This window comes from Levilactobacillus lindianensis (assembly GCF_003946095.1).
GTDB lineage: Bacteria > Bacillota > Bacilli > Lactobacillales > Lactobacillaceae > Levilactobacillus > Levilactobacillus lindianensis.
In genome coordinates this window covers 1-57,671 of sequence record NZ_RHOD01000009.1, presented here as the reverse complement: position 1 = coordinate 57,671, position 57,671 = coordinate 1, and the positions used below count along the sequence as shown (strand labels likewise).

Sequence of the window (57,671 nt, the reverse complement as noted above, 5' to 3'; positions counted from 1 at the left end):
CAAGGGAATCTTCAACGGCGAATCTCTGGGGCAAGTTGCCTCGCAGACTCTCGATAGCATGCAGGCCATCAATGATGTGACGACGATGCCGATTCTGCGGCCATTATTGTCGCTGGACAAGACGGAAATCATCAAGGTTGCCGAGGATATCGACACCTATGATCTGTCAATTCTGCCATATGAGGACTGCTGTACCATTTTCACGCCGCCGTCTCCTAAGACGCGTCCGGATCTGGAAAAGACCCGGAAGTATGAGGGATACATCGACGTTGAAGGCTTGATGAAGGAAGCCCTCGATGGGATCGTCATCTCTGAGATTCGTCCTGGAGATAACTACTTGAATCAAAATGAAGATGTGTTTGCCGAATTACTTTAATTTAGATGGAACGCTCTGGGATTTGGCCCAGGGCGTTTTTCACATTCTGTTGGCCCTCACCTGGTCGGTTAGGTGACTAAACTTGAGTTTTTCTTGATTTTATAGCAAAACGCTTGTCATTGCCCCCCTAGTTGCGGGATAATTAAAACAGATATCGGTTCTACCGATAAACATCTTGAAGGGGTTGATCTGCGTGGAAGTTACACGGCTCGGCAATACATTTTCTCTCTCCGGCACGCTGCCAGAAGTAGGGGATCAGTTACCAAAGTTTAAAGTTTTTGATCAGAAAGATGTCAAGGTTAAAACGGCAAATTTGATTGGTAAAGTGACATTGATCAGTGTTGTTCCGGACCTTGAGACGCCAGTTTGCACCTTGCAAACACGGAAGTTCACCCAGCAGGCGGACCACTATCCAGCTGCTCGGTTTGCGACGATTTCGAATAACTCGATCGCTCAACAGACCGGTTGGTGTGCCGCCCAAGGCGTTGAAAACGTCGACCTGTTATCCGATGAAGAACTTTCCTTCGGTTACGAAATGGGTCTGTACGTGCCTAATTTGGGTAACTTGGCTCGTTCAATCTGGATCATCGACGAGACGGGTAAGATTGTTTACCGTCAGATTGTCACTGAACAGTCCGACGAACCCAACTACCTAGAAGCCATCGAGGCTTTGGAAAAATTAGTCCCACGAGTTGATCTTTAGGTCAAAATTGAGTAGACTAGTTAAAAATAGCTAGGAGCAAGTCAGTAGCGTTTGAGGGACTGTGCAGAGAGCCGGGGTGCTGAAAACCGGTCAGTCGTGAGACGTGAACGTAGCTTGTGAGCTGATGACCTGAACTTAAAGTAAGGTCATTCCGGAGCACTCTCCGTTAACAAAGAAGTTAAGTGGGGCATAAACGCCCAATTTAGGTGGTACCGCGAAGAACTCTTCGTCCTAATTTTTAGGATGGAGAGTTTTTTTGTGTCACCAACGCGTAGCTTAAGCACAAGAAAGGAAATGATTCTGATGGCAGACAAACAAGTTGATATGCCAACCAAGTATGACCCAACCGCCGTCGAAGCCGGCCGTTACCAGACTTGGCTTGATGAAGATGTTTTTAAACCGAGTGGGGATAAGAAAGCCAAACCTTACTCGATCGTTTTACCACCACCAAATGTTACTGGGAAGCTGCATTTAGGCCATGCCTGGGACACGACCTTACAAGACATGATCATCCGGCAAAAGCGGATGCAGGGCTTTGATACGCTCTGGCTTCCGGGGATGGACCATGCCGGGATCGCTACGCAAGCCAAGGTGGAAGCCCGCTTACGTGAACAAGGGATTACCCGTTACGACCTCGGCCGTGAAAAGTTCGTCAACAAGGTTTGGGAATGGAAGGACGAATACGCCGCAACCATCCACAAACAATGGGCCAAGATGGGGTTGTCCATGGATTACTCCCGCGAACGGTTTACCTTAGATGATGGCTTATCTGACGCCGTTAAGAAGGTCTTTGTTGCCTTGTACAAGAAGGGCCTGATCTACCGTGGTGAATACATCATCAACTGGGACCCACAAGCCCGGACCGCGCTCTCTGATATTGAAGTTATTCACAAGGACGACAAGGGTGCCTTCTACCACGTTAAATACCCATTTGCTAATCCAGATGACACGTTTAACGGCAAGCACTACATCGAAATTGCCACGACGCGTCCTGAAACCATGATGGGGGATACGGCCGTTGCCGTTAACCCCGATGACGACCGGTACAAGGAACTAGTTGGCAAAAAGGTTATCTTGCCACTGGCTAACCGTGAAATTCCAATTATTGCCGATCAATACGTCGACATTAACTTTGGGACAGGGATGGTGAAAATTACGCCAGCCCACGATCCTAACGACTTCTTAGTTGGGAATCGTCACAATCTCGAACGAATCAATACCATGAACGAAGACGCCTCCATGAACGAACGCGCTGGCAAGTACGCTGGCATGGACCGTTTCGATGCCCGTAAGGCCATGGTTGCCGATCTGGACGAACAAGGGTTAATGATTAAGATTGACCCAATTGTTCACGCTGTTGGACATTCTGAACGGACTGGGGTTCAAGTCGAAGCCCGGCTCTCGACGCAATGGTTCGTGAAGATGAAGCCACTTGCTGAAGCAGCCATCAAGAACCAAAAGGGTGACGACGCCGTTGACTTCGTTCCTAAGCGGTTCGAAGATACCTTCTTGCAATGGATGGAGAACATTCATGACTGGGTTATCTCCCGTCAACTTTGGTGGGGACATCAGATTCCAGCCTGGTACAACAAGAAGACTGGCGAAGTCTACGTTAACGAAGAAGCCCCTAAGGACATTGAAAACTGGGAACAAGATCCTGATGTCTTAGACACCTGGTTCTCCAGTGCGCTGTGGCCATTCTCCACGATGGGCTGGCCAAATGTCGATGCGCCGGATTACAAACGGTACTTCCCAGTAGATACCTTAGTAACTGGTTATGACATCATTCCTTTCTGGGTTTCTCGGATGATCTTCCAAAGTCTTGAATTTACCGGACGGAGCCCATTCAAGCACGCCTTAATCCACGGGTTGATTCGGGCCGAAGACGGGCGCAAGATGAGTAAGTCTTTGGGTAACGGGATTGACCCAATGGACGTCATCGACAAGTACGGTGCCGATGCCTTGCGTTGGTTCCTGTCCACCGGTTCAACGGCGGGGCAAGACGTTCGATTCAGTTATGACAAGATGGACTCCGCTTGGAACTTCATCAACAAGATTTGGAACGCCAGCCGGTTCGTCATCATGAACTTGGGTGAAAACACCAAGCCCGTGGTTCCCGTAGCCGACAAGTGGGACCTGACCGACAAGTGGATTCTGAGTCGCTTGAACGACACGGTTAAGCACGTCACCGAAATGTTCGACAAGTTCGACTTTGGTGAAGCTGGTCGTTCCCTGTACAATTTTATCTGGAACGACTTCTGTGACTGGTATATTGAAATGAGTAAGGAAGTCTTGAACGGCGACGATGAAGCCGCTAAGGCAACTAAACAAGACTTGCTGGCCTACGTCTTAGACCAAACCTTGCGTCTGCTCCAACCAATTATGCCATTCGTGACCGAAGCCATCTGGCAAGCGATGCCACATGACGGCCAGTCCTTAGTGACGGCCGCTTACCCAATGGATCACCCAGAATTTAGCAATGCCAAGGCTGAAAGCGACATGACCAGCCTGATTGATTTGATCAAGGCCGTTCGGAACATTCGGGCCGAAGCCAATGCGCCAATGTCCACGCCAATCGACTTGCAGGTTAAGACCAGCAATGCCAACTTACAGAGTGTCTTCGAAGGCAACCGTGACTTCATCGACCGGTTTGTTCACCCGAAGAACTTTGAAATTGGTGCTGACCTGACCGCACCTAAGTTATCTATGACGGCTGTGATTACGGATGCCGAGGTTTCCGTACCATTGGCTGAATTGGTTGACTTGAATGACGAAGCGGCACGTTTGGACAAGGAAGTTGCAAAGTTTACGGCCGAAGTTCAACGCGCTACCAAGAAGTTAGGCAACGAACGCTTTGTGGCCAACGCACCAGAAGACGTGGTTAACGCGGAACGTGAAAAGCAAGCTGACAACGAAAAGAAGTTAGCAGCGACGCAACAACGTTTAGCCGATATCAAGGCCCAACTTTAAGCTTAAATCACGTGAGACTGAAACAGGGTCTTAATAAATCACCATCTCCGTTGGGGGATGGTGATTTTTTTCAACTGATCCCCTTACTAGTACTAACGAAAAATGACGCTGATTTGACGCATGTTTTGAGAGAACCTTAAGCTTTCTTAAGAAGTTCGGCCGACTGGACTGATTTCTAATCGGTGATCGTGCAATTGCGGCCCACTTCCTAAAAAATCTGCTACACTAAGAAATAGTGATTTAGCGGGAGGGTTTTATTTTGGTAAAAACGTACGACGAAGCCTTAGCGTTCATCCACGGTCGCGATCGCTTCAAGAAGAAGCCAACACTTGATCGGATGCGGGAGTTCATGCACATCTTGGGTGATCCACAAGAAAAGTTAGACATGATTCACGTTGCCGGGACCAATGGTAAGGGGTCCACGGTGGCTTACTTACGAGATTTATTCATGGCCGAGGGCCAGACGGTGGGGACCTTTACCTCACCATTTATCACCCGCTTTAACGAGCGGATCAGTACCGATGGCCAGCCAATTCCTGACGACGATCTGCTGGCAATGGTCAATCAGATTCAACCAGTCGTGGCGCAATTAGACCAGGAGTTAGGGGCCGAGGGACCCACCGAATTCGAAATCGACACGGCCCTCATGTTCTGTTATTTTGCCAGTCATCCCGTGGATATCGTGATTGTCGAAGTCGGGCTGGGTGGTCTGTATGATTCGACGAACATCATCACACCAGCCGTGTCCGTCATTACCACGATTGGCATGGATCACATGAAGATTTTAGGTGACACCATTCCCAAGATCGCGACGCAAAAAGCCGGGATCATTAAGGCTGGCATTCCAGTGGTCTGCGGTCGTTTAACGCCGGATGCCTTAGCGGTGATGGACGAGACCGCCACTCGCCAACACACGGATGTGCGGGCCTTAGGACGCGACTTTACCGTTAAGAATCGGCCAGAGGACGGGTGGGGTGAACGCTTTGATTACCACTGGGGTGATCGGCGTTGGCGCCACTTGGAGATTGACCTGCTGGGAGAATATCAGATCGACAATGCAGCCACGGCGTTAACGGCCTTTACCACCTATCATCAGTTGCGACATCTACCGATGCGGTTGGTAGATATCCGTGAAGGCTTGCGACACACTGCCTGGCCAGGTCGTTTCGAACGGCTGAATGCGGAGCCTCTGATTGCGATCGACGGGGCGCATAACGAACCGGCAATGCTGGAGTTGGCCCACCTGTTGCGGCAACACTTCAAGCAACATGATATTTATATTGTTTTGGCGGTATTGGCAGATAAGCAGTACGAGAAGATGGTTCAGACGTTACTCACCGTGCCTAACGTGCACATTGTCGTGACGCAGTTCCAGGGACCGGGAAAGCGTTCTGCGGCCACGCCACAGGCATTAGAGGATGCTGTGGCGTCACACAAACGGATCACGATGGCACCTGACTGGCCGAGTGCTCTAAAAGAAGTGTTGTCGAGCATTTCCGCCGATGACCTGGTGCTTTTGACGGGGTCACTCTACTTTATTTCGGAAGTTCGGCACTATTTTAAGGATACCGACGAATAAGCCGGCTCGCTTTACGGAGTTACCCGTAAGGAGCTGAGGCAATATGCGGCAAGAACAGGTAACGAGTCAAAATGAACGGCAACTATTGGGACGCGTGATGCGTCATTTAGGATTAGCAGAGACCAGTGAGGTTGAGCGGTTCTTCCGTTACTTTCACAGTCTTGCTAATCTACGGTATGCGAGTCGTCAACAGTGCCAACAGTATGTGGCGGGTTTACCGCGCCGCCGAGCTCTTTTGACGGCGATTGATCTGGGACGTTGGGTACAACGTGCGCCGCGACCACTCCTGGGAGAAGTCCTGGCCAGTGGTCAGATGGGGCAACGCCTAATGGCCGACTTGCGTTACCTGCCACAGGAGCGAGTCGAGGTATTTGTGCTCGATGCCAAGCACCGTATTTTAGAACGACAGACGGTGTTTCAGGGGACCCTGACCAGTTGTCCCGTTCATCCCCGGGAGATCTTTCAACTCGCGGTAATGAGTGGGGCGGCTGGCGTGATCATCGCACATAACCATCCAAGTGGATCGGCCGAGCCATCTCCGAACGATCTGGCTTTTATGCACCGCTTAGCGGCGTGTGGTGAACTGATGGGAATTCCGGTTCTGGACGGCTTTGTCGTTGGCCTACAAGCCTACTTCAGTCTCCGTGAGGCCGGGATCTTGCCACTGCCACCTGCGACGAATAAGACAGAACGTTTAAAATCTGATTAAAATCAGTTTTAACTATTTCTTTCTCGTTAAAAGTTCGGTATTCTTGTCAGTGACGACGTGTTCTCACGTAGATAGGTATGTTATAATACGTCTATCAATGAATAAGACAAATAACTAAAAAATTTTGTTGACAATGAAGGGATGAAACACTGTGTTCGGATTAGGAACGAAAAATATTGGGATCGATCTTGGTACCGCCAATACGATTGTGTACGTTGACGGTAAAGGAATCGTTCTACGCGAACCTTCTGTTGTCGCCAAGAACACAAAGTCTGGGGAAATTGTGTCCGTTGGTGAAGATGCTCGTGCCATGATCGGCCGTACGCCAGCAAGTATTGTTGCCATTCGGCCAATGAAAGACGGGGTTATCGCAGATTACGATACGACCGTTGCCATGATGAAGTACTTCATCGAAAAGACTTTGGGCCGTTCAAACGGCAAGCCTTACGTAATGGTTTGTGTGCCAAGTGGTGTCACAGAAGTTGAAAAGCGAGCAGTCATCGACGCAACTCGGGTTGCCGGTGCGCGTGACGCTTACGTTATCGAAGAACCATTTGCTGCAGCGATCGGTGCCGGGTTACCCGTCATGGACCCAACTGGTAGCATGGTTGTCGACATGGGTGGTGGGACCACAGATGTGGCCACTATCTCATTAGGTGGGATTGTCTCAAGCCGCTCCATTCGAGTTGCCGGTGATAAGCTGGACGAAGCCATTGCGACTTACGTTCGGTCGAACTTCAATCTCTTGATTGGGGAACGGACCGCAGAAAAATTAAAGATGGATATTGGATCAGCCTCAGTTGACGCTGCTGAAAAGATGGACGGGTCCACGATTCGTGGACGTGACCTGGTTACCGGGTTGCCTAAGGCCGTTGAAGTTTCAGCCGTTGACGTGGCCAAGGCCATTCAAGAACCCGTTCAAGACGTCATCACCGCAATCAAGGAAACGTTGGAAGAAACGTCTCCTGAAATTGCTGCCGACGTGATTGATCATGGGATCGTCTTAACCGGTGGTGGTGCTTTACTGCAAAACTTATCAGAAGTTATTGCTGATGCCACTAAGGTACCCGTTTCGATTGCCAGTGATCCTTTGGATTGTGTGGCTGCCGGAACAGGTGAATCATTAAAGAGTATCGATGTCATGAAGAAGAAATAGGGACTAGCGGGAAGGCAGCTTCCCGCTTCTTTATTGTGACGCTAGAGTGTTTCGGCACAACTGGCGAACAAGATGGAGGTCAAACATGCAGAAATTTTCTTTCAATCGGCGACTGGTGATTATCATCGTCTGCCTGATTGTTAGCTTTGCTTTGATGACGGTATCCGTGGTGATTCGTAACAAGCGGTCTACGCCACCTTTAATTCAACAGTTCGGTAACGATATTGTTGGTTTAGCGGACCGGGTAGTGGCCCTCCCTGCCAATGGCTTAAGTGGTTCAGTTAGCTCCGTTTCGGAGTTATTGAACACCTATCAAGAAAACCAACAGTTGAAGAAGCAGGTGAGTGAACTTGCCCAGACCAAGGTGCGGGATCAAACCTTAGCTAAAGAAAACAAACAACTGAAACAACAGGTTAAGCTAAATGATTCGTTGACGGACTACACCGCCGTTTCGGCCGCCGTTATTACGCGGACGCCATCATCTTGGCAAAACCAAGTGGTCATTAACAAGGGCTCATCAGCTGGCGTGCAGAAGAACATGCCGGTCATGTCCGGATCTGGCCTGATTGGCCGGGTTGCCGAGGTGAACAAGACGAACTCTAAGGTTGAATTGATTACGGATAATAACGATTCCGCTAACCGATTCGCCGTTCAGATTACCACGAAGTCTGGGGCCACGGTTAACGGGGTTCTGAGTGGTTACAAGTCCGCAACGGGACAGATTACGATGAATAACATCACCACCAAAGCCAAGATTCACAAGGGCGACAAGGTCGTTACGAGTGGGCTTGGTGGCGTGACGCCTAAGGGCTTGTACGTCGGAAAAGTTGCCGAAACTGGCGGCGATGACTACGGGTTGTCAACGAAGCTATACATCACGCCAGCGACCGATCTGACCGACTTAAACATCGTCACAGTCGCTGTTACGAAGCAGTAGGGGGGCTAAGACGTGTATCGATTATCAAAGTTACGTTTTGGTTTTCCGATTGGCTTACTGATTATGCTGCTGCTGGATGGCAGTTTAAGTCATATCTTCAGTAGCCAGATGTTTAATTATCCCACGGTCATGGTGAGTCACCTGGTCGTGTTGTGGTTAGTCACGGCTGTTCTCTATGAGGAGAATGTGACGATGCCACTGGGCCGCTGGGCCATTGTGGCCGGGGCCGTCTTTGATTTGTACTACACGGGGATCTTTGGTGTTTACATTTTCATCTTTCCCTTAGTCGTGTATGTGACGCGGATCATGGTGACCTACATCAGTCCCAACTTTCTCAGTGGACTATTAATTTATTTTATTGATATTACGTTAGTTGAGGGACTAGGATTTTTGGCTAGTCGGGTGGTGCATATGACCGTCATTTCCGGGAGTTCTTTCCTGGTGAATACCTTAGGTCCGACACTGGCTCTTAATCTCGCGTTGTATGTCATCTTATATTTTCCGATTCGTTGGGTGTATAATTGGTTAAACTAGGTGAAGGGAACGAACGCTATGCAAGCTGCCGTATTACGGGGAACGCAAAACGGCTATGATCTGGTGCTAAAGCAAGCGGCCAGTTTTGAACAAATTCTAGTCGATCTGAAGGCACTGTTAGAGAAACTCAAGACCGATCCTAAGGCATTGGAGACGACCAAAGTGTCGTTGGATGTGCTGACTGGGGATCGTCTCTTGACAGCCGATGAGAAAGCTCAAATTGAAGAGATGGTTGGGAATTATCCACGCTTTGAAATCCACAAGATTGCGGCTAACGTCATCACCGTTGATGATGCCATTCAACTCCGCGAACGGGAGAACGTTCACCTGTTGAGCAAGGTTATTCGTAACGGTCAAGAAGTTGCCATGCAAGGGGATGTTCTCTTCTTGGGAACGATCCACGAGGGTGGTAAGCTCCGGACGACGGGCAACATCTTTTCAATGGGCGACGTGACCGGTATCTTGCAAGCCGGCTATCCCGATGATGAATCCAAACTGATTATGGGAAATCTTCAGACTGCCCAACAGGTTCGTATTGCCGAACAGTTCGACATTATTGAATCGGAACAAGTGACCGATTCCCGTCAAACGATCGCGTATGTGAACGATCTTCACGTGTTGTCATACGGTAAGCTGGCGCAATTAAAGAAGATTAATCCGAAGTTATATAACCAGATTGGAGGAATTTAGTTATGGGAAAAGCAATTGTCATCACCTCTGGTAAAGGTGGGGTTGGAAAGACGACCACCAGTGCCAATATCGGAACGGCGTTGGCTTTAATGGGCAAACGTGTGTGTCTGATGGACCTGGATATCGGTCTGCGAAACTTGGACGTGGTTTTAGGTCTCGATAACCGCATTATTTATGATATCGTTGACGTCGCTGAAGGGCGGGCTAAGCTCCCCCAAGCCTTGGTCAAAGACAAGCGGTTTGACGACAAGCTCTACTTGTTACCAGCCGCCCAAAACACCGACAAGAATGCCTTACAACCGGATCAGGTTAAGGAAATTGTCGATGAATTAAAACCAGAATATGACTATGTTCTGATCGACTGTCCTGCCGGCATCGAGCAAGGTTTCATGAACGCCGTTGCGGGTGCCGATGCTGCCATTGTGGTGACGACGCCAGAAATCTCCGCCGTTCGGGATGCCGATCGGGTCGTCGGTCTGTTGGAACAACATCCACTGACCGAGGCTCCACGCCTGTTAATCAACCGGATTCGTCGGAACATGATGCAGGACGGGTCCATGATGGATATCGACGAGATTACCCATCACCTGGGTATCGAATTGTTAGGGATCATCTTTGACGATGACGCCGTGATCACGACGTCTAACCAAGGGGAACCGATCGTCATGCAAACCGATAATCCGGCTTCTCAAGGTTACCGGAATGTTGCGCGGCGCCTGGAAGGCGAGACCGTCCCACTGATGAAGATTGAAGCCGAGGCTCCAACTGGGTTCTGGCATAAGGTCAGTGGCTGGTTCCATCGCGGGTAAGCGTTGTAACCGACGATAAAGTTTTCAATAAAGCTTGACGGCGATTGAAAAAGATCGTAGTATGTTGTCAATGAATGAATAACGTTGAACAGAAGAGTAGGTCACCAAAGTCTCAACAGAAAGCCCGGTCGATGGAAACGGGTGTCCTTGGTTAACCGAAACACATCTGTGAGTTGGTCGTCTGAATCTAGTAGGATGACCCGGGGTAGTCCGTTATCGCTGGAGTTGCTAGCAACTCGCTGAGGTTAGACCAGTGATGGTTTAACAAACAGAGGTGGAACCACGATGTGATCGTCCTCTTAGGTCTTTGGACCTAAGGGGACTTTTTTTATTTTTGTGGCGGCGGGCAACTCCCTGAGTCGGTGTGGCGTGAGCCCATCGAGTACATGAGGTGGAACCGCGGTCGAACGCCCTCTTGAGAGTTAGTCTCAAGAGGGCGTTTTTTAGTTGAAGAGGAGGATGATTGCCATGAATTATGTGAGTCAAATTTTACCATCGTTAATTTCAGGAACCGGCACGACGTTGTCGATTTTCTTCTGGACGTTAATTATTTCTGTTCCCTTGGGAATTTTGGTGGGGTTGGGGATGATTACCAATTTCAAACCCTTAACCTGGTTGATTGACGTTTACGTGTGGTTGATGCGAGGAACCCCACTGTTGTTGCAACTCATCTTCGTCTTCTACGGACTCCCGATTATCGGCATCGTGTTCCAACGTTATGATGCCGCTCTCTTCGCCTTTATCTTGAACTACACGGCGTACTTTGCCGAGATCTTCCGGGGTGGCCTCCAAGCCATCCCCGTGGGGCAGTACGAGAGTGCTCGAGTGTTACGTCTGACAAATTGGCAGACTTTGCGGAAGATCGTGATTCCTCAAGTGGTCAAAATTGTGCTTCCCTCAATTGGTAATGAGGTTATCAATTTAATTAAGGATTCGTCACTGGTCTACGTCATTGGACTGGGAGATCTCCTTCGGGCCGGAAACGTGGCCATGGCTCGAGACGTTACACTGGTTCCGATGGTGTTGGTTGCCGTTATTTACTTGCTACTCACGGCGGTCTGCACGGTGGTCCTGAAGCGATTAGAGAAGCACTACAGCGCCTGGCGTTAGAGAAAGGGTGACAGGATATGCTAGAACTTAAAAATATTACGAAAAGATTTGCCGGCAAATTAATTTTGGATGGCGTGAACTTAACCGTTAATGATGGTCAGATCTTGACCATCGTGGGGCCCTCGGGTGCCGGTAAGACAACCCTGTTGCGGTGCATTAGTGGCCTAGAAGAAACCGATAGTGGGGACTTCTTCTTGGATGGTCAACCCTTTAATCCGGTTACCAACCGCAATAATGACACGGTGATGGGTGTGGTTTTCCAAGATTTTCAACTGTTTCCCAATCTGACGGTGCTCCAGAATGTGACGCTGGCCCCAACCATGGTGCTCAAGCAGAGTAAGGCCGAGGCTGAAGCCACCGCACAACGGCTATTGAAGCAATTGAATCTGGATGGCAAGGCCGACCTGTACCCCTACGAATTGTCCGGGGGACAGAAGCAACGGGTGGCCATCGTCCGCGCGCTGGCCATGCGACCTAAGCTTCTGTGCTATGATGAACCAACGTCAGCATTGGATCCGGACCTACGTAAAGAAGTTGAAGAAATTATTTTAAAACTGAAGGCTGAGGGGATGACGCAGATTGTGGTCACCCATGATATGCCATTTGCGGAATCAATTGCCGATCAGATGCTACGGGTCGAAGCGAAGAGTTAGGAGTGAGTAACTATGAGAAAAAGATTGGGACGATTGGCCGTGTTACTCACGGTACTGCTGACTCTGGGGACGGCGTTGGCTGGGTGTGGTCAGTCCGCGAAGCAAGCCGACAACCGGGATACCTGGTCACGGATTCAGCGGCGAAAAAAGGTCGTCATTGGTCTCGACGATAGCTTTGTGCCGATGGGCTTTCGGCAGAAGAGTGGGAAGCTGGTCGGCTATGACATCGATTTAGCACGGGCCGTGTTCAAGCAGTACGGGATCAAGGTTGATTTCCAAACGATTGACTGGTCCATGAATGCCACGGAATTGCGTAATGGCACCATTGATTTGATTTGGAACGGGTACTCCATCACGCCGGAACGAGCTAAGAAGGTGGCCTTCTCGCAAACGTACTTGAATAACGACCAAGTGCTGGTGACGTTAAAGAAGAGTGGTATCACCAGCTTTGCTGGGATGCAGGGTAAGGTTTTGGGCGCGCAAAGCGGTTCCTCTGGGTATAATGACATTGAGGATTACCCCAAGATCTTTAAGAGCCGGATCAAGAATCACGCTGCCGTTCAGTATGATTCCTTCACCAACGCCTTCATTGACCTGAACGCTGGTCGGATTCAGGGGCTACTCATCGATAGTACCTATGCTAATTATTACATCAAACACCAGCAACATCCGGAAGACTTCAAGGTCACCGTGGGGAGTTTCCCCAAGGAACAGTTTGCGGTGGGCATGCGTAAGGGGGATGTGACCCTCCGAAACAAGATTAATCGGGGGCTGGCGCGGACCGCTAAGGATGGGCAGTTGGCCAAGATTAATCAAAAATGGTTCGGCGGAAACGTCGATACACCGTTACTGAAAAAATAAATTGGTTTGTTGAGGGCTCGAGACGGTTGTCTGGGGCCTTTTACCGTGTTTTCGGACTTGGCAGCGGGGCGCGACCGATCAAAACTCAGTGAAAATGAAAGTGGTTGCTTGTATTTACCGGTTCGTTCCCTTATCATTAAACACCGATTAGACTTTTGTCAGAGGAGGATTCTGCGCGTGCATTTTCGCATAAAAAACGGGGTAACACTCGATCTGTTACCCACTAAACAATTCAAAACTGTCGGCATTAAAGTGGACTTCGTGGCGCCGCTCCAAGCGACGGCCATCACAGCCAGAGCCCTCTTAGCTCAGGTGCTCGAGACAAGCACGGAACAGTACCCAACTCAAACGGCCTTGGCTCGTGAGTTGTCTCGACTTTATGGGGCAACGTTCGGGATCAGCGTTCTGAAGCTCGGCACCAAGCACGTCATTCGATTGACTTGTTCGGTAGTTGATGAGCAGTACCTGGCAAACTACGCGGACGATATGCCCTTATTTGAACGGGGGATGGACCTGTTAAAGCAGGTGTTATTCGCGCCATTGTTGCCAGGAGGCAACTTTGACTCCGCAACCTTTACCCAACAACGTCAGAATCTTTACACGGCAATTAAATCACTGGACGACGACAAGCAGTACCTGGCTAATCGCCGTTTACAGGAACTGCTTTTCACCGGACAACCCACGCAAGCGATGAATGCCCTGGGGGACCTGCACGTCTTGAGTGGCTTGTCGGCAACTGATATCTTGGGAACTTATCACGAGATGTTGGCCAATGATGCCGTTCATGTGGCCGTGATTGGCGACGTGACGGCCGAACGGGTTCAGTCGACACTGGCCCAGTGGCCACTCAATGACCGGACGGAACCCACCAGTGATCCTTACTATCATTGGGACGCCCAACCACAGGTTCAAGTTGGCGATGACCTGGCACCGGTGGTTCAGGCAAAATTAAACTTGGGGTACCAGTTACCTGTTTATCGCAATGACGCAGACTTCATGGCGGCAGTTGTTTTTAATGCGGCCTTTGGAGGCAGTCCGCTCTCACTTCTCTTTACGAATGTTCGTGAGAAGGCTAGTCTGGCCTACTACGCCAGCAGTGGCTACAATCCTTTTAACGGGACACTGACGGTGCAAGCCGGGATCCAAGCGGAGAATCAGCAACGCGTGGAAAACATTATCGGCGAGCAATTAGCCGCCATGCAACGAGGGGAGCTGCCAGCTAGCCTCTTAGATGAAGTTAAAGCGAGTCTGTTAAATGCCCGTTTATCGGCACTCGACAGTCCGCAACGCCGGCTGACCGGCCTACTCAATGTCCAATTAACCCACCTGAGTGAACCCTTAGCAGCTTGGCAAGAAAAACTGATGGCAATTACCGCGGACGATGTCGCCCGAGTTGCCAAACGGGTGACGTTACAAGCCACGTACTGCTTACATGGAGGTGACCAAAGTGCTGAATAAAGAAAGTTACGACCGCTTAGGTGAGAGTATCTATCAGACGACGCTATCCAATGGTCTCCGAGTGATTTTGATGCCTAAGGCTGGGTTCCACAAAACTTTTGCCATCATGACGACGGATTACGGTGCGGTGGACAATGCCTTTGTTCCCCGTGATCAGACTGAACCCGTGCGGTTACCCGATGGGATTGCGCACTTTCTGGAACATAAACTCTTTGAAAAAGAAGACCACGATGCCTTTGATTTATTTGGTCAGTACGGAGCCTCGGCGAATGCCTTTACCAGCTTCACGCAGACCAGCTATCTCTTCGCGACGACCAGTCACTTGAAAGAAAATCTCGATATTCTGCTGGACTTCGTGCAACAGCCGTACTTCACGGCAGCGACGGTCAATAAGGAAAAGGGGATCATCGGCCAAGAAATTAAAATGTACGATGATGACCCGGGCTGGCAGAGTTACTTTGGGATGATTGGTAACCTGTATCCTAAGGAACCCCTGCACATCGATATTGCCGGGACCGTTGACTCCATTGCAAAGATTACGGCTGACGACCTCTATACGGCTTACAACACCTTCTACCACCCAAGTAATATGAGCCTGGTCGTGGTGGGGCAATTGGATCCCGAAGAAACGTTGCGTTGGATTACTGCTAATCAGGACCACAAGACCTTTGGTCCAGCCAGTCCGATTCGACGCGTGGCTAGCCCGCAATCGTTACCAGCAGACATTCCGGCGACGCAGACCCGACATTTGGCTGTGACACGTCCCCGAGTTAATGTCGGCTTACGAGGCTTCGATACGGTACCGGCTGGCCGAGCTGGCTTAAAGTACAGTGCGGCCATTTCACTGATGTTTGACCTGTTATTCAACGACAGTGGGGATAATTACTTACGTTTGTATGATGCAAACATTATTGACGACAGCTTTGGCTACGATTTCCAAGTTCAACGGGGCGCTCACTTTGCCCAGTTGACTGGGGATACTGATCAACCCGAACAGTTTGCCCAAGAAGTGACGGCTATTTTACAGGATGCGCCAGCCCAGTTAGAGGCTGCTAATCCGCAATTTGTATTAGTCAAGCAAGAGGCAATTGGACGGATCGTCGGGGCCATGAACTCGGTGGAAGCCATTGCCAACCAATATGACGGACCGCTGTTCTCGGGGGCAACTATTTTTGATGAATTGGCAATTCTGGAAGACCTCACGTTTGCCGATCTGCAAGAAGCTTCACAAGCCTTCTTGTCGGCCAGTCAGCAGACGGTTCATACGATCTTGCCTTAAGGGGAGGTTAAGAATCGTTTAAATCCAGATTTATCGGCCCTCTAGCTAAAAATGCGACAGCGCCTATGCTATACTGCTAGTAGAGAAATTTTGAACAGGTGGAGAGTTTATAATGAGTGAAAATAAAATAACTTTGGGGAAAACGTTACGCGACGCTCGGATTGCCAAGGGGTTTACCTTGGACGATTTGCAGCAAACGACGAAGATTCAGAAGCGCTACCTCATCGCAATTGAAGACCAAAACTTTGACGAATTGCCAGGGGACTTTTATGTTCGGGCATTCATCAAGCAATACGCGGACATGGTGGATCTGGATGGCGGCGAGCTATTAAAGCAATTCGACAGCACGTTACCAAGTACCCAGACCCAAGAATATGTCGACAAAGTTAATGAGAATAATCCAGAAACCCGTTCACAACAGCGGAAGGTCGACGACCGTTACGTGAAGTTACGACGCACGGTGCCAGTGATTGGGATTGTGATCGTGGTTCTGGCAGTCCTACTCGGTATCTGGATGGCAGCGGCCCACAGTGGTAGCTCAACCAAGAAGGATAACGTCGACAGCAGTTCCGTCAGTGTTTCTGGTAGTTCCGAAAAGAAGACAAGTAGCTCGGCTAAGAGCAAGTCTTCTTCGAAGAAGGCCTCGTCCAAGAAGGTGACGAAGACGCCGGTGTTCAAGCAATTGAGTACGACGACCTCTGGTTCTACTTGGCAAGTGAAGAACGTTGCTGATAAACCTAAGCTGAAGTTGTCCGCCTCATCAAGTGCGTGGATGTCCGTCAGTGTTGGTGGGTCGACGATTTGGCAGGGAACTTTGTCTGCGACGACGTCGCACAGCATGCGCATTCCAAGTTCCGCAACTAGTGTGACCTTTAACTTTGGGAACGCTCCAGCAACTAAGGTTAAGGTTGATGGCGAAACGTTCCACTTCAACTCTGCAACGAGTACCAGTGCTGCTTCAAGTACGTCCGACTCAACATCGACGGACACGACAAGTTCCAGCACGACGACATCATCGCAGGTTCAAGCAGTTACCCTAGAATTTAAATAAAGTAGAAGCGGGTCGGTCCGTGGCGACCGACACGCTTTTTTGATGAAAAGTTTCGGTATTTGAAGGAGGAAATTTCTGTGAACGTCCCAAATCGTTTGACCATTATTCGGATTATCTTAATCCCTGTTTTCTTGCTGTTACTGGTGCTCCCACTGGACTGGGGGACGGTGACTTGGCTAGGAACCGCAATTCCGGTCACCCAAATCTTGGGGGCCTTGGTTTTTGCTGTGGCTTCCATTACAGATTTCTTGGACGGCCAGATTGCTCGGCGGCAACATTTGGTGACCAACTTTGGTAAATTTGCCGATCCACTGGCTGACAAGATGATCGTCATGACGGCTTTCATTCTCTTAGTGTCGATGGGGAAGGTTCCGGCTTGGGGTGTAGCGATCATCGTCTGCCGGGAATTAGCCGTGACCGGATTGCGGCTGATCGTCGTGGAAACTGGTGGCCGGGTCTTGGCTGCCGCCTGGCCAGGGAAGATTAAGACGACCACCCAAATGGTGGGGATTATTCTCCTCTTGCTTAACAACATTGGCTTTGGGGCAATCAACGTGCCAATGGCCCTGATCTTCTTCTACATTTGCCTCTTCTTTACCATTTATTCTGGTATCGATTATTTTGTACAAAACAAGCAGGTCTTCGCGGAATCTTCCGACGAATAAGGCCGGCGAGCCCCCGTGAGTTTTTTTACGGGGGTTCTTGTGTCTAAAAAAGATCATTTGCGACGAATAAACGCGGGTATTTTACGGAATTAACTAAGTCAGCATCGGAGGGATAGTATGCAGGCAGAAATTATTGCAGTGGGTACAGAGATTTTATTGGGACAGGTTGTCGACACTAACTCGGCGTTTATCGCGCGCGGATTGGCTTCAGCCGGGATCGAGGTTTACTACCACTCATTAGTGGGTGATAATGCCGATCGATTGACCGCCGTGGTTACGCAGGCTCGGTCGCGTAGTGATTTGGTCGTGATTAGCGGGGGCTTAGGACCGACTAAGGACGATTTGACCAAGCAAACTGTGGCCCATCTCCTGGGCGTTAAGTTAGTTGAGGATGAAGCTGCGATGGCAAAGATTCACCAGCACTTTCTGACGACGGGGCAAGAATTAACCCCTAACAATCGCTTACAGGCACTTTACCCGGATGGTAGCCTCCCACTGAAGAATCGAACGGGAATGGCTGTGGGGGCCTTCTATCAAGCACCTACGGGGGCAGATGTGATGCTACTCCCTGGGCCACCTAGTGAATTGGAACCGATGTTTCGTGAAGAGGCGCTACCAGTTCTTAAGCAGGTTTACCGGCGAGAAGAGTATCTGGTCTCAAAGGTCCTTCGTTTCTTCGGAATTGGGGAGTCTCAGCTGGTGACAACCTTAGGTGATTTGATTGCTAAGCAAACTAATCCGACAATTGCACCGTATGCCAAGGTCAATGAGGTGACCCTGCGCTTGACCGCGACGGCTAGCAGTGAGGTTGCGGCGAGTGAACGCATTGATGGCCTGGTGACTCTGATTCGCCAGCGGGTTGGTGATTATCTTTATGGTTATGGTGACGATAACAGTCTGGCCAATGTGGTGGTTCATGGGCTGATTGACCTCCAGCTGACGATTACGGCGGCTGAGAGCCTGACCGCTGGTGAATTTCAGAGTACACTGGGGGATGTTGCCGGCGTTTCGGCGGTATTTCCGGGGGGCTTTGTGACCTATGCCAATGAGGCTAAGCACACGCTCTTAGACATCCCGAATACGATTATTGATGCCGAGGGTGTGGTGAGTGCGGCCACGGCGAAGCGCATGGCCGAGGGTGCCCGACAACGACTGGATACCGATCTGGCGCTCAGTTTCACCGGAGTGGCTGGTCCGGACATGCTGGAAGGGCAACCGGCCGGCACTGTTTGGCTGGGACTGGCTCAGCGGGGGCAAGACCCACAAGCCAAATTAGTTCATCTGACAGGTGATCGCGCCAAGATTCGGGCCAGGACGGTTCTTCTGGGGCTGGACTGGATTCGGCGAACACTGGGAATTTAGTTTAGGGGAACTTTTGTTCTGTTTTTGCTTGCAATTTTAGATTGAAGCCGGTATAGTGTTACTAGAATATGAAGCACTCAAGGAGGATTCAAATGGCTGACGAACGACAAGCGGCGCTGGATAAAGCGCTGAAGAAAATTGAAAAAGACTTTGGTAAAGGGTCCATCATGCGGCTAGGAGACAATACGAACATGCAGGTGGAAACCGTGCCTTCTGGATCGTTAGCCCTGGACGTGGCATTAGGTGTTGGGGGATATCCTCGGGGCCGAATCGTTGAAATTTATGGACCTGAATCTTCCGGTAAAACGACGGTGGCCTTACACGCCGTTGCCGAGGTCCAAAAACGCGGGGGTACCGCCGCTTATATCGACGCTGAAAACGCGCTGGACCCGGCTTATGCAACGGCTTTGGGTGTCGACATCGATAGCCTGCTACTCTCACAACCAGATACTGGTGAACAAGGGTTGGAAATTGCCGATGCTTTGATCTCCAGTGGGGCCGTGGACATCGTGGTTGTCGACTCCGTTGCCGCCCTGGTTCCCCGTGCCGAAATCGAAGGGGAAATGGGGGACGCCCACGTGGGTCTACAAGCCCGGATGATGTCACAAGCTCTCCGGAAACTTTCTGGATCAATTAACAAGACGAAGACGATTGCCCTCTTTATCAACCAAATTCGTGAAAAAGTTGGGGTTATGTTTGGTAACCCTGAAACCACGCCTGGTGGTCGTGCACTGAAGTTCTACGCTACGGTCCGTTTGGAAGTTCGGCGTGCTGAACAGATCAAGGACGGGACCGATGTGATCGGTAACCGGACTCGGATTAAGGTTGTGAAGAACAAGGTGGCCTCACCATTCAAGCGTGCCGAAGTCGACATCATGTATGGTCAAGGGATCTCCCAGACTGGTGAGCTTTTGGATATGGCGGTTGAAAAGGATATCGTGGATAAGAGTGGGTCTTGGTACTCATACGGTGAAGATCGAATTGGTCAAGGACGTGAGAACGCCAAGCAGTACCTGGCCGATCATGCTGACATGATGGCTGAGATCAACACCCGGGTCCGTAAAGCTTACGGTGTTAACGTCGATGGTGACGAACCAGAGACACCGGCTAAAGACAAAAATCAAAAGGCCTCTAAGGATGGCAAGACAACGTCTAAGAAAGGGTCACAACAAATTGAATTAACCCCCGACAAGCCACAAGGTAAGTAGGGATTAACCATTCACGCTGGTGCAGAGACGCCAGCGTGATTTTTTGTGTTCGCAATCAATGAGTTTAGTTGACAGCGTTCACGGCAACCATTAAAATTGAGGTTGTGTCAGTAATCATAACAACATCTTGAAAAGTCTGATTTTAAATTAGTCATTTTTGATGATGCGGAGGTGGAATCATGAGTGGAATCATGACTGTTCCAACTATAATCCTCGCAATCATCGCTATCGTTGTTGGTGTTGTGGGCGGGTATTATTATCGTAAATCTGTCCACGAACGCAAGCTAGATGCCGCTAAGTACACCGCTAAAGGTGTGCTAGCGGAAGCGCAGAAGCAAGCTGAGACGGCTACTAAAGAGGCCTTGTTAGAGGCCAAAGAAGACAGCCACAAGTATCGGGCGGAAGTCGAAACCGAGCTGAAAGAACGTCGTGCCGAAGTTCAGAAGCAAGAGGACCGTTTGATTCAACGAGAAGAGTCACTGGACCGGAAAGATAACTCTCTGGAAAAGCGAGAGAACTCCTTGAATCGCCGAGACAAAAAGCTCAGTGCCGAAGAACAGAATTTAGCGAAGAAACAACAACAGGCAGACTCACTGATTGAAAAGCGACAGGCAGCGGTCGAAACCGTTGCGGCGTTATCCCAGGAAGATGCACGCGACCTGATCATCTCAGAGGCTAAGACCTCTCTGGCCGGGGAACGGGCAAAAATGATTCAAGAAAGCGAAGAGACGGCTCGTAAGACGGCCCAGGCTAATGCGAAGGACCTGATTGTCTCTGCCATTCAACGGAGTGCCGCTGATATGGTGACTGAAACAACGATTACCGTTGTGACGTTGCCTAACGACGACATGAAGGGCCGGATTATCGGTCGTGAAGGACGGAACATTCGGACCTTGGAAACGTTGACCGGGATTGATTTGATTATCGATGATACGCCGGAAGCAGTCGTCTTGAGTGGCTTTGACCCCTTACGGCGAGAAGTTGCCAAGATTGCATTGGAGAAATTGATTCAAGACGGTCGGATTCATCCGGCACGGATTGAGGAAATGGTGGCAAAAGCCAAGAAAGAACTGGACGAACGTGTCCGGGAGATTGGTGAGCAAACAACCTTTGATCTCGGGATTCACTCGATGCATCCCGAATTGGTTAAAGCAGTTGGCCGCTTGAATTTCCGAATTTCTCATGGGCAGAATGCTTTGGCCCATTCAGTCGAGGTTGCCAAGATCACTGGGGTATTGGCTGCTGAATTAGGTGAGGATGTTACGTTAGCAAAACGTGCAGGATTATTACATGATATTGGCCGTGCTGCGGAACATGAGGACGACAATTCGTACATTACCACAGGGATGGAACTTGCGAAGAAATATCGTGAGAGCTCTGTCGTGGTGAATGCCATTGCCGCTCAAGCAGACGGAACGGCTTCGCAATCTGTGATTGCGGAACTGGTAGGGACTGCCGACATTATCTCGGCTACCCGTCCAGGCGCACGCTCAGACACATTAGAGAGCTACATTCATCGCTTAGACAAACTGGAAACCATCGCCAATTCATTTGACGGTGTCGACCATAGTTTTGCCATTCAAGCGGGACGTGAAGTTCGAGTCATCGTGCGGCCAGAGAAGATTTCCGATACGGATGCCGTTGTCTTGGCACGAGACATCAAGAAGCAAATTGAGGGCGACTTGGATTATCCAGGTCACGTCAAAGTTTCTGTCATCCGGGAAGTCCGGTCAGTTGAATATGCGAAATAAGTCAGAGAAGCTAGGCCAATTGCGGTCCTAGCTTTTTTACGTCATTGGGGTAAATCCATGGTAAAATAGACCGTATGCAATTGACAGAATTAAGCGAAGTGGTTCGCGTCGGCCCAGCCGTGGTGGCTAGGTGAGCCGAACCGACTTGAATAGAATGAAAAAATGATCGGATTGACCGGTCAACCAGGACCCATAGGGGTCATAGATAGGGGAACGAAGATGCGTATTCTTTTTGTTGGTGACGTTGTTGGAAATATTGGTGTGGCTATGATTCATGAGTACCTGCCGCAATTAAAACGGGACTTAAAGCCCCAGGTCACCATCGTCAATGGGGAAAACTCAACCCCAGTTGGGCGTGGTATCAGTCAGAGTATTTACAAGCAGCTGTTGAAGGACGGGGCCGACGTGGTCACCATGGGTAACCATACGTGGGATAACGCGGAACTCTACGATTTTATTGGTAGTGCCAATCGTCTGGTGCGGCCCGCCAACTTTCCTGGAGATAACACCCCGGGGCAAGGTTGGACCAAGGTTAAGGTTAATCAGCAAGTCTTAGCGGTGGTCAATATGCAAGGACGGGTCTTCATGAATCCCATGGATGATCCCTTTGCGACCATGAAGGATCTCCTTCCCCAATTGGATACCGACTTTGTTTTTGTCGATTTCCATGCCGAGACAACCAGCGAGAAGCGGGCCTTTACTATGCGCTACGACGGTCAGCTCTCCGCGGTGGTGGGGACTCATACCCACGTTCAGACCAGTGATGCCCAAGTGTTGAAGCACGGGACGGCCTTCTTGACGGAAGTCGGGATGACCGGTCCGGCCGACAGTGTTCTTGGAATGCAGGCCGACAGTGTGATCGAACGTTTTGAAAACCAACGGCCGACACGTTATACCGTTCAAGAAAAGGGCGCAGGACTCCTATCCGGTTGTGTCATTGACTTGAACGATAAGACTGGTCACGCCTCACGAATCCGGCCGATCTTAATCAGCCCGCAACACCCGTACCAAAGCTAGAGTTACTGAAAGGATGAACCAATTTTCATGACGAAAACGACGCCCATGATGGCCCAATATCAGAAAATTAAAGATCAGTACCCGGATGCCTTTTTATTTTATCGACTCGGGGACTTTTATGAAATGTTCAATGAGGATGCGGTGAAGGGGTCTCAGATCTTGGAGCTCACCCTGACGACTCGAAGTCACAGTGCGAAGAACCCGATTCCTATGTGTGGGGTGCCCCACAAGGCGGTTCAGAGCTATATCGACATTCTCGTGGATCAAGGCTACAAGGTCGCCATTTGTGAACAGATGGAGGATCCCAAGTTAGCTAAGGGTATGGTGAAGCGTGAGGTCATTCAGCTGGTCACACCGGGTACTCAAACCGATACCGGTGCCGCTGGTGCCAAACGGAATAACTATCTGACAGCGCTAACGATGACTAGCCAGGCAAACTATGGTCTGGCCTATACGGATCTCTCGACGGGGGAACTTAAGGCCGCTGAGATTCAGGGCGACGATGCTGTGGTCAATGAACTCATGGGCCTGCAGACCAAGGAAGTCGTCGTGGATGAGACGGTGCCTGAGACACTGCGAGATCGCTTGAAGCAGTTAGGCATGATGATTTCTAAGCAGCTCGAGGTTCAGGAGAGCGCCGAATTGAGTTACGTTCAACAAGACCTAAAGACAGCTCCGCTCAAGCGCGTGGTGGCGGTCTTGGTGACCTACGTGACGGTGACACAGAAGCGGAGCCTGGCGCACTTACAACGGGCGGTGGCCTATCAACCGGCGTCATTTTTGAAAATGGACCATTCTTCACAGACCAATCTGGAAATTACTCAGAACCTGCGGACCAAAAAGAAATCTGGGACGCTGCTCTGGTTACTGGATGAGACCAAGACGGCCATGGGGGGACGACTCCTCAAGCAGTGGCTGGATCGACCATTGATCGATCGGAAAGCCATCGAAACACGACAAGCTAAGGTTGGCGTACTGTTAGATCACTACTTCGAGCGCAGTAACTTGCAGGCCGAATTGGTCAAGGTTTATGATTTGGAGCGCTTGGCCGGTCGAGTTGCCTTTGGGAGTGTCAATGGTCGGGACCTGATTCAGTTACAGACGTCTCTAGAACAGGTCCCACAGATTGAACACACGATTGCCGATTTAGGTGAAAGTGTCTTTGACGAAACGCTCGCACATCTGGATCCCGTCGAGGACGTGGCCGCGGCAATTCGTGCGGCAATTGTCCCTGAACCTCCCTTGTCCGTGACGGATGGGGGCGTTATCCGTGATGGCTATAACGCACAGCTAGACCGATACCGTGACGCTATGCGGCACGGCAAAACTTGGTTAGCCGAGTTAGAGGCCCATGAACGCGAGGTCACGGGAATAAACAACTTGAAGATTGGCTACAACCACGTCTTTGGTTACTACATTGAGGTCACCAAGGTGAACCTCAGCAAGCTACCGAAGGACCGTTATGAACGGAAACAGACGTTGACGAATGCCGAACGCTTCTCAACGCCAGAGTTGAAAGACAAAGAACGCCTGATCTTAGAGGCCGAAGAAAAGTCGGTCGCCTTAGAGTACCAACTCTTCGCCACCTTACGTGAGACGGTTAAGCAGGCTATCAAGCGTCTGCAAAAGTTAGCAGCGATCATCGCCAGTCTGGATGTTCTCCAAAGCTTTGCGGTAGTCAGTGAGGACTATCATTTCGTTAAACCTGAACTGGTACCTGGTCACGACCTCGAGATTAAGCAGGGTCGGCATCCGGTTGTTGAGAAAGTCTTGGGTCGTCAATCTTACGTTCCCAACGACGTTCGCATGAACGATGACACCAATATTCTTCTAATTACTGGGCCCAACATGTCCGGGAAGAGTACCTACATGCGTCAGCTGGCGCTCACGGTCATCATGGCTCAGATGGGGTGTTTCGTGCCAGCCGAGGCTGCACAGATGCCAATCTTTGACCAGATTTTCACGCGAATTGGCGCCGCCGATGACCTTATTTCCGGACAAAGTACCTTCATGGTGGAAATGCAAGAGGCCAACCGAGCGCTTAGCCACGCTACCGCCAACAGCCTCATTCTCTTCGATGAGATTGGGCGGGGGACCGCGACCTATGATGGGATGGCCTTGGCTCAAGCGATTATTGAATATGTTCACAATCGCGTCCATGCCAAGACGCTGTTCTCAACCCACTACCATGAATTAACGGCGCTAGAAGATTCCTTGAAGCAGCTCCGTAACGTTCACGTGGGGGCTGTCGAACAGGACGGTGATCTGGTCTTCTTACATCAAATGCAACCAGGTCCCGCCGATAAGTCCTATGGGATTCACGTGGCTAAACTAGCCGGGATGCCCGAACAACTGTTGAAACGGGCGGATGTCATTTTGACCGATCTCGAAGAATCCGCAGCTGAGAAGCCGGTTGTGGCAACGTCAGCGGCGGTCACTACAACCGTCGAGACCGCGCAGAAACCGGAACCGGTTACGGCATCGGCTACCAGTGAGGAAGCTCCGGCACCAGCTGATGGGGATGATCAACAGCTGTCACTCTTTACAGACGAACCCGAGGTTACTCCAGCTCAGGCCAAGGTGATTGACCAGATCAGTCATCTAAACCTGATGGGGATGACACCGATGGACGTCATGAGTCAAGTCTATAAATGGCAACAAAAACTCTCAAAATAGCGATGAAAGGAAGGAACGCTAATGGCTAAGATTCATGAACTGGCTTCGGTATTGGCCGATCAAATTGCGGCGGGTGAAGTGGTTGAACGGCCAGCATCTGTCGTTAAAGAATTGGTGGAAAACGCCGTGGATGCTCACAGCACGCAGATCGATATCACGGTGGAAGAGGCCGGGCTAAAGCGCATTAGCGTCGTCGATGACGGGGATGGCATTGCGGATGAAGACACCGAGATGGCCTTCAAACGACACGCTACCAGTAAGATTACCGATCGACGAGACCTCTTTCGCATCAAGTCTTTAGGGTTCCGGGGTGAAGCTTTGCCTAGTATTGCCTCTGTGGCCGATGTGACGTTGACGACGTCAACCGGCGGGGTCGGGACCATGATTCATAATGTTGGGGGTATCATCCAAGACCATAGCGCCGCCGAAGCTCGCAAGGGGACGACGGTCACGGTCAAGGATCTCTTTGGTAACGTGCCGGCACGCTTGAAATATCTCAAGTCACCGGCTACCGAATTGGCACGGATTACCGATATCGTCAATCGATTGGCCTTGAGCTATCCAGAGATTGCCTTTTCACTGGTTCACAATGGCCGAGAACTAACCCGGACGGCGGGGCGCGGTGACCTCCAGCAGGTGATTGCCGGGATCTATGGCGTACAAAGTGCGCGCAAGATGGTAGCCATTAAGGGTGACAATTCAGACTTCAAGGTGGCTGGTTACGTCAGCCTACCAGAACTGACCCGGGCTAGTCGGCAGTACATTTCGATTCTGCTTAACGGACGGTTCATTCATAACTTTCAGTTGAGTAAAGCCTTAATAGCCGGCTATGGGTCGAAACTCATGGTGGGACGTTATCCCATTGCCGTTCTGACGATTACGATGGATCCCCTCTTAGTGGACGTGAACGTTCATCCCACGAAACAAGAAGTCCGTATCAGTCAGGAACCCGAATTGACACAATTGATTCAAAAGACCGTGTTCGATCGGTTCTCACGGGAAAACTTGATTCCGGATGCGTACGGAGAGTTACCGCAGAAGAAGCGGGAAGACGACCACACAGATCAACTGATTATGGCCTTAAATGATGCCTCAACGAAGTATCCGTTACATGCCGCACCAACGCCGGCGGAACGAGCGGAATCGACGCTCACCGCATCACCTAACCAACCAACGGTGTCAACACCGGCAGATAAGGGGCCACAACCCTTACAAACACCGGAAGAGGTGCCAGTAGAACCCGTGGTGGTCCACCAACGTTCGGACTTTTCAACACCAGAGCTGAAGGCCTTTGACGAGAAGTATCGACAGGAACAACCGGCGGCGCCACTAGGTAGCGGTCATTCGGCAGAACAGCCGGTGGCGAGTCAGCCCTTAACAGCGCCGGAACCCGATCCCGACGTGCCGCGCTTTCCTAAGCTACGGTATTTAGGACAGGTTCACGGGACCTATCTGTTGGCGGAGGCCGATGAGGGACTCTACCTGATTGACCAACATGCCGCTCAGGAACGCGTTAATTACGAGTACTATCGCCAGGCGATCGGTGAGGTCAGTGATGATGAGCAACGGCTACTCGTGCCGATCGTCTTGGATTATCCCACGACTGATGTCTTGGATCTCAACGCTCATTTGGAAACGTTAGCCAGTGTCGGGGTGCGGTTGGAATCGTTTGGACCGAATAGTTTCATCGTTCACGAGCATCCAACCTGGTTCAAGGCGGGACAAGAGGAAGATACGATTAAAGAGATGGTCGACTGGGTCCTAAAGGATGGGAAGATCTCAGTGGCAGCCTTTCGGGAGAAGACGGCTATCATGATGAGTTGTAAACGGGCCATCAAGGCCAACCACCATCTGGACGATCAGCAGGCACGGGCCTTACTGGTTAAGTTGGCAACTGCCGAGAACCCGTTTAATTGTCCTCACGGCCGGCCAGTTCTGGTTCACTTTACGGATCAGGACTTACAACGACTCTTCAAGCGAATTCAAGATCCGCACCACAGTGGCGACGACTGGGGGGAATAACCCTGCCGCAGTTGCCGACAATGTGGTACAATTTGAGAAGCAAACATATGTTTCCTAAAGGAGAAGAGACGCCTCATGTATGAATACCTTCATGGCACCATCACGGCGGTCACCCCGACACACGTGGTTATCGACGTGAATGGCGTTGGCTACCTAGTCAATACCGCCAACCCATACCGTTATCAGGTGGGAACGACCCCCGTGACGGTCTACGTTTACCAGGCGGTGAGTGATTCGGCCCAGACGCTGTATGGTTTTGCCGATTATGATGAAAAACAACTATTCTTGAAATTAATTAATGTTAATGGTATTGGACCCAAGAGTGCCTTGGCCATCTTGGCTAATCCCGACCACCAAGGCCTGATGCAAGCCATTCGGACCAATGATGTCAGTTTTCTCACGAAGTTTCCTGGAGTGGGTAAGAAGACGGCCGGGCAGATTGTCTTGGACCTGCAGGGCAAGCTTGACGATCTGGCCGCACCAGCTAGCCAAGATCTCTTTACCCCAGAGGTAGCGGGTGATGGCAACGTCAGTCCAGAACTCAGCGACGCTTTAGCGGCCCTGGATGCTCTGGGCTATCGGGCAGCGGCGATCAAGAAGATCACGCCTAAGCTCAAACAATTTGCGGGAAGCAATACCAACGATTATCTCAGTGAGGGCTTACGCCTGCTGACCAAGTAAAACTGAAAGGAGGCCACGAACATGGCTGATGATGACGAACGACTAGTCTCACCGGAACCCGCCGATGAAGGGGAGGATTCGATTGAAAAGTCTCTGCGTCCCCAGACCCTGCAACAATACATCGGTCAGGATCCGATTAAGCATGAGCTCCGGGTTTACATTCAGGCCGCTAAACAACGGGAAGAGTCATTGGACCACGTCCTGTTGTACGGGCCTCCTGGACTAGGAAAGACCACCATGGCGATGGTGATTGCCAACGAAATGGGCGTGCAGATTCGCACGACCAGCGGACCGGCAATCGAGAAGCCAGGGGATTTGGTGGCACTCTTAAATGAACTCCAACCTGGCGACATTCTCTTTATTGATGAAATTCACCGTTTGCCGAAGATTGTTGAGGAAATGTTGTACTCGGCAATGGAAGACTTCTATATTGACATTGTGGTTGGTCAGGGACCAACCGCCCATCCAGTGCACTTCCCGTTGCCACCCTTTACCTTAATTGGGGCAACGACACGGGCAGGTCTCTTGTCGGCGCCACTTCGGGATCGATTTGGGATCGTGGAACACATGGCTTACTATCGCACGGAGGATCTTCAGGAGATTGTGCAGCGATCGGCCGCCATCTTTAACACCACGATTGCCACTGAAGGGGCACACGAGATTGCTTTGCGTTCTCGAGGGACGCCACGGATCGCCAACCGCTTGTTAAAGCGGATCCGTGACTTTGCCGAGGTGTCGCCCGATCACTCGACGATTGATGTGGCAATTGTTGATCACGCCTTGAACCTACTGCGTGTGGATTCGGCGGGGTTAGACAGCACGGATATCAAGTTACTGCGCACCATGATTGACTACTACGACGGCGGGCCCGTGGGCCTTGGAACGTTAGCTGCCAACGTGGGTGAGGAGACAGAGACCGTGGCCGCAATGTATGAGCCGTACCTCTTACAACGGGGTTATTTGAAACGAACGGCGCGTGGGCGAGTTGTCACCGCTGCCGGCTATGAACATCTCGGCATTGAGATGCCCCATCGTGATTGATCGGGTCAGGGAAACCGACCAATTGTGGTTCTTTTAGAAATAATTGGACGGAATCTCTTGATTCTGGTAGAGTTGTTCAATAGAGATGAAATGAAGGAGTGAATGAGTGTGTTTGGAAATTTAACAGTTGCTGCTGCTAAGGGCAGTTCATTACCAACCATTGCAATTTTAGTTGTATTTTTAGTTTTGATGTACTTTATCATGGTGCGTCCACAACAAAAGCAACAAAAGAAGCACCGCGAAATGATGAGCCAATTAAAGAAGGGTGACCACGTCGTTACCATCGGCCGTTTACACGGGGTTATTGATGAAATCAACGACACCGACAAGACCGCTACCCTTGATTGTGACGGGATCTTCTTGACGTTTGACCTGCGGGCGATTTCTGCCGTTTCTGCACAAGGCCCACAAGCCGTTGCAGCACCTGCAGCCAAAGAAGCTGAAGAAGCCCCAGCAGAATCAACTGATGCTGAAGCCAAGACTGACGATGTTGAAAAGTCTGACTCCGACAGCGACGCTGAATAAGCACTTCTAACGACCCCGTTTAATTGGAGGTCGTTTTTTTTCGCCTAAAAATCCCAATGGTGACAAACATTTTCATTGCCGGCAAACGTATGTTTGGATATAATTTAAGTATTAATACACCGATCTGAAAGGGGGAATTCGAATGGAACCGACCGATCAACAGAAGCAACGTAAGATTATCCACGTCGACATGGATGCCTTTTATGCTTCGATTGAGGAGCGGGACCATCCCGAATTCAAAGGCCACCCCCTGATCATTGCCCAAGACCCCCGTAAGACCGGGGGCCGTGGGGTAGTGGCGACTGCCAACTATGTGGCACGGCAGGCCGGGGTCCATTCCGCGATGAGTGCGAGTGAGGCCCTTAAGCTGAGTCCTAAGGCAATCTTCCAGACGCCCAACTTTCCGTTATATCGGCAGGTGTCGGACCAGATTCACGCCATTTTCCATGAATATACCGACAAGATTGAAACGGTGGCCTTCGATGAAGCCTACCTGGATGTGACCGAGAATAAGCATCATTTACATTCGGCGGTTCAGGTGGCGCATGCCATTCAGACGGAAATCTTTGATCAGACCCATCTGACCTGTTCAACGGGGATTTCCTACAGTAAGTTTCTGGCTAAAGAGGCTTCGGACTTTCGCAAGCCGGTGGGGGTCAGTGTCATCATGCCCGAAGAAGCCCATGACTTTCTGATGGCACTACCGATTGAACGGTTTCGGGGCGTGGGGAAGAAGACTGTGCCCAAGATGTATGATCTCGGCATTCACAATGGCGCCGACCTTTACCAGCGCAGTCAGCTGAGTTTGATTCATGACTTTGGTAAATTCGGCTATATCCTCTACCAGCGGGTTCGGGGAATCGATGACCGACCGGTTGAATATCAGCGGGAACGCAAATCCATTGGCAAGGAGCGCACCTATGGCCCGCCCCTGACCACTTTGGGCGAAGTGGAGGCGCAGTTACAATATCTCGCCAATCTTGTGGCCGCAACCATGCGGCAGAAACAGCGGCATGGTAAGACCCTGGTACTGAAACTGCGGGATAGTGAGTTCAATACGGTGACACGGCGGGTGACGCAAGCAGACTTTATCGCTAATGATGCCGAGACTTACTATGACTTGGCCTTAGAAATTTACCACGAGGTGGCCCGATCCGATGAGGAAGTTCGGCTCCTGGGAATTACGTTGACGGGGCTAGCGCCATTGGCCTTCGAGAACATCACACTTCCCTTATTTGACGATCATCCGGTAAAATGATCGACTTCCTTTGATATTACCCCGTAAAACTTGTATACTGAAACGCGGTATCGACGCGATTAGGTCGACAAATCGGATAGAGAATGGGTGAACATTTATGGCTATTGAAGCTGCCATCTTAGAACAAATTAAAAAATTTAAAACAATTATTATTCACCGTCATCAACGACCAGATCCCGATTGTATCGGGGCTCAGCTGGCTTTACGGGACATTCTCCGTGCTAGTTTTCCGGAGAAAGCCATCTATGCGGTGGGCAAACACTATCCAGGACTCGACTGGATGGGTCAGGCCGACCAGGACGTAAGCGATGACGTCTATCAGGATGCGTTGGTTATTGTTGTGGATACCGCCAATCAACCACGGGTCGACGATGAACGCTGGCAGACTGGGGCTGAGGTGATTAAGATTGATCATCATCCTAATGAGGATGCCTTTGGAGATCTTCAATGGGTCTTAGACCAGGCGTCTAGCACGTCCGAAATCATTTATGACTGGTTCGCCGTTAATCAAACTGATCTGGTTATGCCAGACGATGCCGCTCGACTACTGTATGCCGGCATCGTCGGGGATACGGGACGTTTCATGTATCCCGCCACTTCAGCAAACACGATGGCCGTTGCGGGTAAGCTCATGACCTATGACTTCTCCGCAACGACGGTCAACCAAGCCGAAGACGAAGTGTCACCGGCCGTGGCTAAACTATCGGCATATGTTTATCAGAACCTAACGATTTTACCGAGTGGGGCGGCTTACCTGAAGCTCAGTGACGAAGTGGTGGAACCCTTCGGCCTGGGCACCGGGGACTCAACGTCTGCGGTGGTGCCACTGCCGGGTAAGATCACGACGGTGGTTGCTTGGGCAATTTTTGTCGAATCAAAAGATCATACGTACCGGATTCGGTTACGGTCTAAGGGCCCATCTATCAATGGATTGGCGAAGGCTCATGGCGGGGGCGGACACGCGCTAGCCAGTGGGGCTTCGGCCAAGGACCAAGCCGAGATCGACCAAGTTATCCATGAACTCGATGAGTTAGTGGCTAACGATAAAGGAGAAAATGAATGACCGCAAATTTTAAGCAATTCAACTTGCAACCGTACTTGATGACGGCCTTGCAAAAGATTGGTTTCACCGAGCCAACACCGGTGCAAGCTAAATTAATCCCCGTAATCGCTTCGGGGAAAGATGTGGTTGGCCAATCCCAAACCGGGAGTGGTAAGACCCATACCTTTTTACTGCCAATTTTTAATCAATTAACGTCAGAAAACCAAGTTCAAGCCGTGATTACCACGCCGAGCCGGGAACTGGCTTACCAAATTCACACCGCGGCGGAACAATTGGCCGCCGAAGCCCCATTTGAAATTCGAATTGGGAACTACGTCGGGGGAACTGATAAGCAGCGTCAAGTGAATAAATTACACCATTACCAACCACAACTCGTGATCGGAACTCCTGGACGAGTGCAAGATTTAATCCAATCACAGGCCTTAGATGTCCACACCACGCGGCAATTCGTTGTCGATGAAGCCGACATGACGCTGGATCTGGGATTCTTAGACCAAGTTGATAAGATTGCCAGTCGGATGCCAAGCCACCTTCAAATGATGGTGTTCTCCGCAACGATCCCACAACGACTCGATCCATTCTTGAAGAAGTACATGAATCATCCCGTTATTGAAGAAATTCCAACGGCGACGGTGATCTCATCGACGATCGATAACTGGTTAATTTCAACCAAGGGTCAAAACCGGAATCAATTGATCTATCAATTGATCACGATGGGGGAACCCTACCTGGTTCTGATCTTTGCCAACACCAAGGATCGAGTGGAACAAATCCATGACTTTTTGAAGGCCCAGGGTCTGAAGGTCGCCATGATTCACGGGGGTATCAAACCCCGTGAACGAAAGCGGGTCATGCGTGAAGTGAAGAATCTCCAGTACCAATTCGTTGTCGCAACCGACTTGGCTGCTCGAGGAATTGATATTGAAGGGGTCTCCCACGTGATTAACGATGATGTGCCAGAAGATCTGGATTTCTTTGTTCACCGGGTTGGCCGGACCGGTCGTCAGGGGATGCCAGGAACGGCGATTACCCTGTACTCACCAGATGAAGAAGCCAAGATTGCTGAGATTGAAAAGATGGGCATTAAGTTCCAGCCTAAGCGGATCAGTAACGGTGAAATTGTTGATTCCTATGACCGAAACCGGCGGACACAGCGGCGTAAGAGTACGCAAAAACTGGACCCATCACTGATTGGTTACGTGATGAAAAAGAAGAAGAAGATCAAGCCTGGTTACAAGCATCAAATCAAGCAAGAAATTCATCGTCGTAAGGACCAGGAAAAGCGGGTTGCCGCCCGTCAGAGTGCCCGAAACGAACGGAAGCGTCGTAAGCGTGAGTCAGATCGTTACCAATAAAACTAACTGGTAACGCACGGGTGTGTGAATCTATAGGTAAGACGGTGGCGTTGGCGTAAAACTTTACCGTTATCGAAGTAACACACCGTGTCAGCCGTAGGGTTGGTGAACATGGGCTCAGCTGTGGGAATTCGCTTAGCGGTTTACCGCTTAGAGAATTGGTGCCCTTGAGACTCGGTTTTGGAGGCTTAAGGGCAAGTTCAGAGACCGCACTTCGGCTCTGGGCGTCCTCCAGCCCATGTTCACCAACCCGAAGGCGCTGGACAGAGACAAACATATTCAGTGTCGAAGATTGACAAGGCGACGGTGGCCACCTATAATTTCAAATGGACAACAATTAAATAAACTTTTGAGGATATGCCATGTCTGACCGTCTTTCAGAAACGTTTTGGCTGCTGTGAAAAACGATTCGGTTTGATGCTGGTGCTCCCTCGGAAACATCGCGACTCAGCGTTATGAGTTTAAGAGGTAAACGATTAGAACATCGTTGCAAGTAAAGTGGTACCGCGCTTCGGCGTCTTTACGGGCAACGGTGTTTTTTATACTTTTTTGGAGGTATTGAGAGATGAAAGACCTAAGTAGCAGTCAAATTCGCCAGATGTACCTGGACTTTTTCAAGTCTAAGGGCCACACGATTGAACCCAGTGCATCGCTGGTTCCTAAGGATGATCCGTCGTTGCTGTGGATCAACTCTGGGGTTGCGACCATGAAGAAATACTTCTCCGGCCAAGTTGTGCCAGAGAATCCACGGTTAACCTCTTCACAGAAGAGTATCCGGACCAATGATATTGAAAATGTGGGGAAGACTGCCCGGCACCACACGTTATTTGAAATGCTCGGGAACTTCTCCGTGGGGGATTACTTCAAGAAAGAAGCGATCACCTGGGCGTGGGAACTTTTGACGTCACCTGACTGGTTTGGTTGGGATCCAGATAAACTATACATGACCGTTTATCCCAAGGACACCGATGCCAAGGCTGATTGGGAGGCTGCCGGCGTGGCACCCGACCACATCATCGCCGTGGAAGATAACTTCTGGGATATTGGTGAGGGTCCTTCGGGTCCTGATTCCGAAATTTTCTATGACCGGGGCGAAGATTTCAACAACCTGGCCGCCGATGATCCTGAAAACTATCCTGGTGGGGAAAACGAACGCTACCTTGAAGTTTGGAACATCGTCTTTTCGCAGTTCAACCATGAGCCAGATGGGACCTACAAGCCATTGCCACGGAAGAACATTGATACGGGGATGGGGCTCGAACGGGTTGTTTCGATTTTCCAAAATGCGCGGACTAACTTTGAAACCGACCTCTTCTTACCAATTATCGAGAAGACCGCAGAACTCAGCGATGGCAAGAAGTACGGTGCCAATCACGAGGACGACGTGTCCTTCAAGGTGATTGCTGACCATGCCCGGGCCATTACTTTTGCCATTGGTGACGGTGCTTTACCAGGTAACGAAGGCCGAGGCTACGTGATCCGTCGTTTAATTCGGCGGGCCATTGTTAACGGTCAAAAACTGGGGATCGAAGGGGATTTCTTAGACCAATTAGTGCCAGTGGTTGGGAAGATTATGCAATCTTACTACCCAGATGTGCTCAAACAAGCCGACTACATTGCCAAGGTGGTTCGTTCTGAAGAAGACCGCTTTGGGGAAACGTTGGATGGCGGATTAACGCTGTTGAACAGTCTGATTGCTGATTTGAAGAAGCAGGGTGGCAACCAGATTGCCGGCCCCGACGCCTTCAAACTCTACGACACGTACGGCTTCCCGGTTGAATTAACCGAAGAATATGCCGACGATCAAGGCATTACGGTGGATGTTGACGGCTTCAAGGCCGAGATGCAGAAGCAAAAGGATCGGGCACGCAACGCCCGGGGCAAGCAAAAGGCGATGGGCCTGCAGCACGACTTGTTAATCAACGTGACAACCCCGAGTGAATACGTGGGTTACACGCAATTAGCAACAACCAGTACGTTGACTGAGTTGGTCGTTGATGACCAACTGGCCGATGAAGCCACGACTGGAACGGCCGAAGCCATGTTCGACAAGACGCCGTTCTATGCCGAAATGGGTGGTCAAGTTGCGGATAAAGGGGACATCTTGGATGAAGCCGGACACGTGGTTGCTCACGTTGCCGATGTGCAACACGCGCCTAACGGCCAGAACCTGCATACACTGACGGTCGTTGCACCTTTGAAGAAGGGCGCAACTTACCAGCTCAAGGTTGACACGGTCTTCCACAGTAAGGTCGAAAAGAACCATACCGCAACCCATTTGTTGGATAAGGCCTTACGTGACGTCTTTGGTGAGCACACCCAACAAGCCGGTTCCTTGGTTGAAGGGGACTACTTGCGGTTTGACTTTACCCACTTCGGTCAGGTTGATCCTGCCGACTTGGCCAAGGCCGAAGCCATCGTTAATGAGAAGATCTTTGCGGAACTTCCCGTTACGACGGTGGAAACCGACATTGAATCTGCTAAAAAGATGGGCGCCATTGCTCTCTTTAGTGAAAAGTACGGTAAGGTCGTTCGGGTAGTCAGTGCCGGCGACTTTGTGACCGAATTTTGTGGTGGGAATCACGTAAAGAACACGAACGAAATTGGGCTGTTCAAGATTACTTCCGAATCTGGTGTGGGTGCCGGGGTACGACGGATCGAAGCCGTTACCTCAGCCGCTGCTTATCGCTACTTACAGGGTCGGAGTGAAATCTTAGACGCCGTAGCTGGCGATTTAAAGGTCACTCAGGACACTGAAGTGGAACAGAAGGTCCAGAGCCTACAAGCTCAAGTTAAGGCCTTAGAACAGAAACAAGCGACCTTAGAAGGCAAGCTGGCAAGTCAAGAGGCCAGTGCCGTCTTTGACCACGTGGTTACGGCTGGAAATTACAAGCTGATCAGTGGGACGGTTCAGGTGTCCAAGATGGACCAATTACGGGCCCTCGCTGACACTTGGCGTGACCAAGCCCTTTCGGATGTGTTAGTATTGGGAGCCGAAGTCAACGGTAAGGCTAACTTGATCGTCGCCGTTAGTGCCGACAAACAGAAACAGGTTAAAGCTGGCGATTTGATCAAAGCCATCTCACCAAAGATTAATGGTGGTGGGGGTGGACGGCCAAACTTGGCCCAGGCCGGTGGTAAGAACCCAGCTGGGTTACCAGATGCCATGACCGCTGCTGAAACTTGGTTAGCGGATCAGGACTAAGCCATTGAATTAAGTTAAAATGCGACGCGGGGGAGCAGTCCAGAATTTAGGGCGGCTCCCTTGGTAACAGCAGTATTACGAATAGATTACATTAGGTGGCGGTCGTTGTAGTTTGCCAGCTGATCGAGTAAAATTGAGGCTAAGTGAGGAAGTACGGGGGTGTTTCATAGTGAGTTCATTAGACAAAACGATGTATTTTGATTTTGGCGCCAACCAGCCGAAGGACGTGCACGATACCCTGGTAACGGTGTACCAGGCACTTGAGGAAAAGGGATATAATCCCATTAATCAGATTGTCGGGTACCTACTATCAGGCGATCCTGCGTACATTCCACGTATCAATGATGCGCGGAATCTCATTCGTAAGCATGAACGCGATGAAATCATCGAAGAATTAGTCCGGTTCTATTTGAATCAGAATGGACCGGTGAAGCCATCATGAAGTTAATGGGATTAGATGTGGGATCACGAACGGTCGGCATTGCGATTAGCGATGCCTTAGGCTGGACGGCCCAGGGAATTGAAATCATTCGGATTAACGAGGACGAGGAGATCTTTGGGATCGACCGCGTGGCCGAATTGGTTCAGGAGCATGATGTCGGCGGTTTTGTGGTCGGCCTGCCCAAGAACATGAACAATTCTTTAGGGCCTCGGGCCGAGGCATCCAAGCGTTATGGTGATATGTTGACTGAGCGTTTCCACCTGCCAGTTGACTTCGAGGATGAACGATTGACAACCGTTGAAGCGGAGCGTATGTTAGTGGAACAAGCGGATACGTCTCGCCGTAAACGAAAAAAAGTAATTGATAAATTAGCAGCCGGGTTAATCCTGCAGAACTATTTAGATCGGCATGGAAAATTAACTCGAGAAAAGTGAGGTTTCGCATGAACGAAGACCAAGAACAAATCACGTTAGTTGACGAAAATGGTAACGAAGAGTTATACGATGTCCTGTTTACCTTTGAATCCGATGACTTCGGTAAGTCATATATTTTGATTTACCCGTCTGGTAAGAGCGAGGATGAAGAAGTCGACATCCAAGCCTATGTCTTACCACCTGAAAACGATCCAGCTAACCCAACCGGTGGAGATTTACAATTAATCGAATCCGATGAAGAATGGGATATGATTGAATCCGTATTGAACACTTTCCTTTCCGACGGGGAAATCAATCCTGACGCTGGTAAGAAAAACTAGTCATTAAGATCCAAAAAAGGGCGGAGATCTCCGCTCTTTTTTATTTGGGACGAAACGACGACCTATTAGCGGGTGAAAGGCGTGCAACGTTCCCCGGATCAATGGTAAAATAAAGCGTTATGCAAAACAGGGGGAATATCGATATGACGGAACAGACACACCGGTTCAAGGCCATGATTGCCGGGAAAACCTATACGATTGTGGGCCAAGCGACTGACGAGCACATGCGTGCCGTCACGACAGTTTTGAACCAACAGTTCGAACAACTGAAGACTCTTTCACCCAAGATGAGCAAGGAAGATGCCGCCATTTTGATGGCCTTCAATGCGATCTCGGATCAACTTAAGATGGCTGACGAACAGCCTGACAAGCCCACGGATTCCACGGAAACGGGGAATTAGGGTGATATTGAGTCTGATTATTATCAGCCTACTGATCCTGGGGTTTCGACGAGGCTACCGCAGAGGACTCTTGCGGCAGATTCTCAATACCATCGGGTACTTCGTCGTCTGGATTGCGGCCCGGCTTTTGTCACGGCCGTTGGCCACCGGAATCGGCCAATTCGTGAGAAATCTCTCGTTGGATAGTTCGGCGAGTGTGGCAACCGCGAGCCAGAGCAGTTCATTTTTCCTCAACGGACTGGCTTTCTCGGCCATCTTGACGGTGGGTTTCTTCATTGTTCATCGCATCATCGAGACGGTTAACCGGGCTACTAAGCTTCCGGTTATCCACCAGGTGAACGGATTGGGAGGCGGTTTAATCAACCTCTTAGTACGTTATGTGGTGATCTTTTTAGTTTTAAATCTACTCATTCTATTACCAATGACGACATTTCAGAATAGTTATCAGGCTTCGCCCGTGGCCCAGTGGATCGTTAAAGAGACCCCACTGTTGTCAGAACGCCTTGTGCACTGGTGGCTCGCGGCATAATGCCTGACTGTTCGTGAGAAAGGAACGTCTTATGAATCAAAAAACCTTAAAAATTATGGAATACGACCGGATTAAGCAAGGCTTGCAAGGCTACTTAGTCTCGGCTGCCGGTCAACATGAATTGAGTCAGCTTCAGCCAACGGCGGATGCCAAAACGTTACAGATCTGGCTGTCTGAATCTAAGGATGGCGCGGATATCTATCGTTTGGAGAACGGAATCCCGCTACCTAAGCTTGATGATATTCGGCCTCACTTGCATCGCTTAGCGATGGATGCGGCGTTGAACGGTCTGGAATTGGCTCAGATCAGTCGTGTGCTGTGGACTACCGGGTCGGTGGTGAAGTTCTTCCGAGACTTAGCTGAAAAGGAAGTCGACTTACAGCGTTTGGATCGGGTGGTTAAAGAACTTGTCACGTTGCCAGAGGTGACGCGGCGACTTCGGACGTCTCTGGAAGGGGATGGCCATATCACGGATGAGGCCTCACCAGCTCTTCGTCAGATTCGCCAGCACATCACGCAAACCGAGGCAGCCATCCGGAGCACCATGGATCAATATACACGAGGGAAGGATGCCAAGTACCTCAGTGAAACCATCGTCACGATTCGTGATGATCGGTACGTGATTCCGGTACGGGCAGAATACAAGCAACGTTTCGGGGGCATCGTTCATGACCAGAGTGCTAGTGGTCAGACGCTGTTCATTGAACCCCAGGCCGTCGTGGGTCTGAACAACCGGTTACGGCAGAATCAGATTGATGAACGGCATGAAGAACAGCGAATTCTTGCTGAATTAACGGCCCTGCTGGATCCTTATCAGGATGAAATTCTCCGGAACTCGGAAATTCTGGGTCACTTCGACTTTATCAATGCCAAGGCTAAATATGCGCATCACATGAAGGCCACGGAACCCAAGCTTTCTCTGGATAATCAAGTCGACCTGCGGCAAGCGCGGCATCCCTTGATCGATCCCCACAAGGTTGTGGCCAACGACATTGCGATTGGTAAGGACTACAAGGCCATCATCGTAACGGGACCCAACACCGGTGGGAAAACGATTACCTTAAAAACACTGGCTTTAGTTCAGTTGATGGGGCAATCAGGACTCTTCATTCCAGCCAACGAAAATAGTGTCATCGGGGTCTTCGATGACATCTTCGCTGACATTGGGGATGAACAATCCATCGAACAGAGTTTGAGTACCTTCTCTGGTCACATGGAAAATATCGTGGCCATTCTGAAGCATGCCAACGATCGAAGCCTGATTGTTGTGGATGAATTGGGTGCCGGGACCGATCCCCAAGAAGGGGCAGCACTGGCGATTGCTATTCTCGATGAGATTGGGACGCTTGGGAGCTATGTAATGGCTTCAACCCACTATCCAGAGTTGAAAGCCTATGGGTATAATCGGCCAGAAACGATCAATGCCAGCATGGAATTTGATGGTAACACGCTTCAACCGACTTACCACCTGTTAATTGGTATTCCTGGACGGAGTAATGCTTTAGATATTGCGGCTCGATTGGGCATGCCGGAACAGATTGTTTCTGCGGCCCGGGGCTTGACGGATCAGGATAGTCAGGACTTAAATGCCATGATTAGTGATCTGACTGAACAGAAACGACGGGTGGACGCCGATGCAACGCAACTCAGTCAAGAGTTGAAGGAAGCCGACGAGTTACACGATCAATTACAACAACAGTTTGAACAGTATCAACAACAGAAAGATCACCTTATGGCCGATGCCAAACGAGAAGCCAATCGCTTGGTTGATGAATCTCGTAAGCGGGCCAATCAAATCATTGCGGACCTTCGTAAGAAGCAGCTGGCTGCCGGTCAGAGTGTCGTCAAGGAAGATGAATTGATTGCCGCACAGGGGGCGTTGAACGCCCTCCAGCAGGACACCAAGCTTAAGAAAAACCGGGTGTTGCGGCGGGAGAAGGCTAAGCTGGACTTCCACAAGGGAGACAGCGTGCTGGTTAAGTCTTACGGTCAAGTCGGGGTCCTCGTGGAACAACTTGATGACAGCAATTGGGAAGTCCAATTGGGTATCTTAAAGATGAAGATTGCGACGCGTGATATGGAAAAGGCCAAGGACCCGGCCAAGAGTGCCAAGCAGCCGCGAGCTACGGTTCGCCGAACGGGTTCTAATGGCATGTCACCAACGCTCGACCTGCGGGGGCATCGTTATGAAGAAGCCATGGCTGAGGTTGACCGTTACATTGATTCGGCTCTGTTGGCAGGTTATCCCTCTGTCACGATTATTCACGGTAAGGGTACTGGGGCCTTGCGTAAAGGAGTCACCGAGTACTTGAAACGTAACAATCGGATTAAGAGTTTTGGCTTTTCGCCGGCAAATGCTGGTGGGGATGGATCCACTGTGGTCCGGTTCAAGTAAGCCACTAATTAGTTGTAAGCAACTTAGTTGTGATTTTAACTCAGTCTGTTAGACTGGAACTTGAAGTTAAGACCAGCGGTTGAGTTTGACCGCCATGACGAAAAAAGGGAGGCAATACGATGGTTACAGAAACAACAGATAAAACCTTCGAAAATGATACGGCAACCGGCGTGACGCTGACAGACTTTTGGGCAACTTGGTGTGGTCCTTGTCGGATGCAATCACCAGTCGTTGAACAATTGGCTGAGGAAATGGATAACGTCACCTTTAACAAGATGGACGTTGATGCCAATCCCAACACACCGCAATCCTTTGGTATCATGAGTATTCCAACCTTATTGGTTAAAAAGGATGGTAAAGTGGTCGACTCAATCGTGGGTTACCACTCCAAAGACCAATTAAAGAAGATTTTAGATCAATATCTCGAAGCTTAATCAAAAAACCATCACCAGTTTTCCTGGTGATGGCTTTTCTTTTGGATTGATTTCAATTAGTCTTTTGCGTCGTCGGTGGCTGGTGGTGTAACCAAGTCGAGAGGCTTCGGTGCATCAAAGTCAGGGATGAGATCATCCGGATCGGTGTAGACGTCGAAGATCACGGCTTGCGTTCGCAGCTTCCGCGGGGTTTCGGTCAATTCGGCTTCTGTAACCACGCCAAGTTGTTGGGACATCATTTCGGCAAGGAAACCGGCCTCAAGGGTGAAATCAGCTTCGGCGCCCATCTTGAGCCGTAGTTGAACCGGCTTGCCAGCGAGTTGCCAACGCGTCATCTGGGCCGTCTGCTTTTCTAAGGTTAGGGTACCAAAACCCGCCTGGGCGAAGAAGATGGCGGCATCACTGGGATTACCAACGGGGAACTTTCGGGCCAATGATTTGCCAGCCCAGTAGCCGATGGCACCTTGATCATCGCCGAGGAGCTCTGGCAACAAGGCGTCGCGGAGAATAAATTGGGGGAGACAGGACGCACCAGCGGCATCTCCCATGACAGTTTCGTAGAGGTTTTTCACGAGGGTTGACTCCTTTTTCCGTTTAGATTCTAATTTCATTATACCTTAAAATAATGGGAACGCTGGACCGCAACTAAATTTAAGGCTTTTTTATCCCCCGGATCTGAGTTTTAGTGGGGGTGTTGCTTGAAACCGGTTCAGAAAAAGGCGATAATATAGATTCAAGCAATGACAAAGGAGCGTTGATTCATGCAAAATAGTCCAATTGGGTTAATGGATTCAGGAGTCGGCGGCTTAACGGTACTTAAAGAAGTACAGCGCTTGTTGCCCACCGAAGACACGGTGTTTTTGGGGGATCAGGCGCGTTTACCTTACGGCCCAAGAACGGTCACAGAGGTCACCACATTTACTCGCCAGATTGCCCGTTTTCTGCAGCGAGAAGCGCACATTAAGATGCTGGTGATTGCCTGTAATACCGCTACTGCAGCGGCTTTAACCACCATGCAAAAGGAACTGGATATTCCCGTTGTTGGTGTGATTGCCCCGGGGGCGCGGACGGCAACGCAAGTGACCCGTAACCATCGAATCGGGGTGATTGCTACCACTGGAACGGTGAAGAGCGATCAATACCGCCAAACAATTTTGGCTAAAGATAACCGAAACACGGTGATTTCAGTAGCCTGTCAGGACTTGGTGACGTTAGTAGAAGCTAATGATTTGACCTCAGACCATGCCAAGCAAGTGGTAGCCACTGATTTAGCGCCGTTACTGGACCAAGACATTGACACCTTGGTTATGGGCTGCACACATTTTCCACTGTTGCGACCGCTCATCCAAGACGTCATGGGAGACCGGGTCACCTTGGTTGATCCAGGAACTGCAACGGCCAATATGGCCACGTCGCTCCTAGATTACTGGAACCTGGCTAATCCGAAGACCGGGTCATCAGCCATTTACTACACTACTGGAAATGCAACAGACTTTAACAACTTGGCCGATCATTGGTTGGACCAGACACCGGTTCAAGCTATTCACTTACCGCTCAGCGAACTTACCACAACCTTGGAGGTTAACGACAAATGACAAACACGATTGTAGTTGCGACGAATAATCCGGGCAAGGCCCAGGAATTTCGAGCCATCTTCGAGCCTAAGGGATTGACGGTTAAAACGTTGGCCGACTTCCCAGATCTGAAGCAGGTCAATGAGACTGGCAAGACCTTTACGGAGAATGCTGAATTAAAAGCCACCTCAGTGGCCCAAGAGACCCAGTTACCCGTCTTAGCCGATGATTCCGGTTTGATGGTGGATGCCTTAAATGGTGAACCAGGCATTTATTCCGCCCGGTATGCTGGCGACCATGACGATGCCAAGAACAACGCCAAATTACTGGCAAACCTAGCAGGCGTCCCAGCTGAGAAGCGAACGGCGGCCTTCCATACCTCACTGGTGCTGATTAAGCCTGATGGTAAAAAGTTGGTCGCTACGGGTGAGGTTCGTGGCGTGATCTTGACGGCGCCACGGGGCCACGATGGTTTCGGTTATGATCCCTTATTCTACGTGCCGAGCGAAGGCCAGACATTTGCCGAGATGGGATTGGCGAAGAAAAACCAACACAGCCATCGTGCTAAAGCAACCGCTGCGATGTTACCGAAATTTGACGAATGGTGGGAGGCCTAGCAATGAGTCGATGGTTAGTTGTCAGTGATAATCACGGAGATACAGCCATTTTGTCGACACTGCGAGACCAACTGAAGCCCGACGTGATCTTTCACTGTGGGGATTCCGAGATGCCAGCCAGTGATCCTTGGTTTAAGGATGCCTATGCGGTGGGTGGAAACATGGATTTCGATGCTAAATTTCCGCTGGTCTTGACGCCTAAAGTTTCGGGTCGCCAGGTCTTACTCACTCACGGGCATCATGACGCCGTGAACTATGATCTGACCCAGTTGGATTTACGAGCCCAAGCGGCGCAGGCCAACATTATCTTTTACGGTCACACGCACCGACTAGCTGCCGAACAAGTTGATGGCCGGTTGTTCGTTAATCCTGGTAGTATTAGCCAGCCACGAGGCGAATACCGCTATTTAGGCGGTACCGCAGCCTTAGTCACGGTGACGGCGACCCAGACGGTGGTCCAATACGTCGATCGGCATGCCCAGCCAATTGCTGATCTCAAATTTACCTTCGACCACGCAAACGCGTAGAAAGGATGATTCTAGCTCATGATTGATACTGCTGTAGAGCAGATGCTTTTGAAAGATACCAGAAGCTATGTCATTCCCGCCGACGTGGTTGCCAATGTCACGGCTAGTAACACCCTGGAACACGCACTAATGGTGCTTTCCAAGGTGGGGTATAACCGGATTCCAGTGTTGGCTGCGGACGATCACTTGCAAGGGATGATCTCTCTAGCGGCGATTACCGACAAGCTCTTACAGGTTCCCGGAGCCGCGGTTGATCAGCTGAGCCACTACAAGGTGGCGGATGTCATGTCACCGGTTGGCCATTGGGTCAATGATCCGAAAAAATTAGAAACGATCTTGAACTATTTAGTAGACGATCCCTTTATTCCGTTGGTCGATGAGGATCAAGTTTTTCAAGGGATCATCACCAGACGAGAACTATTAAAACGAATTAATTATTTGGCACATAATCTACATGTCAATTACGATGTGACCCCCAAGTTGACGACGGAAGCGTCGCTACACAGCTCGAGCCACGCTTAAGATCAAATCAAGCCAGGACGGCGATGTCCTGGCTTGATTTGATCTTATGTTGTTAGACTTGGGTCGGCGTATGTGCTGGCAATTTGATGCCGGCTTGACGAATAGCCTTGAGATAAGCCGTGAGGAAGATAGCCTGTAACGAGAATTGGGTGCCACTCTCGCAGACGAGGCTGACCTGGTAAACCAGTTCTCCGGTGGGCAAGGTAACCACCCCAGTTGGCAGAGGCGTTCCAATGACGCCAGGATGCTTTGGTAAGAGTTCTTGATCGACTTGTTCGATGATGGGTCGCAGCTGTTCGACGGGCGTCGTTGGTGCGATAGGAATATTTACCGTGGCTCGCATGTTGTTTCGCGAGCGGTTAGAAACGATGGTGATGTTTCGATTGGGAATGAAGTTAATGGTTCCATCGGCACTGGTTACCTGAGTTGTTCGCAAGCCGATTGCTGTGACGACACCCTCGATAGTTCCAATTTTGACGGTTTCGCCGACGTCAATTTGCTGTTCCAGAAGAATCGAAACCCCAGTGACCAGATCGCTCACGAAGCCCTGTGCACCGAGGCCTAAAGCCAAACTGAAGATTCCGGCACCAGCGATTAGTGTGCCAACCGGAACGCCCAGGGTGGAGAGCATGGCGTATAGCCAGAAGAACAAGATCGTATAGTGGAAGATATTCATGGACAGCATGCTGATGGTTTGCAGTCGATTGTTCGCGGTTTGCTTAGGGTTTAGGTAACGTTTAAAGCTCCGTTTAAGAATGGCCTTGCCAACCAAGTTCACAAAGAAGAAGAGCACGGTTAGGAAGAGTAGGGTGAGGAAGCGACTGGTAATCAAGTGCCAGAGGTCCTCCCAGTTAAAGGTATTCAGATAATGTTGTAGTCCCTTGGAAGTCGGGGCTATCGTGGCTATTAAGGCCGTCAAGGAACGTGCCTCCCTTAGATTCAGATTTTAAAACGCTGTTTTTAGTTTAGCAGATTTTCCTAATAAGACCAGTATCCGCGGAGAAAAGCCGGGATAATTCGGGGTTTTAATTGCACCGGACTGGTGAGAATGCTATTCTATTGGTAAGTAACTGAGTACAAGGAGGGGTTGTCATGACCGGTGGACAAGTAGCGGGCCTAATCGCAGCGATTGCGTTTTTGATTCTGGTCCTCTTCATTGGCATGTTCTTAGTAAAGATGAATAAAACGTTGGGTGAGGTTAATAAATCAGTGAAGACCATGACGTCAGACATTGACGTCATCAGTCATCAAGCTGAAAATATTATGGCCAACGCGAATGAATTGTTAGAGGACGTCAACCAGAAGGTCGCCACGATTGATCCAGTCTTTCAGGCCGCTGCTGACTTAGGTGAGAGTGTGTCAGATCTGAATACGGCCACCCGTAACCTGACGGAGCGCGTGAGTGACACAGCCAAGACGACCGCCAAGACATCACTGGCTGCCCGGATGGGTAAGACGGCATTTGATCTCTACAGAAATCATAAATCTAAGGATTAAGATACAGAAAGGGAGTCATTAGAATGTCAAAACACAAGTTATTAGCAGGGTTAGTTTTAGGTGGAGCCGCTTATGCAGCCTACCATGCGCTTGACTTGGAACAACGTGAGGCCCTGAAGGGTGCCGCACGTGACCGGTACAATGCTCTCAAGGATCGGGCAGTCGATTATGCCTTTTATGCTGCGGACGCCGCAGACGACTTCAAGGAGGCCTTAAACGACCGCTTGGAGGCAAAGGATGATGCGCCAGCCTGGCAAGCAGCCGCAACCGCCGATGATGATCCGGCGGACGATATCGTTTTGAGTAGTGATGAGGTTCCTGACTTAACTCCCGACGATGCTGAGGCAGACAGTAGCGACGACGAATCAGACGAGAATCCGGAAACGGATGCAACTGACTCTGATGCTGAATAAATAAAGCCAAAAAGAAGCCCCGGCATCGCAGATTGCGAAGTCGGGGCTTTGTCATGCCTAGGCTAATTTGGTTTAGCCGACGTAAGTTAAGTCTTTTGAAGTGTGTGTGAAGGGGAGGCTCCCGTCTTCAGTGACGTGAACACAGTCTTCAATCCGGACACCAGCGACACCGGGGATGTAGATGCCCGGTTCGATGGAGAAGCACATGCCGGGTTCGAGAACTAGGTCGTTTCCAGCCATGATGGATGGAAATTCGTGGTCGCTCATCCCCATACCATGGCCGAGACGGTGAATGAAGTATTCGCCGTAGCCGGCCTTGGTGATGATGTCACGAGCAATCTTGTCGAGCTCAGCGGCGGTCATGCCGGGTTTAACAGCGGCTTGCGCTGTCAGTTGGGCATCAAGACACACATCGTAGATTTCCTTTTCCTTAGCGGAAGGCGTGCCGAGGGCCACCGTCCGAGAAGCATCGGAGATGTAGCCATCGTAAACCGTCCCTAAGTCAAAGAGGACGAGTTCGTTATTTTGGAACTTCGTGGCGTTAGTGGCACCATGGGGTTCTGCAGCGTGAGCACCGGCCTGAACCAGACTCCCGAAAGACATCTCCATGATGCCTTCCTTCATCAACGCGTATTGTAATTCAGCAACTGCAGATTGTTCCGTCTTGCCAGCCTTTACGGCAGCGAATCCGTGTTCGAAGGCGAAATCATCCCATTTACCGGCAATTTCAAGTTTCTTGATTTCATCTTCGGACTTGATCAAACGCATGTGATCGATGAAGCTGGTCAGATCTAAATCAAAGTGGGGGTTGCTGAATTGTGCCGCTAGGGCTTCCATTCTGGCAACCGGCAACTGGCCCTTTTCCAAAACGATTTGGGTAGGGTTGACGTGGCGGGCTTTGACTTGGTCACCGATCATTGCCCAAGGATTTTCGTGGTCAAGGTAACCGATGACGGGGTAAGCCCATCCGGTAGCCTTGATGACTTCGACCTCCAGGGCGGGGGCGAAGATGAAGGGATCTTGGTCAGGGAAGATGACCAAGGCTAAGACCCGTTCAATGGGGTCGCTCCCAAATCCCGTGAGGTACTGGATGGTTTTGGGATTGCTTAAATAGGTCATACTAGCATGGTGTTCCGCTGTCCACTGCTGAATCTGTTCGAGTTTCGTCATGAAATCACCCTTTCAAATTAATGGTTCAATTATACCATCAAATATTCTAATAATTAGTAAATCTGAAGGGATCTGTCTTGAAAATTACATGAAAATAAGGTATTCTTTGATGTGAAAGCGTTTTCAATCTTGCGTCGACCTCGGAGTTTCTGTATACTAGTCAAGTTGCTTGAAAACGAATGAAAACAAATCAAAACAGGAAAGAAAGGGCTATCACAATGGAAAAACAAACTGTAACGATCTATGACGTGGCCCGGGAAGCATCCGTGTCGATGGCTACTGTTTCCCGTGTGGTCAATGGGAATCCCAACGTCAAACCCGCAACTCGTAAGAAGGTGCTCGAAGTTATTGACCGCCTGGATTACCGGCCAAATGCTGTTGCCCGAGGATTAGCAAGTAAGAAGACCACAACGGTGGGGGTTATCATCCCCGATGTCACAAATATCTACTTCTCTTCATTAGCTAGAGGTATTGATGACGTGGCCATGATGTACAAATATAATATCATCCTGACCAATTCCGACGAAAACGGCGGTAAAGAGGTTCAGGTACTAAACACGTTAATGGCTAAACAAGTCGATGGGATCATCTTCATGGGGAACCAAGTGACCGATGAACTTCGCGAAGAATTCCGTCGTTCCAAGGCGCCAGTTGTCTTAGCGGGTTCTGTTGATGCTCAGAAGACGCAACCCAGTGTCAACATTGACTACGTTGCCGCTGTGGCGGAGGCCGTTAAGAGTCTGATTGATCACGGCAACCGTAAGATCGCCTTTGTTTCCGGCTCCATGGACCAAACGATCAACCACGACTATCGGTTGAAGGGTTACAAGAAGGCTTTGAAGGACGCTGGCATCTCTTACGATGACAAGCTGGTCTTTGAAACAGATTACACCTACAAGGCTGGTCAATCACTCGAACCTGCTTTGGCCGCGGCTGGTGCTACGGCAGCCTTTGTCGGCGACGATGAATTAGCTGCGGGTGTGATGAACGGGCTCACCGATGCGGGCGTCTCCGTTCCAGAAGATTTCGAAGTCATTACCAGTAATGACACGAAGCTGACGGAATTGGTTCGGCCTAAGATGAGTTCGATCACCCAGCCCCTCTATGATATTGGGGCCGTTGCCATGCGTCTGTTGACGAAGTTGATGAATAACGAAAACGTTGATGAGAATACGGTCATCCTACCTTATGGCTTGATGAAGCGGAGCTCAACGAAATAGATGAGATACCGTCGGGCCAGTTGGAACGGCGGTATTTTTGATCCACGACGAGTTGCCAGATGTTTGACAGTGGTTTAATGAGTGGCAAAGGTAGAGTGTGCTACAATGGGTAACAATTAAAATTAAGAATGGAGGGGATGCTCATGAGTGCAAATAGTCGAATGGCCCGCTATCACTCGGAGGAAGCGGAGAACCCGCAGCCTCAAGCAAGTCCCAATCAGAATGGCTATCAGCGTCGGCCTGCCTTGGCCCGCTGGGTAGCCGTGCTCATCATGCTCCTAACAATCACGGTTGGGCTACGTTTTACCGTGTTCAATGCCAACTATACCGCTGGCGTTATCTCACGCGATAGTACCGGACAGAAGGTCGTTAATGATTTGAACAACGATCTCCTGAGTCTGGGGATCAGTGGGAATCCTGTCACATCAGGGTTGGTTCAACCTTACCTAGAACAGGGGATTGCGGAGATTTATGGTGAATCAGGCGCTACCGTTGATGACACCGACCTAAAAGCTGCCATTGCGGCCCAGGCGCAAGCCATGGGCGTGACCGCCAGCGATTCTTTGCAAACGTCATTAGCAAAACAGGCACAAAAGACCGTGAAGCAGGCTGTTCAGACCGATACCATGATGGCTGCCGGTACCAAGATTCGGCGGGCCCGCCAGCTTGACCTTTGGGTAATTGTAGCCGTGGCCATGCTGTTGATTGTGACAACGGTTTATGCTTTTAGCGTGCATCACGTCTTTGGGAGCCTAGGGCCCGGGTTAGCAGTCGGGGGACTGTTGACGATTATTTTGGGCGCTGTCGGTTACTTTGGACTCCCCGTTGTTCTGGCTGGTATGGCCTCAGCCGTCAGAACCGCTGCGACCACGGTCGGCCACAGTGGTTTGGGGGTCATTATCTTCGTTGGTGCTGCTGAGATCGTGTTGGGACTCCTGGTGTTGCTGGGGCATCGAACCTTCCGTAAGTCTTAAACAACAAATGAGTGACTTCTAATATGAAGGCAAAAATAGTTAGTTATCAAAATGGGTTACCCCCTATTTTAATTATTCGGGGGTAACATCGTTGTGATGATTAACTTTTTTTTTAGTTATTGATTGACCGCGAGTCAGGTTTCGGTATAGAATATGAGAATAATCGGTTTATTGTGTGAAATAGGATTAGTCCTCATTCGTTGGCTATTTGGTAATGTTTTAAGACTAACTTGTTACCACAAACAAGAATTAGTTGCGCTAGATAAATTAGTGACTAAAATAAAACTAAGAGTACGGAACCGCTGTTCGGAATATTTCGGTACAGCAACTGGGGTGACTAGCCCGGTCATTGTGAGAGGAGCAAGCGACGATGCAAGCTAAACAGCATTACAAGATGTACAAGAATGGCAAACACTGGGTCTTTGCCGCGATTACTGTTGTTGCAGTGGGACTAGGCACTGCAATGGCTCAAGATCAGAGTACAGTAGCGCACGCGGATTCAGGGGATGCCGCTGATACGACCACTGCGGCCAGTGAACAGCCGGCAAGTGGGGCTGATAAAGTTGTGTTAGCAACCGAGGCGAGTTCTGATGCGGAGGTTTTAAGCGAGGCCGCGGTTAAAGAAGCCGCTGCGTCAAGTGCAACAGCCTCTAGTGTCGCAGCCTCCAGTGCAGCAGCTTCAAGCGCCGCCGCAAGCTCCGCTGCTGCAAGTTTGGCCGCGGCTAAAGAAGCCGCCGCTTCAAGTACGGCAGCTGAAGAAGCAGCAGCCAAAGCCGCCTCAGAAGCCGCTGCTCAAGAAGCGGCAGCAAAGGCCGCAGCCTTGCAGGACGCTACGAATGGTGCTTCGTTGTCTGATGCGACGTCAACCGTTGAGACCACGAGTCTTGATGTAACGCCTTCGTTGTTTGCTGCTCCGATGGCCGCAAGCCTATACAGCGCCAAAGTGGCGAAGGTGTCTTCAGATGTGACGGATGCGAGTTACTTCAAAGCCACTTTCGATGCGACCACTAAAGAAGCCACCATTACGGGATTGACTAAAGCCGTCAATGGGATTTTAACGATCCCAACGACCATGATTAATCCCGATGATGGGGATGTCTACAAGGTTACCAGTATTGCAGATAACGCCTTTGTTTCCTATAATGCGGATGATCCCAACAACTTATCGATTGGGATTACAGGGGTGGTCATTGGGGATGGCGTGACGACTATTGGCAGTGGTGCCTTTGCCTTTCTTTCAAATTTAAGAACTTTAGATCTTAGTGGTAATACGACGCTCACAACGATTGGTGGGAGTGCGTTTGCCAGTGATAAACTGACGTCATTGACCTTACCGAATACGGTCACGACAATTGAAGATTCAGCATTTATTTACAATCCAATTGAATCGCTAGATTTCGGCCAAAACACTGTATTAACTTCAATTGGTAAGGATGCGTTTACCAGTGCACAAATTTCAAATCTGGTTTTACCAACCAGCATCCAAACGATTGGTGACGGCGCCTTCCGTTACAATTCAAACTTAGCCACAGTTAACTGGGGTGACTTAACGAACCTGCAAACAATCGGCGATAGTAGTTTTGCCAGTGACACTAGTTTAGGCAGTGCAACCTTTATGGGAGGTCTGACCAGTATTGGTGACGGGGCCTTTAGTTCCGATAGCGCACTGTCAACGTTGAACTTTGATGCGGCGACTAGTTTGACCAGTATTGGTAACGAAGCCTTTGAATACGATGGTAATCTGACCACACTCGCCTTGCCGGCCAGTTTGCAGACAATTGGGAATTATGCCTTTGCGGCTGATACCAAAAAAGACTCATCTGGTAATACCGTTGGTGGGTTGACGACGGTTAACTTTGCGCCGGGTAGTCAATTGATTTCAATCGGTGAAGGGGCCTTCGTGTACAACACTTGGTTGAGCTCGGTGACTTTACCGGATAGTTTACAAACGATTGGAGCTTCAGCGTTTCTGGATAATACGGCCTTGACGTCGATTAAATTACCAGTGGGATTGCAGAAGATCGGTGATTTTGCCTTTACCTATGATGGCAACTTAACGAGTGTCGACATGACTGACGCTAATGCCTTAACCGATATTGGTAATGGGGCCTTTGAATACACCGGGTTAACCGGTAACCTGAGCTTACCAACAAACTTAACAACTATTGGGAATCAAGCCTTTGCAGGGGACCATATCTCAGAGATTACGTTCAATCCTAGCTTGACTACGATTGGCGAAGGGGCCTTTATTTACAATGAATTGACGGGTAACATCGTTCTGCCTAATAGTATTACAACCTTGGGCAATCAGGCCTTCTTCAGTAACCAATTGACCGGTGTCAGCGTTGGCCCAGATACGGCAATTGGGGACCAGGCTTTCAGCTATAACCGGATTACACAGCTGACAACGAACCAGGAGACGCCTGACATTGCTTCAACACAGTATGCGGCTATCTTTACGGATACCGCCCATGTCTCCCTGAACGACCTTTTTGCGACGTCTGTGGGGTCCTTAAACAATACAGACCTAAAGGTTTCCGACATTGAAGTCAATGGTGCGGATTCTGGAAATCAAGTGACCTTCGATCAAGCTACCGATACCTTCCAGGTAGCTAAAGGCGTCACCCAGTTTACATTTGCTTGGGCTTTAACCGATGCTACTGGCCAGAACATTTATAACGGAACTTATCAGGTTGTTTTGAATGATCCCAATATCCAAGTTGTGAATACAGCCATTTGGTATGGTCAGAGTTGGACACCAGCGGACAACTTGTTCAATATTGAAGATACAAAGTTATCGCTGGATGACCTGGCTATCACATTGGATGGCCAACCTATTAAGCCTGATGATGTGATCAATGATCTGAGTGTTGGAACCCACAAGGTGATATATACCTACGGCAACGATAGTGAAACAGCCCTGGTAAAGGTTAGTCAACGGCAAGGATCATACTGGATTACCGGTTCACAAACCGCCACGTATAATGGCACAACACCAACTCCGGACGCTTCAAATTATCAAATTCATCTAACCGATGGTTTCTTCTATGATTTGAAGGATGGGGATCTTGTGTTAACGCCGGTTAATGGTCAAACCGCCGATGCTGGCAACTATGTCGTAACGGTCAGTCCAGAAGCTCTCGACCGGGTCTTATCCCAGAGTCCAGATGCTGCTTCGTATGTGTGGACACCGGACACTGATCAAAATTCGGCCACGTTGACGATTGATCCGGCAGTTATTGTCGCGACGGTCACTGGTCAAAAGACGATTGGTCAAGCTGACCCAACGCCAACGGTAACTGTCGACGGACAGGCTGTTAACCCAGCTGATTACGGCATCACAGTAGACCGAGTCGATGGTGAAAAGGTTGGAACCTATGCTTACAGTTTATCGTCGAGTACTAATCCTAACTACAGTGTGTCACTGAGTACCAATAGCGTATTGACAATCAACAAAGCAATACCAACCCTGACTGGAAGTAACTACACGATGACAGCCGGTGATGCTGCACCAACTGCAGCCGATTTCAAGCCACAGGGGACCGATAGCAACGCTGAAGCCATTGATGCAGGTAAGGTTACCCTCGATCTTGGGGATGCCAAGCTCGATACACCAGGCACTTACACGGTGACGCTGAACTATTTGGGTGCAGATGGGTTGCAAACGACGACTGTGACCTTAACGGTTGTCGCCCCATCGACCGGTGGTGCCGGTGACGGGGGCGTCGATCCAACCGATCCAGTTGATCCGACAGATCCTACGGACCCAACCGATCCGACCGACCCGGTTGATCCCGTTGACCCGGTTGACCCTAAGCCAAATCCAGGGCCAAATAACGAACACGAAGTCATTAGTGATGGTGGTGTTCCTGCCCCTGATTTGACGGACAAGACACCAATCATCAGTGGTCAAGCGGCCATGCCACATGAAACGATCCTGAAGACCGCTTCGACGAAGTCAACAACGTCGTCTAAAGAAGCTACGTTACCACAGACCAATGGGCAACAATCCCCTTGGTGGGCTGCCATTGGTGTTCTGCTAGGGAGCTTGGGCGTCTTCGGTATTCGGAAACAACGTCGTCATTAATTAATGAGTCGCTAAAAACACCAACTCGCAATTGCGAGTTGGTGTTTTTGCTTGCGCTTAGTGTTAAGGATTACATGAGGATCTTGGATAAGAAGTCCTGGGCCCGTTCTGTTTGAGGATCGCTGAAGAAGGATTCAGGGGTGTTGTTTTCTTGAATGAAGCCGTCGGCCATGAACCAGACCCGGTCGGCCACTGACTTGGCAAAACCCATTTCATGGGTTACCACGACCATCGTCATTCCTTGATTGGCGAGTTCCTTCATAACGTTGAGAACTTCGCCGACCATTTCGGGGTCCAAGGCTGACGTTGGTTCGTCAAAGAGCATTACCTTGGGGTCCATGGCGAGGGCTCGGGCGATGGCCACCCGTTGGGCTTGACCACCAGATAGGCTACTAGGAAAGGCGTCCGCATGGTCGTCCAAGTTAACTTGTTTAAGCAATTCGTGCGCCCGTTTGGTGGCGGCAGCGTCATCGACAGCCTTAACTTTCATGGGGGCAAGCTTAATGTTTTCGAGAACGGTCATGTTGGGGAAGAGGTTGAAGTTTTGAAAAACCATCCCCATCTGTTCACGCAGTTCGTTAACTCGCTTAGGGTCGAGGGTGGTGAGGTTTTCACCGTTGAAGTCGACCTCGCCACTCGTGGGCGTTTCGAGGAGGTTGAGACACCGTAAGAAGGTACTCTTCCCACCACCGGAAGGCCCGATAACGACGATGACTTGGCCAGGATCAACCTGTTCCGTAATATCCTTTAAGACGACGTTGTCGCCGAAATTTTTGGCGAGGCTCTTAACCTCGATAATTGGTTTAGTCATGTTGCATTCTCCTTTCAAAGAAGTTCAAGATCCGTGAGGCGGTAAAGGTCAAGATGAAGTAGAGAACCATGATGACTGCGATAGGGGCAACCCCACGGTAAGTGTCGGACCGAACGATGTTGCTTTGGAAGATCAGTTCGGAGACCCCGATGATGGAGACGATTGAACTGTCCTTGATTAAGGTAATAAATTCGTTGCCCAATGATGGCCAGATGTTCTTTAAGGCTTGTGGGAGAACCACGTAGCGCATGGTGTAACCACGAGACATTCCCAGGCTCCGAGCGGCTTCGGTTTGACCCTTGTCCACGGAGTTAATCCCACCACGGATGTATTCGGCCACGTAAGCCCCAGAGTTCAAGGAGATGGCAATAATCCCAGACATCAGGGCGGGTAGGTTAACGACTAAGCCGAGACCAAAGTAGACAAACATCACTTGAACCATCATTGGTGTTCCCCGAATGAATTCGACGTAAGCCGTAGCTAACCACCGCAGACCGGTCATCAGTGGGCCACCCTGGGCCATCCGTGCCAGGGCTAAGAGTACCCCGAGGATGAAACCAAAGAAGACGGAGCAGACCGTGATGATCAGGGTGTATTCGACCCCTTTAAGGAAGGCCTTCCAGTAGTGCAACATGCTGGTGTTAACGGTGTTGGTCTTTAAGTACTTCCCAGCTGCCGGGAGGTAATCCTTGTTGACGAGGTTTTGATTCTTAATCTGGTCGACGGATTTGTTGGCGGCGTTGACCAGAGAAGTGGATCCCTTCTTGAATGCAGCGGAGGCACTGGTGTCGGAGGCACTCAGGTCGAAGTCACTAGGAATTGAAGCCAGTTCCTTATTATTGGAAACGTAGGCTTCGGCAGAAGGCTTTTCCATGGCGACCCCTTGAAGCTTGTGACTTTGAAGACCCAGGATAAGGTCAGAAACGGAGGTCATCCCTTTAACGGTTGTGTCAGTCGTTTGCTTCTTGGATTCGTTATACATCGTAGAACCGGTTTGGGCTCCGATGGTTTTTCCTTTAAAGGAATCTTTGTTCTTATAGATTCCCTTGTCGGCCTTGTTGATGACGATGCTGTACCCACCTTGATAGTAGGTGTGGGTGAAGTCGACGTTCTTTTTTCTGGCCGGGGTAGGATTCATCCCTGAGATAACCATGTCGACTTTACCGGTCTGAAGGGCAACTAACAGGGAATCAAAGGACATTGACTTGACCTCTAGTTTGACGCCGAGGTCTTTGGCAATCTTTTCCCCAACGGCAACGTCCATGCCGACAACTTTCGTTTTGCCGTGGACGGTTGCTTGAAATTCATAAGGTGGATAGTCCGGGGAAGTCCCCATGACCAGCGTCCCTTTCTTTTGAACTTGGGCGAGTGAATCGTCGCTAGCAGCTTGCGCTGTGGTCCCTGTCATCATGGCTCCTGTGAAGAGAGCGATGACCAGGGCTAAAAATAGAACCCATTTTTTCTTCATATGTGTTTGCTCCTCTGTTTTGATGATGTTTTAGAGTATAGAGTAGTTCGTTTATTTATACAAGTTTTATTTTGATAAATTTGTTTTTATACAGCAATTATTCAGTTAAACATTGGAGTAATCCCTTTTAGACGGCGAAGTCCACTAAAAAATATACATTTTTGATGAATAGCGGTTTTTCCAGTCTAAGCAATTGAATGGTGGGGGTGTAAGTGCTAATATAAACAGTGTCTGTTTTATACGGATATCTATAAAATTTTAGAAAAGAGGAGTTACGATGTCAGGACATTCTAAATGGCATAACATCCAGGGCCGGAAAAATGCTCAGGATGCAAAGCGTGGAAAAATCTTCCAAAAAATCTCACGTGATTTGTACCAAGCTGCAAAAGCAGGTGGTCCTGATCCCGACGGTAACCCTCAACTTCGTTTGGAAATGGACAAGGCGCGGGCAGCTAACATGCCTAAAGAAAACATCAAGCGGGCGTTAGATAAAGCTTCTGGTCTTGGTGGCGCTAAGTTCGAAGAAATTACCTACGAAGGCTACGGTCCAGCCGGGACAGCGATCATGGTTGCTGCTTTGACGGATAACAAGAACCGTACGGCTGCCGCTGTACGTTCTGCCTTCACCCACCATGGTGGCTCACTTGGTGCGTCAGGTTCCGTTTCATACATGTTTGACCGGAAGGGTTACATTGTAATCCTGCGTGATGGTCTGGACACGGATGAAGATACGATGTTGATGGATGCACTCGATGCCGGGGCAGATGACTTACAAACCACGGACGACGAGTTTAAGATTTTCACGGATGCTTCTAGTGAAATTGCTGTTCGTGACGCATTACAAGCTAAGGGCTACAAGCTGGATACTTCAGAAGTTCGGATGTTCCCACAGACGACGACTGAGGTTCCAGAAGCTAAGGTTACCCAATACCAAGGCCTCATTGATGAACTTAACGATAATGATGACGTCTCAGACGTTTATGAAGCTGCTGTTTTACCTGAAGGGGTCGAATAGAAAGCTTTTGAGAGAATTCCAAATGGAATTCTCTTTTTTTGGCTCTCTGTCAAATCCTGTTGATAGATAGTTTTACAGAACTAGAAGCTAAGCGGCTTCTAGTTCTGTTTTTGTATT

Annotated in this window: 52 protein-coding genes and 2 other annotated features (1 of these 54 running past the window's edge); of the genes, 47 read left to right on the top strand and 5 right to left on the bottom strand. The window is 50.0% G+C overall.

All coding sequences use genetic code 11. The features are described from left to right. The 37 genes from thiI to trxA all read left to right on the top strand — a co-directional run. On the top strand, positions 1–376 hold the 3' end of the coding sequence (gene thiI / locus EKM70_RS05225) for a tRNA uracil 4-sulfurtransferase ThiI (RefSeq protein ID WP_125545911.1). It extends 842 nt beyond the left edge of the window; only the last 376 of its 1,218 coding nucleotides appear in the window; the start codon falls outside the window, past its left edge; the stop codon is at positions 374–376. A gap of 193 nt (positions 377–569) precedes the next feature. Then, positions 570–1,079 (top strand): thiol peroxidase, encoded by a 510-nt coding sequence (locus EKM70_RS05220; protein WP_057878077.1) that lies wholly within the window; start codon positions 570–572, stop codon positions 1,077–1,079. 23 nt (positions 1,080–1,102) lie between these two features. Beyond that, positions 1,103–1,316, top strand: a binding site (T-box leader). Between the two features lie 66 nt (positions 1,317–1,382). Then, positions 1,383–4,049 (top strand): valine--tRNA ligase, encoded by a 2,667-nt coding sequence (locus EKM70_RS05215; protein ID WP_125545909.1) that lies wholly within the window; start codon positions 1,383–1,385, stop codon positions 4,047–4,049. 259 nt (positions 4,050–4,308) lie between these two features. Further along, positions 4,309–5,628, top strand: a complete 1,320-nt coding sequence (locus EKM70_RS05210; protein WP_125545907.1) for a bifunctional folylpolyglutamate synthase/dihydrofolate synthase — start codon at positions 4,309–4,311, stop codon at positions 5,626–5,628. 43 nt (positions 5,629–5,671) lie between these two features. Continuing rightward, positions 5,672–6,337, top strand: coding sequence for a JAB domain-containing protein (locus EKM70_RS05205; protein WP_057878074.1), 666 nt, complete (start codon positions 5,672–5,674; stop codon positions 6,335–6,337). A gap of 151 nt (positions 6,338–6,488) precedes the next feature. Beyond that, positions 6,489–7,493 carry a rod shape-determining protein gene (locus EKM70_RS05200; protein WP_057878073.1) on the top strand — a complete coding sequence of 335 codons (1,005 nt, stop codon included), beginning with the start codon at positions 6,489–6,491 and terminating at the stop codon, positions 7,491–7,493. A gap of 85 nt (positions 7,494–7,578) precedes the next feature. Next, complete coding sequence (mreC, locus tag EKM70_RS05195) at positions 7,579–8,430, top strand: rod shape-determining protein MreC (RefSeq protein ID WP_125545905.1); 852 nt, start codon at positions 7,579–7,581, stop codon at positions 8,428–8,430. 12 nt (positions 8,431–8,442) lie between these two features. Next, positions 8,443–8,964, top strand: a complete 522-nt coding sequence (gene mreD / locus EKM70_RS05190) for a rod shape-determining protein MreD (protein WP_057878071.1) — start codon at positions 8,443–8,445, stop codon at positions 8,962–8,964. 18 nt (positions 8,965–8,982) lie between these two features. Then, positions 8,983–9,654 (top strand): septum site-determining protein MinC, encoded by a 672-nt coding sequence (locus EKM70_RS05185; RefSeq protein ID WP_125545988.1) that lies wholly within the window; start codon positions 8,983–8,985, stop codon positions 9,652–9,654. A 2-nt stretch (positions 9,655–9,656) separates the two neighbouring features. Then, the gene (gene minD, locus EKM70_RS05180; RefSeq protein ID WP_125545903.1) at positions 9,657–10,463 is read left to right on the top strand and encodes a septum site-determining protein MinD; all 807 of its coding nucleotides are present in this window, start codon (positions 9,657–9,659) and stop codon (positions 10,461–10,463) included. A 75-nt stretch (positions 10,464–10,538) separates the two neighbouring features. Next, positions 10,539–10,765, top strand: a binding site (T-box leader). 166 nt (positions 10,766–10,931) lie between these two features. Then, positions 10,932–11,573, top strand: coding sequence for an amino acid ABC transporter permease (locus tag EKM70_RS05175; RefSeq protein ID WP_125545901.1), 642 nt, complete (start codon positions 10,932–10,934; stop codon positions 11,571–11,573). Positions 11,574–11,590: 17 nt separating this feature from the next. Then, a complete protein-coding gene (locus EKM70_RS05170; protein ID WP_125545899.1) occupies positions 11,591–12,226 on the top strand; it encodes an amino acid ABC transporter ATP-binding protein in 636 nt (211 codons plus the stop codon). 12 nt (positions 12,227–12,238) lie between these two features. Next, a complete protein-coding gene (locus tag EKM70_RS05165; protein ID WP_125545897.1) occupies positions 12,239–13,087 on the top strand; it encodes an amino acid ABC transporter substrate-binding protein in 849 nt (282 codons plus the stop codon). A gap of 177 nt (positions 13,088–13,264) precedes the next feature. Beyond that, positions 13,265–14,545, top strand: coding sequence for an EF-P 5-aminopentanol modification-associated protein YfmF (yfmF, locus tag EKM70_RS05160; RefSeq protein ID WP_125545895.1), 1,281 nt, complete (start codon positions 13,265–13,267; stop codon positions 14,543–14,545). After that, entirely contained in the window at positions 14,538–15,824 is a 1,287-nt protein-coding gene (gene yfmH / locus EKM70_RS05155; protein ID WP_164506336.1) for an EF-P 5-aminopentanol modification-associated protein YfmH, read from the top strand. Before yfmF ends, yfmH begins: the two co-directional genes overlap by 8 nt. 112 nt (positions 15,825–15,936) lie before the next feature. Continuing rightward, the gene (locus EKM70_RS05150) at positions 15,937–16,875 is read left to right on the top strand and encodes a helix-turn-helix domain-containing protein (protein ID WP_125545891.1); all 939 of its coding nucleotides are present in this window, start codon (positions 15,937–15,939) and stop codon (positions 16,873–16,875) included. Between the two features lie 77 nt (positions 16,876–16,952). After that, positions 16,953–17,540 carry a CDP-diacylglycerol--glycerol-3-phosphate 3-phosphatidyltransferase gene (gene pgsA / locus EKM70_RS05145; RefSeq protein ID WP_125545889.1) on the top strand — a complete coding sequence of 196 codons (588 nt, stop codon included), beginning with the start codon at positions 16,953–16,955 and terminating at the stop codon, positions 17,538–17,540. 117 nt (positions 17,541–17,657) lie between these two features. Then, positions 17,658–18,902, top strand: coding sequence for a competence/damage-inducible protein A (locus tag EKM70_RS05140; RefSeq protein WP_125545887.1), 1,245 nt, complete (start codon positions 17,658–17,660; stop codon positions 18,900–18,902). A gap of 92 nt (positions 18,903–18,994) precedes the next feature. Continuing rightward, positions 18,995–20,110: a recombinase RecA gene (gene recA, locus EKM70_RS05135; protein ID WP_125545885.1), complete on the top strand. Its 1,116-nt coding sequence runs from the start codon at positions 18,995–18,997 to the stop codon at positions 20,108–20,110. Between the two features lie 191 nt (positions 20,111–20,301). Beyond that, positions 20,302–21,861, top strand: coding sequence for a ribonuclease Y (gene rny, locus EKM70_RS05130; RefSeq protein ID WP_125545986.1), 1,560 nt, complete (start codon positions 20,302–20,304; stop codon positions 21,859–21,861). 219 nt (positions 21,862–22,080) lie between these two features. Continuing rightward, a complete protein-coding gene (locus tag EKM70_RS05125) occupies positions 22,081–22,878 on the top strand; it encodes a TIGR00282 family metallophosphoesterase (protein WP_125545883.1) in 798 nt (265 codons plus the stop codon). A 21-nt stretch (positions 22,879–22,899) separates the two neighbouring features. Next, complete coding sequence (mutS, locus tag EKM70_RS05120; protein WP_125545881.1) at positions 22,900–25,554, top strand: DNA mismatch repair protein MutS; 2,655 nt, start codon at positions 22,900–22,902, stop codon at positions 25,552–25,554. A 21-nt stretch (positions 25,555–25,575) separates the two neighbouring features. Then, positions 25,576–27,576 carry a DNA mismatch repair endonuclease MutL gene (gene mutL, locus EKM70_RS05115; protein WP_125545879.1) on the top strand — a complete coding sequence of 667 codons (2,001 nt, stop codon included), beginning with the start codon at positions 25,576–25,578 and terminating at the stop codon, positions 27,574–27,576. A gap of 75 nt (positions 27,577–27,651) precedes the next feature. After that, positions 27,652–28,257, top strand: a complete 606-nt coding sequence (gene ruvA / locus EKM70_RS05110) for a Holliday junction branch migration protein RuvA (protein ID WP_125545877.1) — start codon at positions 27,652–27,654, stop codon at positions 28,255–28,257. Between the two features lie 21 nt (positions 28,258–28,278). Continuing rightward, on the top strand, positions 28,279–29,298 hold the full coding sequence (ruvB, locus tag EKM70_RS05105; RefSeq protein ID WP_125545875.1) for a Holliday junction branch migration DNA helicase RuvB: 1,020 nt from the start codon (positions 28,279–28,281) through the stop codon (positions 29,296–29,298). A 108-nt stretch (positions 29,299–29,406) separates the two neighbouring features. Further along, positions 29,407–29,823: a preprotein translocase subunit YajC gene (gene yajC, locus EKM70_RS05100; RefSeq protein ID WP_225416383.1), complete on the top strand. Its 417-nt coding sequence runs from the start codon at positions 29,407–29,409 to the stop codon at positions 29,821–29,823. Between the two features lie 142 nt (positions 29,824–29,965). Beyond that, positions 29,966–31,081: a DNA polymerase IV gene (dinB, locus tag EKM70_RS05095; RefSeq protein ID WP_125545871.1), complete on the top strand. Its 1,116-nt coding sequence runs from the start codon at positions 29,966–29,968 to the stop codon at positions 31,079–31,081. A gap of 97 nt (positions 31,082–31,178) precedes the next feature. After that, positions 31,179–32,144, top strand: a complete 966-nt coding sequence (locus EKM70_RS05090; protein ID WP_125545869.1) for a DHH family phosphoesterase — start codon at positions 31,179–31,181, stop codon at positions 32,142–32,144. Continuing rightward, a complete protein-coding gene (locus EKM70_RS05085; RefSeq protein WP_125545867.1) occupies positions 32,141–33,499 on the top strand; it encodes a DEAD/DEAH box helicase in 1,359 nt (452 codons plus the stop codon). The genes EKM70_RS05090 and EKM70_RS05085 overlap by 4 nt, the downstream gene beginning before the upstream one ends. A gap of 565 nt (positions 33,500–34,064) precedes the next feature. Continuing rightward, positions 34,065–36,704 (top strand): alanine--tRNA ligase, encoded by a 2,640-nt coding sequence (gene alaS / locus EKM70_RS05080; RefSeq protein WP_125545865.1) that lies wholly within the window; start codon positions 34,065–34,067, stop codon positions 36,702–36,704. A 169-nt stretch (positions 36,705–36,873) separates the two neighbouring features. Further along, a complete protein-coding gene (locus tag EKM70_RS05075) occupies positions 36,874–37,146 on the top strand; it encodes an IreB family regulatory phosphoprotein (protein ID WP_024746979.1) in 273 nt (90 codons plus the stop codon). Further along, on the top strand, positions 37,143–37,580 hold the full coding sequence (ruvX, locus tag EKM70_RS05070) for a Holliday junction resolvase RuvX (RefSeq protein WP_125545863.1): 438 nt from the start codon (positions 37,143–37,145) through the stop codon (positions 37,578–37,580). Before EKM70_RS05075 ends, ruvX begins: the two co-directional genes overlap by 4 nt. An 8-nt stretch (positions 37,581–37,588) precedes the next feature. After that, entirely contained in the window at positions 37,589–37,900 is a 312-nt protein-coding gene (locus EKM70_RS05065; RefSeq protein ID WP_125545862.1) for a DUF1292 domain-containing protein, read from the top strand. A 143-nt stretch (positions 37,901–38,043) separates the two neighbouring features. After that, on the top strand, positions 38,044–38,301 hold the full coding sequence (locus tag EKM70_RS05060; protein ID WP_125545860.1) for a cell division protein ZapA: 258 nt from the start codon (positions 38,044–38,046) through the stop codon (positions 38,299–38,301). 1 nt (position 38,302) lies between these two features. Then, positions 38,303–38,830, top strand: coding sequence for a CvpA family protein (locus EKM70_RS05055; protein ID WP_125545858.1), 528 nt, complete (start codon positions 38,303–38,305; stop codon positions 38,828–38,830). A gap of 31 nt (positions 38,831–38,861) precedes the next feature. Then, positions 38,862–41,225, top strand: coding sequence for an endonuclease MutS2 (locus EKM70_RS05050; RefSeq protein ID WP_125545856.1), 2,364 nt, complete (start codon positions 38,862–38,864; stop codon positions 41,223–41,225). Positions 41,226–41,344: 119 nt separating this feature from the next. Further along, entirely contained in the window at positions 41,345–41,659 is a 315-nt protein-coding gene (gene trxA, locus EKM70_RS05045; protein ID WP_057878048.1) for a thioredoxin, read from the top strand. A 56-nt stretch (positions 41,660–41,715) separates the two neighbouring features. Here the strand turns inward: trxA and EKM70_RS05040 are convergent, their stop codons facing one another. Then, positions 41,716–42,231 (bottom strand): YslB family protein, encoded by a 516-nt coding sequence (locus tag EKM70_RS05040; RefSeq protein ID WP_125545854.1) that lies wholly within the window; start codon positions 42,229–42,231, stop codon positions 41,716–41,718. Positions 42,232–42,420: 189 nt separating this feature from the next. Here EKM70_RS05040 and murI point away from each other — a divergent pair, with 189 nt between their 5' ends. Genes murI through cbpB form a run of 4 tightly spaced genes read left to right on the top strand, consistent with a single transcriptional unit; the run spans position 42,421 to position 44,899 of the window. Further along, positions 42,421–43,254 (top strand): glutamate racemase, encoded by an 834-nt coding sequence (gene murI, locus EKM70_RS05035; protein ID WP_125545852.1) that lies wholly within the window; start codon positions 42,421–42,423, stop codon positions 43,252–43,254. Continuing rightward, positions 43,251–43,850, top strand: coding sequence for an XTP/dITP diphosphatase (locus EKM70_RS05030; RefSeq protein ID WP_057878045.1), 600 nt, complete (start codon positions 43,251–43,253; stop codon positions 43,848–43,850). Before murI ends, EKM70_RS05030 begins: the two co-directional genes overlap by 4 nt. 2 nt (positions 43,851–43,852) lie before the next feature. Further along, positions 43,853–44,377, top strand: coding sequence for a YfcE family phosphodiesterase (locus EKM70_RS05025; RefSeq protein ID WP_125545850.1), 525 nt, complete (start codon positions 43,853–43,855; stop codon positions 44,375–44,377). An 18-nt stretch (positions 44,378–44,395) separates the two neighbouring features. Further along, positions 44,396–44,899 carry a cyclic-di-AMP-binding protein CbpB gene (gene cbpB / locus EKM70_RS05020; protein ID WP_125545848.1) on the top strand — a complete coding sequence of 168 codons (504 nt, stop codon included), beginning with the start codon at positions 44,396–44,398 and terminating at the stop codon, positions 44,897–44,899. 52 nt (positions 44,900–44,951) lie between these two features. On the opposite strand, the gene EKM70_RS05015 is transcribed toward cbpB, so the two are convergent. After that, positions 44,952–45,818 (bottom strand): mechanosensitive ion channel family protein, encoded by an 867-nt coding sequence (locus EKM70_RS05015; protein WP_125545846.1) that lies wholly within the window; start codon positions 45,816–45,818, stop codon positions 44,952–44,954. A gap of 173 nt (positions 45,819–45,991) precedes the next feature. On the opposite strand from EKM70_RS05015, the gene EKM70_RS05010 reads away from it, so the two are divergent. Next, positions 45,992–46,396: a DUF948 domain-containing protein gene (locus EKM70_RS05010; RefSeq protein WP_125545844.1), complete on the top strand. Its 405-nt coding sequence runs from the start codon at positions 45,992–45,994 to the stop codon at positions 46,394–46,396. 23 nt (positions 46,397–46,419) lie between these two features. Next, positions 46,420–46,809: a hypothetical protein gene (locus tag EKM70_RS05005; RefSeq protein WP_125545843.1), complete on the top strand. Its 390-nt coding sequence runs from the start codon at positions 46,420–46,422 to the stop codon at positions 46,807–46,809. Between the two features lie 72 nt (positions 46,810–46,881). Here the strand turns inward: EKM70_RS05005 and EKM70_RS05000 are convergent, their stop codons facing one another. Beyond that, positions 46,882–47,979 (bottom strand): aminopeptidase P family protein, encoded by a 1,098-nt coding sequence (locus tag EKM70_RS05000; RefSeq protein WP_125545841.1) that lies wholly within the window; start codon positions 47,977–47,979, stop codon positions 46,882–46,884. 218 nt (positions 47,980–48,197) lie between these two features. Here EKM70_RS05000 and ccpA point away from each other — a divergent pair, with 218 nt between their 5' ends. From ccpA to EKM70_RS04985, 3 genes are all read left to right on the top strand, one after another. Next, on the top strand, positions 48,198–49,199 hold the full coding sequence (ccpA, locus tag EKM70_RS04995) for a catabolite control protein A (RefSeq protein WP_125545839.1): 1,002 nt from the start codon (positions 48,198–48,200) through the stop codon (positions 49,197–49,199). A gap of 143 nt (positions 49,200–49,342) precedes the next feature. Next, positions 49,343–50,173, top strand: coding sequence for a hypothetical protein (locus tag EKM70_RS04990; protein WP_125545837.1), 831 nt, complete (start codon positions 49,343–49,345; stop codon positions 50,171–50,173). A 370-nt stretch (positions 50,174–50,543) separates the two neighbouring features. Next, positions 50,544–54,260 (top strand): leucine-rich repeat protein, encoded by a 3,717-nt coding sequence (locus EKM70_RS04985; protein WP_125545836.1) that lies wholly within the window; start codon positions 50,544–50,546, stop codon positions 54,258–54,260. A 70-nt stretch (positions 54,261–54,330) separates the two neighbouring features. Here EKM70_RS04985 and EKM70_RS04980 read toward each other — a convergent pair whose 3' ends face one another. Beyond that, entirely contained in the window at positions 54,331–55,071 is a 741-nt protein-coding gene (locus EKM70_RS04980) for an amino acid ABC transporter ATP-binding protein (RefSeq protein WP_125545834.1), read from the bottom strand. Further along, positions 55,064–56,539 (bottom strand): ABC transporter substrate-binding protein/permease, encoded by a 1,476-nt coding sequence (locus EKM70_RS04975; protein ID WP_125545832.1) that lies wholly within the window; start codon positions 56,537–56,539, stop codon positions 55,064–55,066. Before EKM70_RS04975 ends, EKM70_RS04980 begins: the two co-directional genes overlap by 8 nt. 277 nt (positions 56,540–56,816) lie before the next feature. On the opposite strand from EKM70_RS04975, the gene EKM70_RS04970 reads away from it, so the two are divergent. After that, positions 56,817–57,554: a YebC/PmpR family DNA-binding transcriptional regulator gene (locus EKM70_RS04970; protein WP_125545830.1), complete on the top strand. Its 738-nt coding sequence runs from the start codon at positions 56,817–56,819 to the stop codon at positions 57,552–57,554. Positions 57,555–57,671: the final 117 nt, after the last annotated feature.

What these genes read in the sequence shown, in the direction of transcription:
- EKM70_RS05215 (WP_125545909.1), top strand. Translation starts at nt 1,383, where the DNA reads ATGGCAGACAAACAAGTTGATATGCCAACCAAGTATGACCCAACCGCC.
- EKM70_RS05205 (WP_057878074.1), top strand. Translation starts at nt 5,672, where the DNA reads ATGCGGCAAGAACAGGTAACGAGTCAAAATGAACGGCAACTATTGGGA.
- mreC (WP_125545905.1), top strand. Translation starts at nt 7,579, where the DNA reads ATGCAGAAATTTTCTTTCAATCGGCGACTGGTGATTATCATCGTCTGC.
- EKM70_RS05185 (WP_125545988.1), top strand. Translation starts at nt 8,983, where the DNA reads ATGCAAGCTGCCGTATTACGGGGAACGCAAAACGGCTATGATCTGGTG.
- minD (WP_125545903.1), top strand. Translation starts at nt 9,657, where the DNA reads ATGGGAAAAGCAATTGTCATCACCTCTGGTAAAGGTGGGGTTGGAAAG.
- EKM70_RS05175 (WP_125545901.1), top strand. Translation starts at nt 10,932, where the DNA reads ATGAATTATGTGAGTCAAATTTTACCATCGTTAATTTCAGGAACCGGC.
- EKM70_RS05170 (WP_125545899.1), top strand. Translation starts at nt 11,591, where the DNA reads ATGCTAGAACTTAAAAATATTACGAAAAGATTTGCCGGCAAATTAATT.
- EKM70_RS05165 (WP_125545897.1), top strand. Translation starts at nt 12,239, where the DNA reads ATGAGAAAAAGATTGGGACGATTGGCCGTGTTACTCACGGTACTGCTG.
- EKM70_RS05150 (WP_125545891.1), top strand. Translation starts at nt 15,937, where the DNA reads ATGAGTGAAAATAAAATAACTTTGGGGAAAACGTTACGCGACGCTCGG.
- EKM70_RS05140 (WP_125545887.1), top strand. Translation starts at nt 17,658, where the DNA reads ATGCAGGCAGAAATTATTGCAGTGGGTACAGAGATTTTATTGGGACAG.
- recA (WP_125545885.1), top strand. Translation starts at nt 18,995, where the DNA reads ATGGCTGACGAACGACAAGCGGCGCTGGATAAAGCGCTGAAGAAAATT.
- rny (WP_125545986.1), top strand. Translation starts at nt 20,302, where the DNA reads ATGACTGTTCCAACTATAATCCTCGCAATCATCGCTATCGTTGTTGGT.
- EKM70_RS05125 (WP_125545883.1), top strand. Translation starts at nt 22,081, where the DNA reads ATGCGTATTCTTTTTGTTGGTGACGTTGTTGGAAATATTGGTGTGGCT.
- mutL (WP_125545879.1), top strand. Translation starts at nt 25,576, where the DNA reads ATGGCTAAGATTCATGAACTGGCTTCGGTATTGGCCGATCAAATTGCG.
- ruvA (WP_125545877.1), top strand. Translation starts at nt 27,652, where the DNA reads ATGTATGAATACCTTCATGGCACCATCACGGCGGTCACCCCGACACAC.
- ruvB (WP_125545875.1), top strand. Translation starts at nt 28,279, where the DNA reads ATGGCTGATGATGACGAACGACTAGTCTCACCGGAACCCGCCGATGAA.
- dinB (WP_125545871.1), top strand. Translation starts at nt 29,966, where the DNA reads ATGGAACCGACCGATCAACAGAAGCAACGTAAGATTATCCACGTCGAC.
- EKM70_RS05090 (WP_125545869.1), top strand. Translation starts at nt 31,179, where the DNA reads ATGGCTATTGAAGCTGCCATCTTAGAACAAATTAAAAAATTTAAAACA.
- EKM70_RS05085 (WP_125545867.1), top strand. Translation starts at nt 32,141, where the DNA reads ATGACCGCAAATTTTAAGCAATTCAACTTGCAACCGTACTTGATGACG.
- alaS (WP_125545865.1), top strand. Translation starts at nt 34,065, where the DNA reads ATGAAAGACCTAAGTAGCAGTCAAATTCGCCAGATGTACCTGGACTTT.
- ruvX (WP_125545863.1), top strand. Translation starts at nt 37,143, where the DNA reads ATGAAGTTAATGGGATTAGATGTGGGATCACGAACGGTCGGCATTGCG.
- EKM70_RS05065 (WP_125545862.1), top strand. Translation starts at nt 37,589, where the DNA reads ATGAACGAAGACCAAGAACAAATCACGTTAGTTGACGAAAATGGTAAC.
- EKM70_RS05060 (WP_125545860.1), top strand. Translation starts at nt 38,044, where the DNA reads ATGACGGAACAGACACACCGGTTCAAGGCCATGATTGCCGGGAAAACC.
- EKM70_RS05050 (WP_125545856.1), top strand. Translation starts at nt 38,862, where the DNA reads ATGAATCAAAAAACCTTAAAAATTATGGAATACGACCGGATTAAGCAA.
- trxA (WP_057878048.1), top strand. Translation starts at nt 41,345, where the DNA reads ATGGTTACAGAAACAACAGATAAAACCTTCGAAAATGATACGGCAACC.
- murI (WP_125545852.1), top strand. Translation starts at nt 42,421, where the DNA reads ATGCAAAATAGTCCAATTGGGTTAATGGATTCAGGAGTCGGCGGCTTA.
- EKM70_RS05030 (WP_057878045.1), top strand. Translation starts at nt 43,251, where the DNA reads ATGACAAACACGATTGTAGTTGCGACGAATAATCCGGGCAAGGCCCAG.
- EKM70_RS05025 (WP_125545850.1), top strand. Translation starts at nt 43,853, where the DNA reads ATGAGTCGATGGTTAGTTGTCAGTGATAATCACGGAGATACAGCCATT.
- cbpB (WP_125545848.1), top strand. Translation starts at nt 44,396, where the DNA reads ATGATTGATACTGCTGTAGAGCAGATGCTTTTGAAAGATACCAGAAGC.
- EKM70_RS05010 (WP_125545844.1), top strand. Translation starts at nt 45,992, where the DNA reads ATGACCGGTGGACAAGTAGCGGGCCTAATCGCAGCGATTGCGTTTTTG.
- EKM70_RS05005 (WP_125545843.1), top strand. Translation starts at nt 46,420, where the DNA reads ATGTCAAAACACAAGTTATTAGCAGGGTTAGTTTTAGGTGGAGCCGCT.
- EKM70_RS05000 (WP_125545841.1), bottom strand. Translation starts at nt 47,979, where the DNA reads ATGACGAAACTCGAACAGATTCAGCAGTGGACAGCGGAACACCATGCT.
- ccpA (WP_125545839.1), top strand. Translation starts at nt 48,198, where the DNA reads ATGGAAAAACAAACTGTAACGATCTATGACGTGGCCCGGGAAGCATCC.
- EKM70_RS04990 (WP_125545837.1), top strand. Translation starts at nt 49,343, where the DNA reads ATGAGTGCAAATAGTCGAATGGCCCGCTATCACTCGGAGGAAGCGGAG.
- EKM70_RS04985 (WP_125545836.1), top strand. Translation starts at nt 50,544, where the DNA reads ATGCAAGCTAAACAGCATTACAAGATGTACAAGAATGGCAAACACTGG.
- EKM70_RS04980 (WP_125545834.1), bottom strand. Translation starts at nt 55,071, where the DNA reads ATGACTAAACCAATTATCGAGGTTAAGAGCCTCGCCAAAAATTTCGGC.
- EKM70_RS04975 (WP_125545832.1), bottom strand. Translation starts at nt 56,539, where the DNA reads ATGAAGAAAAAATGGGTTCTATTTTTAGCCCTGGTCATCGCTCTCTTC.
- EKM70_RS04970 (WP_125545830.1), top strand. Translation starts at nt 56,817, where the DNA reads ATGTCAGGACATTCTAAATGGCATAACATCCAGGGCCGGAAAAATGCT.